Here is a 57671-nt window from a genome sequence, read left to right as displayed (position 1 = left end):
CACATGCATGGTTCCCTCCGGATTCACTGCTGTAGCGCCGGAGGAATAATCATATCCTTCATAAGGCTCACATTTCCGGTTCGTAAAAGCAGAGCGGGAGTAAGCCGCGTCATGTCCGGAAATCACCAGGTCAATATCGTTGTCCTCGCAGATGTAAGCCAGAGAATTGCGAATCCACGGGTCCATCTCCTCCTGATACTTCCCGATGCTGCTGTATGCAGGATAATGCTGGATAATAATTCTCCACTTTGTGTCCGGGTGCTCCGCAATGACCTGCGGCACATACTGCTCATGGATATCGGTCATCTGGCTTGTGCAGCTGTTCAGCACGATAAACAGAACGTCTCCCCGGATAAAGTAGTAGTCGCCGTTCTTGTCGCCGTCGCTGTATCCATACTCTTCAGACCGGTTCGGCACATTGAAATGCTCGTAAAAATACGGTCCGGCCGGATATCCCAGCTCTTCCACCATATCCTCATTTGCCACATCATGGTTTCCGACTACGGGAACCAGTGGGATCTTATACAGGCCCAGGTGATCCAGAAATCCCGCATACTCCTCCGCGTCTCCGAACTCTCCCACCTGATCTCCCGCGTGTATCAGGAACTGTGCCTCCGGCACGTAATTTGTCAGCCGGGTGACGACCTTGTCCCAGTCGTCAATCGTGACCTGCATCTCGTTGTTTTGATCGATTCCGATCTCCGCGTCCGAGGTCACCAGAAAAGTGAAGCCCTCGTCTGTATTCACATCCGGAACCGTATACCGGTACTCCGGCGACCATCCGCCGGCGTCATTTCCCACTTTGTAAGCATAGGTCATGCCCGGCTGCAATCCCGTGACTGTGGCCTTATTCACATAATAGCCCGGCATGGTGGCAGACGCCGCGCATTCCGCCGTCACCGTCTGAAGCTCCCCGTTCTGCACGGTGTACCAGCTCACCTGTCCGGCGCTGGCGCTGGGCGACATCCAGTTGAGACGAATCTCATCCTCCGTGGCTCCCACATTCAGGGAAAGATATTTGATGGGCGTAGTATTTAAAAGCGGCGCGCTTTCATAATCTGTCGTAAACGAAGCTCTTTCCTGCTCTGCTCTCGCAGTCTCATCTGAGGCTGCCTGCTCCTCCGCCGCCTGTTCCGCGGCCTCCTGTTCAGCCTGGGCTTCCGCCGCTTCTTCCGCAGCCTGCTGAGCTTCCGCGGCTTCCTGAGCCTCCTGCTCTGCCTGAGCCGCCTCCTCCGCAGCCTGCTGGGCCGCCGCTTCCGCTGCCGCATTGGCCTCGCTTCTGGCCTTCAGGGCCCACGCTGCCGCTATCACAAGCAGAAGAAGCACCGCCGAGGTAAACAGGGCTCGTCCTCCTTTATTTCTCTTTTTCATAATCCTCTCCTCTTTTGGCGGAATCCGCCCTGTGTCTCAGGCAGATCCCTTCTATATCCCAATTTCAGGGTATATCTACTCTACCATTATATTCCGTCAAAAGCAAGGAGATGTGAATTTATTAAGAAAAATACAAGAATTATCCCGAAATCTTAAGAAATCCGGAGAGGTATATACCGGGTGGTTTTCTCTGCAGACTTTGTTTTCAATTCTCATCGTTCTTTTCATTCTTGTCAGCAGAATCAGGAGAATGAAAAGAATAGAATTTTCTTTCACAAAATGCAGAAAGAGGCACGACTCCCTGTCAAGCGAATCACGCCTCTTCCTGTTTTCTGCCTTTTTCTTTTCTGCCGCCTTCATCTGCCTTCAACCGGCAGCTTCTTTATGTTTCCTTTCAAGCCTGATGTCCGGCAAAATGCGGATAACTTTCTGTATCGCAGTAATAATACCAGGTCTTTCCACATGCCTCCTCCGGATGATCCCGGTCTTCGGCCGGGATGAAGATTTCCTGATCGCAGAAATCCTTCTTGTTCAGGAAGAGCACATGGTGCTCCGGTTTATCAAATTGAAAGAACCATTCTTCCCAGGGATGATCCTCCGCCAGAAGCTTCTCCGGAGGAACCGCATGTATCACATAAGCCGAACGGATTCCTTCCACTGAGCACGGAATCTTTCTCCAGGAATAGGAAGCATACAGCTTCTCCGTCTCCGGGGAAAGTCCTCCAAAAATCTTCTCACAGTCATAGCCAAGCGCCTCAAGAGCGTCTGTAATTCCAAGGCTTTTCAGTTTCTCCAGCAGCATGGTTCATCCCTCCCGCAGTTCTTTTTATGCTTTCCCGCCTTTTGGGACCGCCGGATTTTCAGCCCTCAGGCCGTCCCCAAAAGCTTTTTGCAGTTTTCTGCTTTTCTATTTTATAAATATTTTTTCAGCTCTTCTGCCTTGTCAGTCTTCTCCCAGGACAGATCCAGGTCCGTGCGGCCAAAATGACCGTAAGCGGCCGTCTGCTTGTAAATCGGTCTTCTCAGATCCAGCATCCGGATGATTCCCGCCGGGCGCAGATCAAAATTCTCACGGATGATCTCCACCAGACGGCTGTCCGGCAGCTTTCCTGTTCCGAACGTATCCACGTTCACGGATGTGGGCTGCGCTACGCCGATCGCGTAAGAGAGCTGAATCTCACACTTGTCCGCCAGTCCTGCCGCTACGATATTCTTAGCCACATACCGGGCCGCGTACGCCGCGGAACGGTCTACCTTCGTGCAGTCCTTTCCGGAGAAAGCGCCACCGCCGTGGCGGGCCATGCCGCCGTATGTATCTACGATAATCTTGCGGCCTGTCAGTCCGCTGTCTCCGTGAGGTCCTCCGATCACGAAACGGCCTGTGGGATTGATGAAAAACTTCGTATTCTCATCCACCATGTCGGCCGGGATCACCGGTTCAAACACATATTTGCGGATATCCTCATGAATCTGCTCCTGGGATACTTCTTCGCTGTGCTGTGTGGAAAGCACCACTGCATCCAGACGGCTGGGCTTTCCGTTCTCGTCGTACTCTACCGTCACCTGAGATTTTCCATCGGGACGCAGGTAGGGCAGCGTGCCGTCCTTGCGGACCTTCGTGAGCTGGCGCACCAGCTTATGTGCCAGCGCAATGGGATAGGGCATATACTCCGGCGTCTCATTCGTAGCATAACCGAACATCATACCCTGGTCCCCGGCTCCGATCGCCTCGATCTCGTCCTCAGACATCAGATGCTCCTTGGCCTCCAGCGCTTTGTTTACGCCCATGGCAATATCCGCCGACTGCTCGTCAATGGCCGTGATAACCGCGCAGTTATCTGCGTCAAAGCCATATTTCCCGCGGTCATATCCGATTTCTCTGACCGTATCACGGACAATCTTCTGAATGTCCACATAGCCCTTCGTCGTAATCTCGCCCATTACCAGCACCATGCCGGTGGTCGTGGCAGTCTCACAGGCCACGCGGCTCATGGGGTCCTGCTCCAGCAGAGCGTCCAGAATCGCGTCGGAAATCTGGTCGCAGATTTTGTCCGGATGGCCTTCGGTAACAGATTCAGATGTAAATAACAGTTTTTCCATTTTCTCTTCCTTTCCCTGTGTGTCTTTTTTGCAGCTGCTCATTGCGTCTTTCCTGCGTTACTCCGCAGCGCACGCCCAGGAAGCTATGCTTCCTGGGCTCACGGGCTTCGCCCTATGGAAGGTGACATAAATGCCGTCATTCATGCAAGCATGAAGACGTCCTCCATGTCACCTTCCGCACTGCTCATTGCTTTCGTGAAAAAAAGGTCCGCCAAGAAGCGGACCCGTTATATTCTGATAACCAAATCCTCTTATTGTTCGATTAAACTCGCTCAGGTTGGCACCTTCCGCTCCGCGGGGTTGCCGTGACTTCACAGATCCTTTGTATCTCCATCACTCTGAATAAGAGAGAATTCTTACAATATTTAATTTGCCTACCATGTGCTATAACATACACCTGTTTGAGGATTTTGTCAACCCACTCTCAGACGAAACTTCTGGATCGCCCGCTCATCCGATACCTTTTCGATCTCGGCGCCCAGGCTCCGAAGCTTCTCGTCAAAGCGCTCATAGCCCCGCTCAATGTAGTGGATGTCATCCACAATGGTGATTCCATCCGCCGCCAGACCGGCGATTACCAGCGCGGCGCCGGCCCGCAAATCCGGACTGGATACCTGGGCTCCTGTATAACGCTCCACGCCTTCGATAATGGCCGTATTGCCTTCTACCTTGATATTCGCGCCCATGCGCGCCAGCTCATCCACATATTTGAACCGGTTTTCAAAAATGCTTTCCGTCACGATGCTGCTGCCCTTTGCCAGCGCCAGCGCAACCGTAATCTGAGGCTGCATGTCGGTCGGAAATCCCGGATAGGGAAGCGTCTTGACATTGGTGCATTTCAGGCCCTTGGCACAGACCACGCGCACCGCGTCGTCCAGCTCTTCTATCTCACAGCCTATCTCCAGAAGCTTGGAAGTCGCCGCTTCCAGATGCTTGGGGATAACATTCTTCACTGTCACGTCGCCTCTTGTAGCTGCCGCCGCGAACATGAAGGTCCCTGCCTCAATCTGATCCGGAATAATGGAATATTCCGTAGAATGGAAACGCTCCACGCCGCGGATACGGATGATGTCCGTACCTGCGCCCTTGATATTCGCGCCCATGCTGTTCAGGAAGTTCGCCACGTCTACCACGTGGGGCTCCTTGGCCGCGTTCTCGATGACGGTATTTCCATCCGCCATGGCCGCCGCCATCATGATATTGATCGTGGCTCCCACAGAAACCACGTCCAGATAAATGTGGCTGCCGCGCAGCTTCTCCGCATTGGCCACAATAAAACCGTACTCGATCTTCACGTCAGCTCCCAGAGCACGGAAGCCCTTCAGATGCTGGTCAATGGGACGGCTTCCGATATTGCAGCCGCCCGGGAGCGGAACCTTGGCCTTCTTATACTTTCCAAGCAAAGCGCCCAAAAGATAATATGAGGCGCGAATCCGCTTGATATACTCGTAATCTACACTGAAATCCCCGATCTGAGACCCGTTGATCTTCACCGTATGGCGCTCTTTACGCTCCACAAAAGCTCCAATCTTCTGCATAGCCTCCAGCAGGACATTGATATCCCGCACATCCGGAAGATTCTCTATCAATACTGTCTCATCTGTCATTATCGCAGCCGCAAGGATCGCCAGCGCAGCATTCTTGGCGCCGCCGATTTCCACTTCACCGACGAGCGGGTTCCCGCCTTTAATCACATACTGATCCATAACTACTCCCAGCTCTTTTTAGATTCTGTTCTTAGCATCTCTATAATTTCTACAATCTCTATCATCCAATACCGCCCCTGCTTCTGCCTCCCGGGCTTTCACCCGGCAGAGCGGCAGACCGCGGTTCCCTGATGTCTATTTTTCCTGTTCCCGGCCAAATCTATTCCCGATTTGGTCTTTAACTAGTATAACACAATCTTTTGATTTGTAAATACCTGATCTTGGGAACAAAATGCTGAAAAACAGGGGAAAATCAGGTCTTTTTTCTTCTTCCACATTATAGCACAGACCCCGCCCGCTGTCATTTTACAATTCTGTTTCGTATCTTTTACATTTTCCGAATATTCTCCGGGTTCCCTTCTTTTGGGAAAAAGGATATAATAGAAGCACAGGTTTTCACCCTGCGGGGAAACCGTTCCCTGCCTGGCGCTATTTTCCGGCATCATTTTTCCGGGAAAATCGGGGGACATGTTTCCTGAAAAGCCTTTCCACGGCAGGGTTTTTGTGAAAGAATTTGAAACAGAAGAAGAGGAGGGCATTATGAAGCCTTTATTTTTCATCGACTATGACAATACCATTTTCAGCCACCGCACCTGGACGATTCCCGAAGACGCGCTCCAGACCCTGGAAGGACTGAAAAAAGACGGATTCCGCGTGATTTTAGCCAGCGGCCGGGCTTTCCGCACCGGCGAGCTTCCTGAAGATTTCCAGGGGCGTTTCATACCGGACGGCCTGGTAAGTTCTAACGGAGCCATCATTGAAGCGGAAGGAAAAACCATCTGGGAAAAATATTTCGACCCTGAGCTCCAGAGGCGGATTCTTGATTTTGTAGTGGAAAAAGGCTACTGTCTCATTTCCGGCTTCGAAGGCTCCTGGTGCACGTCCAATCTGGAGCGGTTCAAAAGCCTTCCCAGCAACAGGAACCGTAAAATAATGCCTGAGGGCGGCGCTTCCTTCCAGGCTCTCTACCACAGCCGCCGCCCATCCTTTTTCCTGGCTGACACCAAAGAAGCTATTGAGGATGTACAGGCTCATTTCCCCGAGACAAGACTTCTCTATATGGGCGATGAAATGGGCGGAGCCGACATCATTCCAAGGGAGAACGGCAAGGATCTGGGCGCCTCCCGGATTCTGGAGTATTTTCAGGCCTCCTGGGAAGACACCGCGGCTATCGGCGACAGCATGAACGATCTGAACTTGATCAAACGCGCCGCCTTCGGTATCGCCATGGGAAATGCCATGCCGGAAGTCCAGGCCGCGGCCGATTACGTGGCGGCCGATATCGATAAAGGGGGCCTGGCAGACGCTGTGGCCCGGGTCCGCAGATGGGCCAAAGAACAGCGCTGAAGGGCAGCGTCAAATATACCGCGGGAAAAGCCGGACACGCAGGCGCAAGGTCAGAAGGGCGGCCCGGAGGCATTTCATTATCTGTCTCCGAACGGCCTCCTTATCTCTCTGAGTCCAGATTCCTCGCCCAGCCTGCGGAACAGCTCGTCCCCCACGCAGACTACGGTTTCCTCATGCAGAAAGTCTGTAATATCCGCGTCAAACAGGATGTTGGCCTGAGCCGGGAATTCATCATCTCCATCCCAGAAAATGAACTGAAGAGGCATACAGTCAAAAGCCAGAATCTGGTATCCGGCGTCTCCCTGCGGCAGCGGCCGGCCGCCCAGCGCGTCGCAGGCGCGGCGCAGTTCCTCCAGATGCCCGTCAAAGGTACGGGCCGCGGCCTCCAGCACATTGCGCCTAAAGGCCGCGTCAAAGGGCGCTGCCCGCTTTACCTCCCGGAAGGGCACAAATCTTCCGGATACTCTGGCTCCCGGTTTTGAATACCAGAACAGATGATAAATCGTCATGACTGCATTGAAAGGCAGGATTCTCTCCGGGTCTTCCTCCAGCATAATCATCCCGGTCTCCTGATCCAGCCGGTATCGCTGATTAAAATAAGTAATGTAATGATTCCTTTCATCTCCCTCCAGATGAAACCTTTCCTTCAGTTCCTTCCGGTCCATCTCCAGATATTTTTCCCGCCAGACATCGCAGAGAGCCAGATAACGGTCCGGCTCTTTTTCCGGAGAATCCACGTATTTTTCTCTCATGTTCTTCCTCCTTTATCATCCATCCAGTCCTGCTGTACAGCCGCCTGTTCTCTCCCGCGGTATTAAAAACTCAGACCTTAAAAGACCGGTCCGAAGCGCCTGTCGCGCCTCCGGCAGCGGCGCTGATACATCTCGTTCAGCAGCAGCACCGTCACAAAATCTTCCAGCCAGTTTCTGCCCGTAACCTCCTGCATCATCACATCATCCTGATAAGTCCTTTTATCCAGTTTTTCATAGATGCTCCTGCTCAGACGGCGAAGCAGAAGCTGATCCGGATATTCATCAAACATAAAGCTCCCGTCATACTCCATCCGGTCACAGGCCTCCTCTACCAGCGGCTGAATCTTTCGAGCCATGGCCGGATACAGTTCCTGAAACCTTCTCCTATCGCGTGTCTTTTCGTCCGCCCAAGGCAGAAAAGGGTAAAACGGATATGACTGATAAGGGTTGAAAGAGGACTTCGGCTCGTCATAGAAATTCATAAAAATGTCCTTTTTGTAGCAGTATATGCAGAAGTTCCGGAGACTGTGACGATACGTCCTTCTCGTCCTGTTCTCAGTATAACCTTCCTGCGCGTCTTAAGTCAACACGCCTGGTTCAGGCAGCGATACATCAGATTATCCACACTGTCCGTGGAAATTCATCATTTTACATGACTCATGCGAGTCACGCCTGCTCCTAAAATTTATCCCCTAAAGAGTTAAAAAAAGGATGAGACGATTCCACGGGGAATTCGGGCTTAAAAAGCCCGAATCCTGCGGGAACGTCCCATCCCTGTTTCTAAGGGGTTGAAAATTGGTATTAACCGGCATCCCCTTTTCTGCACAGGCAGTCTACGCCTGCTGCTTCTCCTTATAATGATGAGCATCCTCCAGCATCATATCTTTCACCTTCATCAGGCGGATCTGAGTGCTTCTCTCATTCTCATCCAGCTTCATCGTAATGTATTTAATATTCTGCTGCGCTTCCGGAATAATCACGTGCTCCAGCGCGTTTACCCGGCGGCGGGTCTTTTCGATTTCGGCCGCCATGAGCTGGCAGGCCTTTTCCCGCTCCGCCAGAAGCAGCATATCCGGCAGAATGTCCGCCAGGGACTTTACCGCCGCATCCAGATCTCCGGATGTAAACGCATAGCCATAGGAATAGATGTCACTGCTGTCGGCTGTCCTGGTCTTGTACTCAAATACCGGAATATCGACGCTCATCACATTCCGTGTGGAAGTATCCAGGTACACTTCCTGTCTGGGAGCCATAAAGGCCACCCGCAGGCTTTCCTCGGACATTCCTGCCTTTGCAATCACAAAATTCGCGTTGGCAGCCTGAATTCCGGCTTCCACCTTCTTCCGCAGCTCCATATTTTCCCGCACCAGATCCATGAACTGGCGCATCAGCTCATCCCGCTTATCCTTCAGAAGCTTGTGTCCTCTTGTGGCTGTCGCCAGCCGCTTCTTCTGTCTTGTCAGCTCCATCCGGGTAGGCGTCACCGCCGCAGATGCCATACTCTCACCTCAATTCATCTCTCCTCTCCAGCCTGCTCAGACAAAATCAGTCTTTCATTTCAGTCTGGAGACATCCATTTCATCCAAAAGATATCGTCTTATACCACTGCCAGCGGTTTTCTGATATCCCTCTGTCCGGCTCTTCCCGGACAGGTGTGGGATTCAGGCGGACTGGTTTTTAGTCCGTCCGGAAACACTCACCTGTCCGCGAAGCGTCCGAACAGAGGATACAGAAACCGCCCCTCACTTTCCGTAGTACATATCCAGATACTTGTCGTCGATTCTCTTCAGCTCGCTTCTGGGCAGAATCGACAGCAGCTTCCAGCCGATGCTCAGGGTCTCCTCAATATCCCGGTTTGTCTGGTAGCCCTGGTTTACATATTCTTCCTCAAACGCGTCCGCGAATTTTGCGTAAATCAGGTCAATATCGGACAAGGCGGCCTCTCCCAGAATTACCATCAGCTCCTTGGCTTCCTTGCCGCGGGCATAGGCCGCGAAGAGCTGGTTCATGGTGTTGGAGTGGTCGGCTCTCGTCTTGCCCTCGCCGATACCCTTATCCTTCAGACGGGACAGGGAAGGCAGCACGTCGATGGGCGGCTGCACGCCCTTCCGGTACAGTTCACGGCTCAGGATAATCTGGCCCTCGGTGATGTAACCGGTCAGGTCAGGAATCGGATGGGTCTTGTCGTCCTCAGGCATGGTCAGGATCGGGATCAGCGTAATACTTCCCTTTTTGCCCTTCTGCCGTCCCGCACGCTCATACATGGTCGCCAGGTCGGTGTACAGATATCCCGGATAACCACGCCGTCCCGGAACCTCCTTACGGGCCGCGGAAACTTCACGGAGAGAGTCCGCATAGTTTGTGATATCCGTCAGAATCACCAGCACATGCATATCCTGCTCGAAGGCCAGGTATTCCGCAGCAGTCAGCGCCATACGCGGCGTGGCGATACGCTCTACCGCCGGGTCATTTGCAAGGTTGATGAAAAGGACGGTACGGTCAATGGCGCCCGTCTCTTTGAAGCTTTCCGTAAAGAAATTGGCTTCCTCAAAGGTGATTCCCATGGCTGCGAATACAACCGCAAAGGGTTCGCTGGTTCCGCGCACCTTCGCCTGACGGGCAATCTGCGCGCCAAGCTGGGCATGAGGCAGACCGGAAGCCGAGAAAATCGGCAGCTTCTGACCCCGGACCAGGGTATTCAGACCATCAATGGCGGACACGCCCGTCTGAATGAACTCATTGGGGTAATCTCTGGCTGCCGGATTCATCGGCAGGCCGTTGATGTCCCGGCGCTCGTCCGGCAGGATCTCCGGTCCCTTGTCAATGGGACGGCCCAGGCCGTCGAAGACGCGGCCCAGCATGTCGGCAGACACGCCCAGCTCCATGGTTCTTCCCAGGAAACGCACCTTGCTGTTGGACAGGTTGATTCCCGCGGCGTTTTCATAAAGCTGCACCAGAGCGTTGGTGCCGTCCACCTCCAGCACCTTGCAGCGCCGGGTCTCGCCGTTGGCCAGCTCGATCTCACCGATTTCGTCATAAGTCACATGGTCCACGCCCTGGACCAGCATCAGCGGGCCGGCAACTTCCTGTATGGTTCTGTATTCCTTTGGCATTTAGAAGTCCTCCTTCCCGACAGTCTCCGCAATCTCGGCGGCAAGCTCTGCCGTCACTGCCTCGTACTCTTTTTCGATATTCTCATTCGGCGTATATTTGTAGCGGCCAATCCGCTCCCGGACAGCCATTTTCAGCAGATCATCAATGGATGAGCCCTGTTTCAATGCCTCAGTGCACTGCTCATAGAAGGCCATTACCAGCTTCATCATCAGATACTGCTTGCGGAGCGGCGTGTAGGTGTCGATCTCATGGAAGGAATTCTGATGCAGAAAATCCTCACGGATTGAGCGGGCCGCTTCCATCTTCAGACGGTCCGGCGCGGACAGGGCGTCCATACCTACCATTTTCACGATCTCATCCAGCTGGGCCTCATCCTGCAAAAGCGACATGAGCTTCTGGCGCAGCTCCATCCAGTCCGGCGCCACATGCTCGTTGAACCAGCCGCCCATATTGTCCACATACAGGGAATAGCTGGTCAGCCAGTTGATGGCCGGGAAATGACGCTTGTAGGCCAGCGAAGAATCCAGTCCCCAGTATACCTTTACAATACGCAGGGTCGCCTGGGACACCGGCTCTGAAATATCGCCTCCGGGCGGAGACACGGCTCCGATGACCGAGAGCGCTCCCATGCGGCCCTCTTTTCCCAGAGAAACCACGCGGCCTGCGCGCTCGTAGAACTGCGCCAGCCGGGAGCCCAGATAGGCCGGATATCCTTCCTCGCCGGGCATCTCTTCCAGACGGCCGGACATCTCACGAAGGGCCTCCGCCCAGCGGGAGGTGGAATCCGCCATCAGAGCCACAGAGTAACCCATATCGCGGAAATACTCCGCAATGGTAATTCCCGTATAAATGGACGCCTCACGGGCGGCCACAGGCATATCCGAGGTATTGGCAATCAGCACGGTACGCTCCATCAGGGAGCGGCCCGTCTTCGGGTCCTTCAGCTCCGGGAACTCGTTCAGCACGTCCGTCATCTCGTTGCCGCGCTCGCCGCAGCCGATGTAGACCACAATATCCGCCTCAGCCCATTTTGCCAGCTGATGCTGAATCACCGTCTTTCCGGAACCAAAGGGACCCGGAACGGCTGCCACGCCGCCCTTCGCGATGGGGAACAGGGCGTCAATGACACGCTGTCCCGTGATAAGCGGCATCTTGGGCGGAAGCTTCTCCGCGTAAGGACGGCCCTTGCGGACCGGCCAGCGCTGCATCATGGTCAGCTCCTTGTCCCCATCCTTTGTGGCAAGAATCGCAATAGTATCTTCCACTGTATATTCGCCGGCACAGATGGATTTCACCGTTCCGGATACCTCCGGCGGCACCATAATCTTCTGTACCACAGCCGCTGTCTCCTGGACCGTTCCCAGCTCATCGCCGGGCTCCAGCTCATCGCCCACAGACACAGAAGGCACAAAATTCCATTTCTGCTCACGGCTTAAGGAAGGCACCTCCACGCCGCGCTTTAAGTTATTTCCGGTCAGCTTCATGATCTCATCCAGCGGACGCTGAATTCCGTCAAAAATACTGCCGATCAGACCCGGTCCCAGTTCTACGGACAGGGGCACATTCGTAGATTCCACCGGCTCGCCCGGTCCCAGTCCCGAGGTCTCCTCATAGACCTGGATGGAAGCCTCATCGCCGTGCATCTCTATGATTTCGCCAATCAGACGCTGGGAGCTTACGCGGACCACGTCAAACATGTTCGCGTCCCGCATTCCCTTCGCAATGACCAGCGGTCCTGCTACCTTTTTAATCGTTCCTGTACTCATCTTAGAGGAATCTCCACCTTTCTGTATTATTTAAACAGAATATCCGCTCCCACGGCCTGCTCCACACTCCTGCGGACGCTCTCCACTCCACGCCCCGTATTGCCGGACACGCCGGGAATCAGGATGATCGCGGGAAAGACCCGCTCCCTGTATTTTTCAATCACAGCGGAAAGCTCTTCCGCCAGCTTTTCCGTGATATACACTACCGCATAGCTGCCTCCCGCAAGCTCATGAAGCTTCTTCGCGGCTTCCTCCGGGTCTTCCTCCGGAAAAATGTCGAGCCCCAGAGCGGCAAAGCCGTAAATGCTGTCATAATCTCCCAGCACCGCAATTCTATACATACATTTCCCTTACCCTTTCCCGGATCGAAGCCTCCGGCATACCCGTACGCTTTCCGGACAGAATAATCCGCACCGTCTTGATCTCATTTTCCCGGGCCAGCGCGTAAGCCACCAGCGGCCCCACGGAAAACGGATTGTACTTCTGAGGCTTCATGGCCTCGATCACCTGATTGTCGCACCAGCGGTCAAATTCTGACTGGGACACGTTGAGCGCGTCCGCAGCCCCTGCGTAGGCGGTGCTCTTCAGATAAGCCGTAAGCTCCTGCTCTCCTGCTGCCGCCACGCGCGCAAGCTCTTCTACGGAAAGCGCGGCGCAGGGCGCCAGAGCCCGGCGGATAAAGCTTTCCGATTTTCCGGTCTTCTGGCAGCGGGTCGCAATCCGGATATCCGCCGACGCCACAAAGGCTTCCGCGTAATCACGGATCACCGGCGCTTTCGACTTCTGTCCGGCTTCATACACTGCCTCCAGAGCCGCCCGGTCCACAATCATATCGCAGAGCTGGCCGTCCTTCGTGTGAAGCAGAGTCTGAAAGGCTTCCCTGGCAGCCTCCGCCATATATCCTGGCAGAGCGTCAAAGTCCTTCTCCCGCACTGCGGCCAGGATCTCTTCCGCAGAAGGCTTCGTGTCTTTATAATAGATGTGCTCCACCTTTGTTCCGGTGCACACCTCCTTGACGGCCGCCTTCAGGTTATGAAATACATTGGCGTAATCCAGAAACTGGAAAACAGACATATCCGGCGTCAGTTCCCGAATATCCGCCCAGGTCTTTTCTCTTTCCTTTGCCAGGATGGCCTCGCCATCCCTGGGAGTGCCCGCGCCGCCCCAGCCCTTTTCCAGAAGAAAGCTCACGCAGGCTTCATAATCCGGCCGGGCCAGGAGCTGCTCCATCACCGCGTCCGAAAAGAGGCTCAATTCCTTGGAACGAATCCGCGCAACCGCGTACACATAATCCATATCAGACATGCCTCAAAACCTCCTTTCCGGACTTAAGAAAACAATACTTTCCGCGCCGCATCCTGCAGGGCCTCCTTCCGGCTGTCAAACAGCGCCCGGAAGGTGCAGTTCTCCTCGATACCGCCGTAAACAAGAATAAAGCCGTTTTTCACATCCGCATACTTCTCACCCAGCCGGAGCGTGCCGCCCTTTTCCGCGGCAATCTTTGCCATCTCCTTCTCAAAGCCTGAAGGAAGGCGTTTTCTGTCTCTTTCTGAAAAACAGATTTCTCCGTCCAGAGGCTGGGCGTACTGGATCAGCAGCCGGCGGATCAGGTCAAAGTAAGCGGCCTCATCCAGGCTGTCCAGTTTCTCATAAGCCTTTTCCAGAACGCCGGCGATCACTTCCTGCTTCGCCTGAAGAAGAGTCATTCTGCGCTTCATATCCGCCGAAGAACGAATCCGCTCCAGGCAGCGCTCTGCCTCCTCTTCCGCCTGGCCCAGAAGCGCATCACCCATGGCTTCGCCTTCCGCAGCGGCCTGGCTGGTAAGCTTCCGCGCTTCCTCTCTCGCCTCCGCTACCCGCCTTTCGGCCTCGGCCTTCGCCTCGTCCTGAATCTGGCTGATCATTTTATCCAAGCCCGTCATATTATACGCTCCTTTATACCGGAATACCGTTTACAGCCAGAATAGAAATCAGAAGAGCCAGGATGGCATAGGTCTCTACCATGGCCGGGAACAGCATGGCCTTACCGAACTGCTCCGGTTTCTTTGCCACCAGGCCGATACTCGCGATAGAAGTATTTCCCTGATGAATGGCGGAAATCAGACCTACGATGGCCATGGGAAGGCAGGCAAAGAACAGCATCAGTCCCGTAGCTCCGTCGATCTGAACCAGGCTGCCGCTTAAAGCGCCGATCTTGTTCAGCGTAACGAAAGCCACCAGAAGTCCATAGATACCCTGGGTACCGGGAAGCAGCTGCAGCAGAAGCACCTTGGAGAACTTGCTGGGGTCCTCCGTCACCACGCCTGCGCCGGCCTGTCCGGCCGCTCCTACACCCTTCGCGGAACCGATTCCCGCCATAAGGGCTGCCAGTACCGCTCCTACTACCGCATACACAATTCCAAGCTGATCAAACATAATTAATTCTCCTCCTTGATTTCAACATAGTTTGACTTTATGCAAAACGGGTTGAAGGGTCTTCCTCCACCCTCATAAAACTTTCCAAAAAACTCCACATACTGAAGCCTGTTCGTGTGAACATAGGCGCCCAGAAGATTGATGCCGATATTGATGGAGTGTCCAATCAGGAATACCAGCGTAAATCCGATGGCTCCCACAACGCCTCCGCCCAGCATGGCTCCCATGGAATTGATAACCGAGCCGATGACGCCGGTAGCCAGTCCCAGAGCCAGAAGTCTGGAATAAGACAGCACATCGCTGAGCCAGCTGGTCACGCCATACAGATCGTAGGCTCCCAGAGCCACCCGGAGAAACCAGTTCTTCCTTCCTCTTCCCGACATCAGAAGAATGCCCGCTGCTCCTCCCACAGCCATAACCTTCGCCGCCAGATTCAAAGCCGGCGGGAAATTGAACTGCATCTGCGAAATGGACTCAAACATCCCGCTGGGAAGCAGGATCAGAATCAGTCCCATCAGGAGCAGGTACCAGAACAGCACATCACACACAAAATCCAGATACTTCTTATCCCGAAGCAGCATATAGCCTTTCATGCCCAGCCCCAGGAACAGATGAATCACACCAAAGAGCATGGAAAATACCAGCATCTTCATAGGGTCATTCAAAGGCACGAACCAGACTGCCGGAATCGTCACCTGATGTCCGAAAAAGGTCCGTGACACCACATCCACCACATCTCCGAAGTAACTGCCGAACATGACGCCCCAGAACATGGTAGAAATTCCGCAGTACATGAACATCCGCAGAGATTTTCTCATCCCCTCCTGCATCCTGGGAAACTTCAGAAGCGCCGCCAGGCAGGCCGCAAAGACCACAAAGCCATAGGCCGCGTCCGAAAGCATCAGGCCAAACAGGAAAATATAGCAGGCCGACATAATCGTCGTCGGATCGATCTCGCCCTTACCCGGAAGGCCGAAAGCCTCCACTACTCCTTCAAAAGAGGAGGGCACCTTCCTATTCGCCAGAAGCACCGGCGGCTCCTCTTCCTCCGCCGGGTCAGCCAGTTCCAGCGCCAGCGGGAACTTTTCCGAAAGCTCCCTGGCCAGATCTCCGGCCGCCCTCTCAGGCACATAGCCCGTCACCAGGAAAGTCTTCTTCGACTGAAGCAGATTTCCCAGGATTTCGTATTTTTCCAGACGGGCCCGGTAATAATCTGACGCCAGCTTCAGCTCCTCTCTGTACTCCGCAAAAGAAATCAGCTCCTTTTCCAGCGCTTCCCTTTTCCGGTCCAGTTCTTTTATCTCAGACGCCAGCTGTTCCTGCCGGTCTGCCGGCTTTCTGTCCTCCAGCCGGGACGGCCTTGAAAATCCCTCCGTTCTTAAGTGTTCCTCCAGTCTGTCCGCGTCCTCAGCCTTCACCAGAAGGAACACACAGCTCTGAGAGCTGTCCGCGGAAACCACCTCCGCAAAATATCCAGGAAGCTCCCCGTCCCTGTCCTGCTCCGGAAGGAGGCATCTCTCCACCTTCTCAACGAGCTGCTCTGAAGTCATCATCTCCGGGAAGGCGCCGATGAGAGCCTTCGTCCTCTTCGTTCCCGCAAAATTCATGGGAACCGGCAGGCTCTTCCAGGGCTCCAGCGCCTCCTTCTCATTTTCCAATTTTCTAATCTCGGTTTCCCCTTCAGCCGTCTCTCTGGAAAGGGCTTCTATCTTCCGCGCCTTTTCCAGGACCGTCTCCCGCGCCGCCTCTATCCGGCGGTACTCCTCCAGGTCCACCTGGTCCTTCCCCTCCAGGGAGGAGAACAGACTTTTCTGTTCCGGAACGTATTGCTGCAGTATCTCCAGCGCGTGTTCAATCAGCTGAATATCCCGTTCAAAGTCTCCGCGGGCCTCCGAGGTATCCGTCTTTTTAAACACCTCATCCTCCGCGGCGTCCGTATCGATATCCAGTACGCCCCGGCGCTGCAGAAGCTCCAGGATCTGTTTCCTGTTCTTCTTCCAGGCGCAGATTCCCAGCCGCTGCATCTTAAGAACTGCCATATACATCCCTCCTTTCCTGTTGTCTCATCCAGACAGCGCATTTACACCAGCGCCGCCAATACAGCCTCCACTGCCTTTTCCTCACTGCGTGCTGCCAGCGATTTCAGCGCGGCCGCTTCCCGAACCGCCTTCTCTTCTTCCTCCGCGAGAAGCTTCTCTCCGTCAGCCTTCGCCTGCTCCATCCTGGCCGCAGCCCGTCGCTTCGCTTCCTCCAGCGCCTTCGCCTTCAGCTCCTCCGCTTCCGCTTTCGCCTCCTTCAGAATCTCCGCGCTGTCCTGTCCGGCCTGGCGCAGCAGCTCATCCGCCTGGCCCTCTGTCTTCTTCACAGCTGCCACAGCTTCTTCTATCATCCTCTCACCGCCTTATTTCTTTTCCAAGTATTTCTTTGCTGAGCAAAGTTTCCCATCTCTGGTTCTTCTTCACAAGTTATAACTGTATTTATACTCTAACTGTCTGGTATCGTCAAGCTAATTTTGCATTAAGAAAACTCACGCAGGACAGTTATTTCCTATTTTAATGTGTATTAATACGCTCCCAATATATTGATATACTGCCCCTGCGGGGATTTTTTATCCACATTATGATGGCCGGCAGGAGAGCTGTCAGAACGTCATAAAAAACGGAGCCGCCTTTTACCGGAAGGAAAGCATGGCAAAACCGGGATAAAAGGCAACGGAAAAGGGGATGACCGCTGTTGTCATCCCCCCTGTACTCTCCGCTCCTGTCCCTTCCGCATAATCAAATAGATAATCAGGAACAGCAGCCCCATCTGCAGACTCATCATGGAATAGTCCATGTCAAGCAGAATCAGGAGCGCCAGCCAGGCACCCGCCAGCAGGAAGCTTCTGCCCTTCACCAGGGTATAAATAACGATGCCCAGGAAGAGAAGGGTGAAGCAGATACCCACCGGAATGGAGAAGCGAAGCATCTGGTTGAGGAAGACATTGTGGGCGTTGTTGACCATGAACCAGTCGTATACCTGGATCATAGATGTACCGAAGCGCATGCCCCAGCCCTGGGGGTATTTCAGGATCGTCTGCCAGACTGCCTGCCAGATTGGCACACGGTCGCCCAGCGTCATAAGATTACGCTCCGACAGCACCTCCCAGGCCACTGCCGCAGCCGCAGCCAAAAAGACAGCCCCAACCGCAAAATGCCATTTTTTCGGCCGGAACTCTTTCCAGTTCACCTGATCCATCACCCCTCCTGCAATAATCAGGAATACTCCTGCAATTCCGGTCCAGGAATGGGTCAGATACAGACAGAACAGGAGCACCGCCGCGCTTAATGCAAAAGTCACCCTGTTTTTGAATTTCTTCCGATAGGCCACAAAAAGTGCCAGAAAAGCAACCAGCATCAGCGCGTACTCACTCTTATGGCTGTAGATCCAGTAATGTCTTGTCTCGTAGAAATTATCCGGAAGTTCAAAAAGAATAAACTGATTGTTGCAAATCAAAAGATTCGTATATCCCAGCAGATAATAGATAATGCTGCCTACGTTTGAAATAACAATACAGCGCATCAGAAACAGGATATTATCATGTTTTCCTCCGTCCAGTCTTGCCTGAACCCCCAGCAGCACTCCCATGAACAGGAACGCCACTGTATTATTAATCTGCTCCCAGTACCATCCCAGGTATTTATGGTTAAAATACAGGGAAAGGATATTATAAAGCAAAAGCCCTCCCAAAAACAAGGCCCCCGCCGCCGACAGACGGAGCAGCTTCTTCCGGTTCCACACAAGCTGCAGCAGCATATAGAGCACCAGCATAAAATAAGCCCAGGAAAACCCTGCGTAATAGGCGCTCTGATATACATCTGTGTAAGGACTGTAAAAAGCAGGAAACAGCAGCATCAATACAAAAGCGCTCTTTAATATCCAGGAATCTATCTCATGTTCTTTTAACCAGTTCATATAAAACTCCTCTCCTGGCATCCGTTTACAGACACCAGATGTCTTATCCGTCTATTATAGACCAGATACGGTTCGGGGACAAGGGACAATGTAGGCAAAATTGCCTATATAAAATTTGACAAGCCCTGCTGAATCTTTTATGATTAGGATAACGCCGGCGCAATGAAATCAGCACACAGGCACTGCGCCATATGAACCCGGATTTTTCTTAGCAGGAGAATAATCATGTCAAACAACCGTCAGAAACAGCGGCTTATTCAAAATTATACCCTACTTGCAGTAGAATGCTTTTGTATTCTTCTCTCCTTTGCTCTCGCCGTCCTTACCAGAGGTGTAGAGCACAGTTACAGCACCTATTCCAGGACCTACATCACAACTATCGCCTGGATTTTGTTCTTTCATCTGCTGTCTTATTATCTTTTTGACTGGAATATAAATTTTTTCAAACGGGGATACTATATAGAACTCATTGCCGTCTGCAAATACAACCTTGTGCTGATCTTCTGCCTGAGCTTTTTCCTGTATGTAGCCAAGCTGGCAGATGATTTTTCCCGGCTTGTTTTTGTCTATTTCTTTCTTTACAATATCGTCCTGACCTATATCGGACACCTGCTGCTGAAGCAGTTTTTTACACGAATATACCGGAAAAGCTCCGGAAGCGATAAGATGTTCCTGATCACCACCTCCGATTCCGCCGGGCAGGTTCTGGCCAAACTGACCGCCTCCCCCGAATGGAGCTTTGAAGTAGCCGGCATAGCCCTTCTGGATCAGAACCAGGCAGACAATCAGGAATTGATTCAGGGAATCCCTGTCGTCGCCGGGCGGGAAGACCTTTATGAGCAGCTGAAAACAAAAGTCATAGACGAAGTTTTCATCCATCTTCCCAACTTTTCCAAGAGTGACACCGAAGAACTGATTATCCGTTTTGAAAGCATGGGCATCACGGTTCATGTAAACATTGATTACTTCAACAACGTCATCGCCCATAAAACAACGGAATCCTTCGCAGGTTTCACCGTGCTTTCCTATGAGGCCAGCACCTTCGACTACCGTCGTCTTTTCATAAAACGTATTATTGATATCATTGGTTCTCTCGTGGGGCTCCTGATAACGGCAGTCCTTACACCCTTTATCGCGCTCGCCATCAAACTGGATTCTCCGGGGCCCGTTTTCTTTGCTCAGAAACGTGTCGGCAAAAACGGACGCTATTTCCGCCTGTATAAATTCCGTTCCATGTACGTCGACGCTGAAGAACACAAAAAGGAACTGATGGAGCAGAACGAAATGGAAGGCCCCATGTTCAAGGTGGAAAATGATCCCCGCGTGACGCGGGTGGGAGCATTCTTACGCAAAACCAGTCTTGATGAGCTGCCTCAGTTCTTCAACATCCTCATCGGCAATATGAGTCTTGTTGGAACACGTCCGCCCACAATAGATGAATTCAGGCAGTACGACCTCTACTACCGGCGCCGTCTGAGCATCAAACCTGGCCTGACCGGCCTCTGGCAGGTCAGCGGAAGAAGTGATATCACGGATTTCCGGGAAGTTCTGAAACTGGATCTGGAATATATTGACAACTGGTCTCTGACTTCCGACATCCGGATTCTATTGATGACAATCTGGGTCGTGATCATGAAAAAAGGAGCGCGGTAATGACTTGAGCCAGCCTTTAATTGTCAGGTAGTAAAACTGACATTTAAGGACTGGCTCAAACATCTTCATACCGCGCTCCTTTATTATGTTGTCTTTTTTCTGTAATTTCGGTTTTCCCGGCCTATCAGCCACAGATACTTTGTGTTCGTCACCAGATACCGTTTAAACAGACGCACAGGGTCCTGAAGCAGCCGGTACAGCCATTCCAGACTGCATTTCTGCATCCAGAGCGGGGCACGCTTCAGCGTGCCCGCATGGTAATCAAAGCCTGCTCCCACACCTATCATAAGCCCCCGCACTTTTCCCTGATGCGCAGCCATCCACCGTTCCTGCTTGGGCGCTCCGAGTCCGATCCAGACAAAATCCGCCTTCGCCTGATTGATTCTGTCGATATCCTGCCTGTCCTCTTCCGCAGTCAGCGGCCGAAACGGCGGCGAGTACATGCCCGCTATTATAATTCCGGGATATGCCTTTTCCAGTGCTGCGCGAAGCAGCTGAAGCGTATCCTCCGTACTTCCGTAAAAATAATGCCGCCAGCCCTTTCGTGCCGACAGAAGGAAAATCTCCCTCATCAAATCCGGCCCTGTCACACGTTCTGCTTCCGCAAAGCCCCGCTTCCGGCAGGCTACAGACAGGGGTTTCCCGTCCGGCAGAGCGATCGCCGCTCCATTCTGCACCATCCGGTAATCCTCCTCATCATGGCTCATCACCGTGGTATGCACGTTTGAAATGCAGATGTAAGAGCCAGACAAATCCTCAAGATGTGCGTCCAGATAGCCTATCGTTTTTTTCATATTGGTGACCGCAATATTTACTCCCAGAATACTGCAAGTCGGGAATGGTCGTCTTTCGGACATTTCCGGTTATCCTTTCTTTTCTGTCTGGCTGCCTTCCGCCAGTCTCACTGCCTCCATGAATCCCTTGCTTACTTCCTTGAAGCGGAACCTCTCAAGATGCTGAAGAGATGCTCTTCCCATTTTTTCCGATCTGGCTGGATTTTCAAGAAGCTTCTTCAGATAATTGTGAAACTGAACCGTATCATAAGGATCTGTGATATATCCATTGACTCCTTCTTCTATCAAATCGCTGCTGCCATCTGCATACTGAGAACATACAACCGGAAGGCCGGCACACATGGCCTCCAGAATTACCAGCGCAAAGCAGTCCTCTCTGGTAGGCAGTACAAAAATGCCGCTCTTCTGATACTGCTCACGCAGTTCCTCCAGCTGCAGATAGCCAAGGAACTCCACTTTATCTGAAATATGCAGTTCTTCCGCCAGCCGCTTCAACCGCTCTTCCTCCGGCCCGGAACCTGCCAGCGCCAGTGTAAACGGAACTTCCATGCCTTCCAGCGCCCGGAACAGAAGATCGACTCCCTTTCTCTCAATCAGGCTTCCAACGCAGAGCAGCCTGTTCTGCTTTCTGCCGGCAGGCTTCACCTTGTACTTCTCCAGATCTACCGTAAGGAAACTGACAAAACAGCGTGCCGGATCTGCGCCATAGGCAATCTGAGCTTCCCTTGATTTGGTACTGCTGCCGATATACGATGCGGCATGCTTCACCACATAATGTCTCAGTTTTTTCTGCAGGCCGCTGATATTCCGCTCTGAATAAAGTGTTCCGTCCGTCCAGCTCACATAAGGCACATGGTAACGGCTGCAGTATTTTACCGCCTGCAAAATCGTCGGATTATACTCTGAACCAACTACTGCCGCCGGCTGAAGCTTTTTCAACACCGCAGCCACTCCTTTGGATATATGAATATATTTCGTATCATACCGCCGCGGGATTTTCAGGGTCCAGGAATCCAGAAAATGACTGTTGCGCATTTTGCTTTCATCTATTTCCCAGGCGCGGTTATCCTCGTTCCTGCTGGCATAAAGGATGTGAATTTCATAGTCCCTGATATTTTCCTGCAGGTAGTAAAAGAAGTCTACACGGTAGGGTGATGGGATGTTTGTGATGATTACAAGTTTTTTCATGTGGGAACTCCGTTTAGTTCGTTCGGGACTGTCTCCGTCAGGATATTGCTGCGCTGAATTCCCTGTTTCAAAAGCAGATAGGTTAATAAAACGTACGCAGCCAAATTGCAGACAGTAAGAATGTAATAGGGCACCTGAATCGTCCAAAACATCATGCCTATATAATTGATAATTGTTACGCCATTCATAAGAACAGCTGCGGCAAAACTGCCCATTCGTTTATCTGAAAAAGCATAGCACACCACAAATATTTCAGCCGCAAATCCATACCGCTCATGCATAGCCGGCAGAAACATTACACAGGTAAACAAACACCATGTGGAAAACAACAACAGATCTTTCTGTTTATCCACAAACCTTTTTTTCACCGCATATGTGCATCCCACCGCCAAAATCAGCATCGTCAATATTATTGCCATTTTCGAGAAATTTGCATAAGCTTCCGGCTCGCTTCCCGTTTTTTGAAAAAAATAATACACATTTGGATAACTTAATGTCAGCCAATTATAAAGCGTTACCTGATCTTTATATATCCGCAAAATAGAATCAAAGCTTCTTCCCATCAGCAAAGCCGGGATAGAAGTCAAAAGCCACATTCCAGGCCACCAGAGAAAATTAATGATTGAAAATTTCTTTTTTACTACATAATACACTAAAAGCACCGGCAGAAAAAATATAGCCTGTAGTTTAAAACAAAAGGCAATTCCAAAAGCAATCATTGCCAGAGAAAATTTCTCTTTAAGAAGGAAACAGACGCTCAGCAGCACAAAAGCAGTGTATGAAAAATCACACTGCGCCCATACGGCTGAATTAATAAAAACATTCGGGAGCGCCAGAAGTACACTGTATATCATTACACTTGTAATATTAGCTAAGCCCTTTTTATCCTCTCTGCACAATAACACCGCCAAAAAAGCGCCAAAAAACTCAAACAGAAAAGAGAGACTCTTAATTAGCGTGATCGGCTCCAGGGGAATATACGTCAGCAGTGCCATCAGGAAAAGATATAATACATTGTAATTTCCTATGCTTTGCCCTAATCCTCTGATTCCTCCGGCTTCTTTCAATTCCTCAAACCATGGTCCCAGATAAGAGATATAATCCGGGCTTTCCCACTCAATAAACTGCCATCGTATTGCCAGAGCAGCTATAGTAATAAACCCATATAAGAACCATATAATATTCTTTTCAAAAAAATCAAGAACACGTCTCTCTATCGCACTCATACTGTTCCCCCACATGATCATATATTAACTTCAGCATTTCGTAATTCTCTTCCGGAGAATATAATTTCTCGTATATTTCTTTCGTCTGCCAGCAGTCGATCTTCCAGGCTTCTCTCACAGCTCTTCGCAGATCTTCTGCATCCCCCGGCGCGAACCGGATTCCCGTCTCTCCCGGGACCACCATAGCTCCTGCATTTCCCAGATCACTGGCCAAAACAGGCGTTCCTGCCGCATAACTCTCCAGTATTACCATCGGCTGTCCTTCATACCAGAGCGCAGGCATTACCAGGCCCCGGGATTCTGCCAGCAGCTGCAGAACCTCTTCATGTGGAAGCAGCCCCATCATCCGCACCTGGCTCATCCGGTTTTCCTGTATATACTTCTCTATCCATTCCTTTTCAGGACCGCTGCCGCAAATCAGAAGTTCTATGTCCGGAATTTCCTTCCACGCTTCCAGCAGCACACGGACACCCTTCAGAATATCCAGACGCCCAATATAAATATACCGTGCTTTTTTCTGCACCGTTCCTGTCTCCGGCTCCCATACAAAGTTTGGCTTTACAAAGATACGCTCTTCTTTCACCACACACCTGCTCTTTCCGTTCTGATTTAACAGCAACAGTTTTTCTTTGTTGAAGTCGGTCAGGCAGATATAAAACAGCCGTCTGTATGTTCCCAGCATTCTGTTCAGCTTCAAAATTGCCGCGCTTACTAAGGTCTGCGCCTTCGAACCACGGTAACAGCTATGGCGCACCGCACAGCCAAGTCCCTTTTGAACACAGTCCTCACAGATTTTTCCTTCCCTTACAAAAGTTGCCGCAGGGCATAAAAAGCGAAAGTTATGTACCGTCTGTACGACCGGCACTTTACAGGCAGAAGCTGCATAATATACTGACGGACTTATCAGGCTTAATGTATTATGCACATGAACGATATCTATCTCTTCCTCACGAATCAGGCGCTTTATATCCCGGTAAGTCCGAAGAGAAAAGAAAAATGACAATGGCAGAAACAGCTTTTTCCAGAAAGACAGGGTGTCCAGTTCCTGATTCGAGCGGCTGTAAAAAGCCACATGATGTCCATGCTCTTCCAGAAGACGTTTTTCATTGGCTGCGACGGTATCTTCTCCGCCAGGAATTTTATAATAATTGTGAACAATCAAAACATTCTGCTTTCTGTCCATATGCAGTCCCTTCTTGAAAACACCGGAAAACTCAGCCTTTCTTTTGAACTACCTCCCGGTATATCCGGAGATACCGTTCTGCAAACAGCTCCGGACTCAACTCTTTCTGCATCTGATATGCTGTTTCATCATAGACGCAGGGATGTGTTAATGCATATTCTATACAGGCCGCAAGCTGTTCCACATTCTCACTCTCAAACGTATAACCTGCGTGTGAACTCTGAAGCTGGCTTCCCAGACTTCCATGCGATGGGCCTATGATTGTCTTTCCAAGATAAATGCCTTCACACATCGGTCCGCTTGCTCCATCGAATTCTCTGCGATAGGGAAGTACGATAATATCTGATTCTACAAGAAACTCTTTTACTTCCTCATCACTTAAAAAACGAAGGCATAAACGTACTTTATCTCTGTATTTCTCCGTGTGGCTGACAATATAATCTTCATCGAAATCTTCCGGTTTTCCTGCTATCACAAGTTGAAAAGGAGCTTTCACATCCTTAAGAGCTTTCAGGAGGATATCAAGCCCTTTATCATGCCGGGTTCCTCCCAGCGCCAGAAGCACAGGCGGATCATTTCGGTGCCCTCCGCTTTCCATCGGCGGCAGATCAAGAAAACAGGGATAGGGCACGCACTTCACATTTTTGCAGCCGAAGCCTTCCGCTCTTTCACAGATAGTTTCTGTGTGAAATACGCCTGCGTCTGCATACCGCAGCATTCTTTTCATGCTGATTTCCCTTGCTTTTCCCTCAAAGAAATGGTGAAACGTTATTACCATTCCTGAATCTGTAAATCGCGCAAGACCACGGCCCATATTCCGCATCATGGTATCTCCATCCAGGAAATGAATGATGTCCGGTTTCTCTTCTGCGGCAATTCTGCGAAGTTCCTTCATCCAGCGTCCATACTCCTCAAATCCACGGATAGAGCCCGTTCCTGCTTTGCGTACACGGCCTTTTACCTTGCCTGTATCTTCCGGCAGCACTGCAAAGCTGTCACCAGATACTGCCTGCAAAAGATAATTCAGATAAATCAGGTGATGACCGTCTACACTGGCATCTACGTACATGATTTTCATTTTATTTAAAATCCTTCTTTTCTGCGCAACACTTCAAAAACCTCTTTATGCTCTTTAGATACCTTCCTTGCAAAAAAGGCATTTGTATCGCATAGCTTATCTATATCTGTCATATCTAAAAATGCAGGATTTCCTCTGTCTCCCCACTCATCATAAATAAGAGGATCATTTATCACTTTTGAAGCATATCTTGAGCCCATTATAATATTCTGAAAGAAAAACTCTTCTCCTATACTACAATATTTTAACTCTTTTATATACTGTGGATTTTGCTTTACATAATCTAGTACATACAAAACAACCTGTCGGGGTAAGTGACAATAAATATAGCCTTTATAATCCATACGAATTCCCGTGCGTAGCTTCATTTTCCTTTGAAGCGCTGCTCCCCATCCCTCTATCCTTTTCCACAATTTATGATTTTGTCCTCTTAAATTATATATATGCTGAAAAAAATACGCTGTGTACCTATAGTCAAATTCATAAAATGACTGTCCTGTATTTTTTTTAACTTCCATAAATATACTCTCAGGGTTCTGTTCGAAAAAATCTATCAGTTTCTGGGGATTTTTAATTAGTATAGTATTAGCACTTATTATATGAAAAAACTGCACTTCATCTTCAACTGCCTTTTGAAGTAATGCTAAAATCGCCAAGATATGCTTATAGCTTCCCCAATTAATTTGGTATTGTGATATAGCAAATACATTGTTCCATCGATTTAATTTTTCCACAGCTTCCTGAGCCTGAGAACATTTTTTATCAACATGAACATAACAGACAAAATTTGACGAATACGCTTTACAAAGCTCTTCTAAATAATCAATTTCCTGATATGCTGTTATTATCAATGCATGTTTTCTTTGTTTCATTATATTTTCCATCAATTCTGCCTCCCTACATCACGAAACTTTTTTATACACCTTGCTGGATTACCTGCCCATACTTCTCCATCAGGTATATTTTTCGTAACCACAGCTCCAGCTCCAACAATGCTTTTTTCTCCTATAATTACACCCTTTAAAATCATTGCCTGTGTTCCTATGAAAGCACCTTTTTTGATTATTACCGGTGCCGTGTTGACATCCTGATCTTGTCCATGCACTCGTTCTTCATAATCCAAAGAATGAAAATCTGTATCAAATATTTTACATCCTGCTCCCAGCATAACTTCATCTTCTATAATAACTGTATTATGAGCTGAGATGATCGCATGTGACATTGCCACATGATTTCCTATCTTTAAAGCAGCTCCGTTCATTACCTGAAAAACAGTCCTGTCCCCGCCTATCGGGTTAATTGCATAATGGGAATAAATTGTCACATTCTCACCTATTTCTATTTTTCCGCGACCCTGTAGTAAAATACGCCCTTCAATTCGCAGTTTTTTCCCATAAACCACATGCTTAAAGTGAAGCCAAAATAAATTATAGATTTTATTAAATATATTTTTAGGAATATTCATTCTTTGCAACATACGCTGCCTCACTTTTCCGTTTCTCTACATTCTTTTTCTTTTATTAATATGCTATCATTTTATTCCTACTATAGCTTAAATTTTTCTACAATTATTTTACGGAGCAAATGTACATAATACTGAAAATATTGGTTTCTACACATTAACAATGCAAGAACCGCATTAATTCCTATACCACAAATCAAAAACCGAACAACCAAATATAATATATTAATCGGCATTTGTGAAAAGCATCCATCCAAGCATATAGTAATAACCACCAATAACGCCATCCACAGAATGTATGTACCAAAATAATTCCGTATTTTTTCTTCAAACACCTTTTTATATAAAAGATAGGGCTCTCTCCACCAAACCGTAAACAAAGAACTTATTATAGTCCCCAAAAACACTCCGGAAATCCCCATTTTCTGAGCTAAAATAATCGATATCACCAAATTGAGAGCAGCCTCTATCAATGGCCGCGCTTTATCATATACAAACATCCCTGAAGCATTACTAAAGGAACCATTAACGATTCTACTGGAATATAGGAAAAAATTCAGACATAATATAAATACAATATCTGTTGAAAACAATAACTCTTGTCCCCAGACAACTTCTATAAATGGATTTAAGAGCAAATACAAAGAGCTTGTACAAAAAACGCTAATCCACATATTGGCAAACCGCAGTTTCTTATATAACTGGTACCGCTCTTTGTTCTCTACAGACAGGGCATGATTACCTATGGATGCCGTAAAACTTCCCAGCAAATTATTCATCACATTTTGAATAATCTGAATAATCATATAGTAATTAGAATATAATCCAACAGCTACAGTTCCTACATACATTGACATTATTATGTTATCTGTGCTGTTAACAACTGTAGAGCCTATTCTATGACATAACATTGCTCCTGTATCTTTGTAAATCTGCAAAATCTCGTTTTTGCTTAATCTCGTTTTATTATGAAAAATATCTGAATATGTGTGGCTTACATAAATATAAATCCAAATATTTCCCAGAAGATTTACAATGATCCCTATCATCAAAACTAAAGTATAGTTTCGTGTAAGATACAAGACAAGTATAGATACTCCGTACCGCAGACAGGTAAAAACCATTTGAACTGCAGTATTTATATATCCTTTCTGATCTGCGTCAAGCAAAGCCTGTCTATATGCAAACATATAGCTGGTTGCACTCTGCAGAATATATAGAGCATAAACAACATACAAATTAATATCATCAGGGATTTCACTTGTATCATGAATAATATATGGCAAAAAAGGAGCCAGTGCTACTCCTACAATGATAATTATTATTGCCATTAACTGGTAAAAGCTCTTGTAAAAGTGCATGAGCGCAGCTGTCTGAGAAACATTCTCTTCTTTTATTGGTTTATAAAGGCGGAATATTATAACGCTCCCTATTCCCAGTTCTGCCAGAGAAAAAATTTGAATAATATTGGTGAAAAGCCCATTAATCCCTAAATATTCAACCGAAAGCCAATAAATAAATACTGTTCGATATATAAATGCCGCTATATTGGATATAATCTGATTTAACATTCCCATGCCTGATAAAAGCATGGCATTTCTCTTTCTGGATTTTTGGTTAAATTCCGACATTCTTTCCTCTCTTCTTATACTCATCGATCTTTATGCTTCACCACAGACTTTATCCGGCGTTTAATTTTTTGCAATATTGTTCCAGCGATAATACCATATCTTATATAATCTTTATACTTATAATTATGACACTGTTTCCATAGTTTACGTTCTTTGTATAGTCGTGAATATAAACACTTTTTTTCTTGCTTATTCTTCAAATTTATGCAAATATTTAAAATTTCGCAGTATTCAGACAGCATTTGCTGAACTACTTTTTCGCGTGCTGATTTAGAATATTTTTTTTGTGCTTCGCTGTCTGAATTAAAATATACGGCCCATTTACTGTAAACATCCAATCTTCCCATTGCTTTCGACAAAGAAAAGGTTTTTGAAATTGAACAGTCATTTACCATATAATAATAATACCCACAATATCCATGACATTTAATCTTATCTGTAGTAATCATAGCATGATAAATAAAATCACTATCTTCACTCCAGATTAATTTGGGGTCAAATTGGAGCTCATTTTTTATCAGAAAGTTTCGTTCCGCCACTATCAGCCATGTAGAACCCGGCAAACGATTAGTCCCGTGTGTAACAATGTCAAGGAATTCCTTTCCTGACATATTTCTAGATGTATCTAAATCTTCTGGCATTTGAAACAGCACATTTTCGAGAATCTCTTTTCCTGTGTCAACATAATGACAATTCATAAAACAAAGCTCAGGGCTTTCTCCTGATGAAAGCGTACCCGACAACTTTTCAAGAAACAGCTCTGTAAGATAATCATCCGCATCAACAAAAACGATATACTTTCCCATCGCTTCTGCTATTCCACAGTTTCTTGCTGCAGATGCTCCCTCATGTATTTTTCGTATATATTTAAATCTCTTATCCTCTGAAGCAATTTCCTTACATATCTCAGAAGACGAATCTAATGAGGAATCGTCTATAAAAATTACTTCATAGTCATTTACAGTCTGATTTTGAATACTCTTAGCGCAACGCCATATAAAATTTTGGGCATTATATACCGGAACAATGATACTGAAATATGGCATTTTCTCCTCCACAGCCTCCGGCTACATTCTGATCCATTCTGGACACCAAATATCCGATGTTTTTTCTCCATTAAACCATTTTCCAGGAGAAATCACTTTTTTATTTTTATTCTGATTCAGCCATGCTCCCCACCAGCTAAAAGAGCTATTTGCTATTATATTATGATTGCATTGGCTCATTAAATACATATCATACCAATCCTCATAATCTGAAAAAAAATCTTTTTCCACAACAACCGCATTATACTCCCTAAATGCTTTTTGAACCCATTCCTTATCATCCGAAAATACATAAAAAACTGTTTCAGGATTTTTCTCACAAAAAAAATCCATCGCTTTTTTATAGTAATCCATGCCGCAAATTCCCCCATAAATATCAGGGAAATTAAGATAATCCCCTCTGCGAACATGTACACTAACTGAATTATCTCTTATTTTATCAGCATATTTTTTAAGAGAGCTGTCAGCAACTTCGAATTGAAAGTCTTTTAACAATTCTTCTCGTATATCAGAAAAATATTTTTCCGTTTGCCAGTATCCATCTAAAAAACCTTTCTTCAGAGAAAATACACGTTTATCAAAAACCCCGTTTTCCTTCTCCGAAGTATAATCCCGTTCCTGCCACCAAAATGCAGCTATCACTTTATCTAATATATTCTTTTTATTCTGAGCTGCTAAATAATAAGCGGCCTCTTCATCTTTCACTAATTGTAATGATATTTGAGGAAAGACATCACACAATACAAACGGCATACATCCTTCCCTCTCAGTATAAGCACTTACATCAGCACAAACCTGTTTACCCAGATGTTTCTGTTTACAATACATTGCATACTGAAACATCTGATTTCCTAAACCACCTTTAAATCTAATTATTAATTTATCTTTATATTTTCCTGATTTCACGGTACATACCTTTTATTATATTTTTTATAGTTTTTCTATATCTTTCAAAGAAAAAATGTCGTTGCAGTTTTCCATATGCTTTATCTTTTAGTGCATTTACCACAAATCTATCTGCTCCTTTTATATCATCACATTCAAATTCACAGATTACTTTGGCAAAACTGTTTTGACTGCATATCTCTTCCACATTGCGACGCGCCTCTGCAATATTTTTCAAAAATAGAAGCTCCTTGTTTATACCCATTAAAAGCAGAAACATTTTGTATTGAACCAGTTGTTTTCCCCAAATTATCTCATTGTTTTGATCCCAAAACCTAAATAACCGCTCTATCTTTTGCCAATAATCTGCATCATACATTTGCGCCAGCGAATTTGGCACATATCGATAATGATAAAATGCTTTATCACAAATGCAAACACTCTCAGCATTATATAAACAAAAATAAGTACAAGCAGCATCCTCACCAAAAGTCAGTCCTTCATCCACAAACTCTACTATCTCATTAAACAATTCGCGTTTAAATATCTTACTCCAAACTGACGGCCAAATTCCAAACTCAAAAAACTCTCCGGTGCAAAGCATTCTAGGATAAACCTCTTCCCGAAGTCTATCTTTATTATATATGCCTGCTTCAATTTTATTTCCATATTCAATTGTTTTCTCAGGGAATTCCTGTTTATACCCAAAAGCAAGTATATCGCTTTTGTACTTTTCTATCTTTTCAAAAGCATATTCGAGCCAGTTCTCATCAATCCAGTCATCAGAATCTATAAAAGCGACATAGTTCCCTGACGCTTTACTCACTCCTGTTTTACGTGCTATCTGAGGCCCCTCGTTCAGTTTATGAATTACTGAGAAGCGTGAATCTTCCCGCACAAAATCATCACAGATTCGAGGACATTCATCTGGTGAACCATCATCAACCAAAATGACTTCAAAATCCTGAAATGTTTGCCTTTTGAGGCTATACAAACAATCCCTGATATAGTCCTGAACTTTATATACCGGTATAATAATCGAAAAATACGGCATTTTATTAGCTTCCTACTATAAATGTATCAATATCAAATTAAAAGTTTCTGAAATTGCTTTTCTCCCACAAATTGTAACTCTTTATTCAAAAGACCTTCTTTTAATCTCTGCAACTCCTTTGGCTGCTCTATTAAATATTTTAACCCTGCCAGAATATCTTCTTCGTTGTTATTGACTATCAAACCGTCTATACCATTAACTATCTGTTCCTTTGCAGAAGAATAATTTGTAACAACAGGTACCAAACCTAAAATTTGTGCTTCCGTGACTGAAACAGGTTTCCCTTCAAAATATGATGGCAAGAAAAAAATATCACATTTTTTTTCATATGGAAACGGATTATTTTTCGCTCCAAGCAGCGTAATGGTACTGCTTAAATCTTTTTCAATTATCATCTGCTCTAAAGCTGTATAATCAGAGCCTTGTCCAACTATATACCAATGAAATTTCGATTCATATCCATTTTGGACAAGATTTTCTATTACATTAACTGCTCTGTCCAGTCCTTTCGACATAAAGTCAATCCGACACACCGTGATGAGATTTACCTTTCCTTTAGCTACAGAAAATGCAGTTTTCTCATCTGCCTGCTTTTTTATCATCTGTACTGACGGAAAGTTTTCGACAACCTCTGTTTTATATTTCCATTTAGGAAAATACCGATCAAATATATCTCTGCATTCCTTAGAAATGAGTACAATCTTGTCCAGTTTTTTTAAAGTTTTATCTTCATATTTTCGCAAAAGCCCTAATTTTTCGTAATCTGTATGAATCCAGGCAATTTTACGTCTGGCAGTTACTTTTTCAGCGAGATAATACATAGGCCAAAATTCTAAATATGAAAATGCAATATCATATTCCTTTTTCTGAGCAACGCAGTATCTTACGTTGTCTCGAGATCCAAACTGATCCGCAATCCAGGGATTATTTTCTCTTCTGGACAAAATCCTGCCTTTAACAGCATTTACACAGCTAACAGGAGAAAACAATTTACGTAAATACAGTTTTTTTGTACTTGTATACTTACAGGCAAAAGGCAAAATTCTCACTTGTGAAGGCAAATAATCAATCAGTTCTCCAGTTTTTTCATAGAATAGAATGTCCACATTATAACAATTATAATCTATACTGTTCAATACAGAAAGCAGGCTTGTCGTACTGCCTCCTATCATCATATAAGGATAAATAAACAGAAGTTCTTTCTTCTTCATGACATCTCCTTATCAACTCACGAGCTATCCCTACAACCTTAATTCTCATTTTTTACTAGTTGCCGAAGTATCGCTACTATCATAACATAGAACAAAATATATTCACTCGCACCTTGCCCTCCAATTTCCATAGACAGATACGCTACAACTGCACTCATCAATGGTATTACCAGGAATTTAAGCCGTATATTGATTTTAGGATTTATCGCACATTTAATCACTGAAATAATCATAGAAATATTAAAAATCATCCATAAAATAAATGTAAAGATTCCTGTATCATTTGCTGCCTGAAGCCAATAATTATGCACACAGCTGTGGCCTGCCGGATACATCGTTCCTCCACCTTTCCAATGGGAAGGCAGCTTACAAATAGCATCCCATATCATTTGGAAACGAACATTTCCGAGAATTCCACCGTCTCTGGTGGTAAAATGAATAAAAAATGTTGATTCCCGCACCCCACCCACATTACCTATGATTATGACCAGGGCGGCTGCAATAACTAATACTATTCCTATACATAATATTTTTATCTTTTTTCGATCATGTCTGTTTAGATATAGAAAAAGTACCGCACTAACTGCAGCTACAACTACGGTAACCATTAAAACCATTCTGTTATCTACTAAAATTTGAATATAGTTTTCTATGCCTATCAAAATACATATCACTCCGCCTTGTACCCATTTCTTTTCTGCAAAACAATACAAACCATATCCCAATAACCCTACAATAAAGATACCCCAATAACTAAACTCTGTAGCATAGCGGGCAGAATGCGTCCAAAATTCATTCCAGCTTCGCCCACCTGGGAAAAAGCCATCCTGAACATACACTATATGATTTAATATACTATATACAAAGGTTCCAAAGCAAACGGCCAGTAGTAAGCCTTCTATTTTTATCTGCTTCTGTTTCCAGCTTAACTGCCTGCATAATAAATACATCAAAACAGGCGGCCAAACTGCATCTTTGAAGTGCCAATTTTGCCAATATTCCGTACCTGAATAATAGTATTTAAATATCAATCCGTATAGAATCATTGTGCATAACAAAACAATAAATTCTAAATCCAACTCTAGTCTGCGATTAATTATTACTGAAATTATCAACAAAATTACAGCCCACTTAGTAATATCTTCTTCAACATATCCCTGGAAATGCATCGCGATTAAAAAGAGCATTATTAACCCTGCAAAATAAAATATCAAATTTACTGTTTTTTCCACTTTTTGAACCATACTTTCTCCCCATATACTCTTTTTAATGCGTTTCTTTGATCATAAATGTTTAATAAAACCGTTCAACAAAATTTTATTTGCTTCTCTTTCTCCATTAGTTATAGCTGATTGAGTATTCCGGGCGATTCTGAACCACCATTCCGGAAGTACAGTACTGCGAATCCGCCTTGATGGATACCGCAATTCCGAGCATCGGATACTGGCATTCCGGTCAAATGATACTGCTTTCCTTTATAATGTATCCATGCGCTTTGAAGCGTAAATACATTATAAAGGAGGTCATCGTTTATGACCAAATATCGTGAGATTGTCCGGCTATCCGGATTAGGTCTCAATCAAACTAACATTACCCTCAGCTGCAATGCATCCAAAACAACTGTCAACAAGGTGCTGAAGGCAGCAAGAGAGCGGAATCTTTCATGGCCGCTGGACCCTAAACTGACAGATCCAGTCTTGGGCAAGCTGTTATTTCCTGAGTCGAAAGCAAAACCTTCCACATCAAAGCGGATGCCTGCAGAACAGGTCGAAGTAGATTGGGCTGGAGATCCGGCACACATCATTGATCTGGATGCCGGAGAAATCCTGGATGCTCACATTTTCGTAGGAGTCATGACCTACGCCAGTACCCATACATAGAAGCATTCATGGATCACTGCTCATGTCCATCTGTACGAGTACTTTGGCGGCGTTGCTAAGATTCTCGTGCTGGACAACTGACGTACTGCCGTTGATCACAATAAGAGCTGGAGATAACGTATAATTAATTTCGCAAAATCAATTTCATAAAAATAGACATGGTCTATAGCCGTTTGGTAAAATTAAGTCACCACAACCAAATTTATCAAAGGAGGCTATAGAACCATGTCTGATAAGATTATACAGCTAAATGAAGACTTAATAAAGCATGATTTAAAGGATCTTGTCCGTAACAGTGTCGAAGAAACATTAAACGCCCTGCTCGATAAGGAAGCCGACGAATTAGTCAACGCTGAAAAGTATGAACGCTCCTCTAACCGCCAGGGATATCGTTCCGGCCATTATAAGCGAAATCTCCACACTACCGCAGGGGAGGTCGAACTGAAGGTTCCTAAACTGAAAGGGGTTCCTTTCGAGACTGCCATTATCGAAAGATACCGTCGCAGAGAATCTTCCGTGGAAGAAGCTCTTATTGAGATGTATCTGGCTGGTGTTTCTGTCCGACGCGTGGAGGATATCACCGAAGCCTTATGGGGAACGAAAGTATCCCCTGGAACCATCAGCAACCTGAATAAAAAGGCTTATGAGCATATTGAAACCTGGCGTACCCGTCCGCTTTCCGGGGACTATCCCTATGTTTACGTAGATGGTGTTTACCTGAAACGTAGTTGGGGCGGCGAGATCCAGAACGTTTCTGTTCTCGTTGCCATTGGCGTTAGTCAAGATGGCTGCCGGGAAATCCTTGGCGCTGCGGAAGGGATGAAAGAGGATCGTGAAAGCTGGCGTTCTTTCTTCGTATGGTTGAAAGAACGCGGGCTTACTGGTGTACGTTTGATCATCGGCGATAAGAATCTCGGTATGCTTGAAACCATTCCGGAAGTCTTTCCGGATGCCAGATATCAGCGCTGTACGGTTCATTTTTACAGAAATATATTTTCTGTTACCCCCCGTAACAAGATGAAAACGGTAGCGCTTATGCTCAAGGCGATCCATGCGCAGGAAAGCAAGGAAGCCGTCCGTGAAAAAGCAATCCAGGTAGCGGAGAAACTCCGGGCCATGAAGCTTGCTAAAGCTGCCAAGAAGGTAGAGGACGGAATCGAAGAAACCTTGACCTATATGGATTTTCCTACGCAGCATTGGACCCGGATCCGGACCAATAACGCTATTGAGCGCCTCAACCGTGAGATTAAACGCCGTACAAAAGCGATCGGTGCTTTTCCTGACGGGCAGAGTGCCTTGATGCTCGTATGTGCCAGACTGCGTCATGTAGCAGCAACCAGTTGGGGAGCCAGACGCTATATGAATATGGATCATCTTTTCAAATCAGAAGAGGATCTGCTGTCTGATATCATAGCCGGCTGACTACCGGCTGCTAAACGGCTAGGTTTTGATTTTGTGAAAAACTATTGACACTATCGACATTTTAATCACCGCGCTTAGACGGATAATCTCCGGCCGGGTTCCCACAATAATCAGAAGCTTCAGCTTCCCGTTGTCTTTTAAATGAATTCTACAATAATCTGCGCGGATCTCGGTTTGATTCCCACATTAATCTTCATTTCTTATCATATTTTATTCAGATTCTAAAATATTAGCAATTCGCTCACAAGCATGACCATCACCATAGGGATTGCTTGCATGTGCCATCGCATGATAGGATTCGGAATTTTCCAATAGTTCTTTAAAATTTTTATATATCATTTCTTCATCTGTTCCAACTAATTTTAAAGTACCTGCTGCAATTCCCTCAGGTCGTTCAGTTGTATCACGCATTACCAAAACCGGTTTCCCAAGGCTGGGTGCCTCTTCTTGTATTCCTCCACTATCAGTTAGTATTAAAAAACTTCGTGCCAAGAAATTATGGAAATCCAAAACATCAAGTGGTTCAATGATATGAATTCTGTCACAGTCTCCCAATTCTTCTTTTGCTGCCTGTCTAACAATCGGATTCATATGAATAGGGTAAATCGCTTTGATATCTTGGTGTTCATCCATAATTCGACGTATTGCCCGAAACATATGATGCATAGGGTTTCCCAAATTTTCTCGCCTATGAGCTGTAATCATAATCAATCTACTATCTTTAGCCCATTCTAGTTCCTGATGAGAATAATCTGAACGAACTGTAGTTTTTAAAGCATCAATCGCCGTGTTCCCGGTAACATAAATGCTCTTAGGATCTTTGCCTTCACGAAGCAAATTCTCACGAGATATATTGGTGGGCGCAAAATTGTATTTCGCAATAATTCCGACTGCCTGCCGGTTAAATTCTTCCGGATAAGGAGAATATATATTATAAGTCCGCAATCCTGCTTCTATATGTCCCACTGGGATCTGTAAATAGAAGCATGCCAATGCAGTTACAAATGTTGTAGAAGTATCTCCATGGACTAAAACTATATCCGGTTTAACTTTCTCAAGTATTTTTTTAATACCATTTAAAATATTTGTCGTAATGTCAAAAAGCGTCTGCTTTTCTTTCATAATTGATAGATCATAATCAGGAACAACAGAAAACGCTTCTAAAACTTGAGCCAGCATTTGCCGATGCTGACCAGTAACACATACAATTGTTTCAATCCCCGAATGATTCTTTAACTCATTAACCAAGGGACACATTTTAATTGCTTCAGGTCGTGTACCAAATACTAACATTATTCTTTTCATACTTTATTTCCCTCATGTTTGTATACTACCCTAAATACTTCATTCGCTAAAAAATATAATATAAGAGCTGATAATAGAATAAATCCACATGCGAGCGTTATTGCTATTATAGGAGAATCTATAACTGAACAAATTGAAAAATTCCCTAATATAAAAATCTGATGTGTTAAATATATATAATACGAATATTTATCAGATTTTTCCAAAATATAATGTTCAAGTGAAAAGCAATTTATTTTTTGATAAATATAACGCAATAGAAACACCAAGGATATCCCTAACAACACATGTGCATAATCACAAAATTTATTATATATAGTTTGCATTATAGGTGATAAATTCAATTCTATAAAATAGTCACATAAAATCTGAAAAAAATTAAAAATAATCGCACATACACAAACTATTATTTTGACACAATTAAGTAACAAAGAAAAATCGCTGCTTTTTTGTAATTTCCCCATCCATAATCCCAAAAAATAACAAATCATCCAAGCAGAATTGTAATATGTCGCAAATCGTTCAAAGAAGAGTACCCCCCCCCCTATTAATACTACAATTATTCCCAAAATCATATGTGTTTTAGATTTTTCTAAGCATTTTAGAATCTTATTCACTAACGGAGTCATAATATAAGCCAATAAAATATATGCAACAAACCACAAATGGTGAAGTCCTATAAATTTCCCATAACTATGCAAGGTAAAAATATTTACTAAATCTATAAAATTTGCATCTGATGTAAAACCGAACCAAAAAATACATGCTATTGTAACTAAAATATAATACGGAACTAATAATTTTAAAAACGATTTTTTAATTCCTTCAAACCAATTTGTTTCTTCTCTATTGGCATGTAGTAGTCCAGAAATAAAGAAAAACATTTGTACTCCAACATTAAACCAAAAAGCCAACTCATTTTGATAATATTGAAAAAAATGACAAGTAACTATAAAAATCATTGCCGTCATTCTTACAAATGATATCGAATAATCCCATTTTTGTTTTCCTTTAATCATATATCTAACTCTCTTTCACTAAATAAATCTTCCTTGGGTATTTCAAGTGCTTCCCTTCATATCGGAAACCAGCGATTCAGTATAAAGGGAACCTATATTCCGGATCCATAGAAACCGCAGTTTCTTTAAAATATATTTTTGCGTCGATTGACATAAATACATTTTAAGGAGGTCAGTTATTAAGATCATATATCGAGAAATTATCAGACTTTCCAATCTGAATCTCGGTCGAATGAACATTGCACTTAGCTACGGCTATCTAAAAAGGTTAATAAAGTTTTAAAAGCTACCAGAGAAATCTCATAGTCTCTTAACCCAAACCAGATCAATGCATTAATTGACCTGCTGCTGTTCCCGAATAAGGAACTCCTCTGAGCAAAATATCTTGAGGAACGTTATCTCTCCGAAGATAAGCCACTTATGTCCGCACAGTTCTGTTATTACATCCATGGGCTACCATTTCCGATGCTATCCAGTGAAACAAACAAGCATAACTTTTTTCATTATATTTCACCCTCGATTTGTAATTATAATCTCCAATATCTATACCCTAATTGTAATGCTTCCCTTTTATCTCTGATGCCTTTGACATCAATTAAAACTCTTTCTTTTGCTTGAATGTTTTTATCATACAACCCTCTGATGTTATCCCAACTCATTTCCTTGAAAACATCATGAGCAACCGCTAAAATAATACAATCCGAATCGGAAACTTCATTAAGAGGTGTGAGTGTTACATCATATTCTTTTAACGCATCCTTTTCATCTGCCCAAGGGTCCACAATAACCGGATCAATTCCATATTCTTTTAATCGTTTAATGATATCTTCTACTTTGCTATTCCTTATATCTGGGCAGTTCTCTTTAAATGTCAAACCCAAAATGACAATTTTAGATTTCTTAGGAGCCTTCCCTGCTAATATTAACTCTTTTATAGTAGCATCTGCTACGAAAGCTCCCATACCATCATTCACTTTTCTTCCTGCTAAAATAATCTGACTATGATACCCTAATCTTTCGGCTTCATAAGTAAAATAATAAGGATCTACTCCTATGCAATGTCCTCCTACTAAACCTGGCCTGAATCCTAATGCATTCCATTTTGTATTCATACCATCCACTACTTCGTTTGTGTCTATTCCCATACGATCAAATACCATTGCAAGCTCATTCATAAACGCTATATTAATATCTCTTTGACTATTTTCCACCACTTTAATAGCCTCTGCTGTCTTAATGGATGATACGGGATAAGTTCCAACTTCTATTACTAGGTCATATACCTTCTTAATCTCTATTAAAGTTTCATCATCCATGCCAGAAACAATTTTTCTTATATTTTCCAATCTATGAACTCTATCTCCAGGATTAATCCTTTCAGGAGAATATCCCACTTTGAAATCCTTACCGCATTTCAATCCAGATTCTTTTTCAAGAATCGGAATACATATATCTTCCGTTACGCCAGGATAGACTGTCGATTCATAGACTACAATAGACCCCCGAGTTAGGTTGCTTCCCAATAACTTAGAAGCATTTTCAACCGGAGATAAGTCTGGCGTGTGATCCTGGTTTACTGGAGTAGGAACCGCAACAATATGAAATTTAGCTTTTTGAAGTTCTTTTTCATTATCAGTAAAAAGAACTTTTGTACTTCTTATTACTTCATTTCCTACTTCATTTGTAGGATCAATCCCTGATTTGTACATGGATATTTTTTCCTTATTTAAATCAAAACCGATAACTTTTACCTTTTTAGCAAATGCAACAGCAATAGGCATTCCCACATATCCAAGTCCAACCAATGATATACTTTCTTCTCCATTTACTATTTTCTCGTAAAGCGACATATTTAACCCTCCATTAAAATTTTATATACTTTTTACTAAATTAATAAATGGGCAGAATGCTTTTACAATTCTCCCTAGCAAAGTTACTTTTTTTACATGAGGTTTATCATTGCAACTACACATGTTATACGCATTCCAATATTTCCACCACATAATGATCCGTGTTTTAATAGTTACATTAATCTGAGGAAAAATTATTTCCAGATTCATGATATAATCATATAAATAACCTAACGCATTTTTTTCAAAATGTGTTCTATCCTTGGTTATTCCGTCCTCTAAATACTCTTTCACCAGTAATATTTCATTGTAACAATATAATTTGTATTTTATACCTATCTGATCAAATATATATGCTTCCGGAACAAATTTCGTATTTAAAGGTTCTGGAAATTTATATTTTTTTATAATAGCTGTTTTATTGGCTTCACAACAGTCAAGATATTTCAATTTTTGTCCGGAAAAAAAATGAAAATCAATATACGAAGACATATATGGAGATTCAGGAAAAGGCTCTCCAATTAATCTATTATTATTAATATCTACACATCGACACATAACACCTGAAACAGTATCGTCTTTTTCTATGTCTTTACATAACTCATGCATTTTTTCTAAGGCTCTTGGTAAAAAATAATCATCTGAATCACAAATAATAAAAAACAGTCCTTTTGCAAGTGCTATTCCTTTATTTAACGCAGTATGTTTTCCTCCATTATTTTTATAGAAATATACCAGATTTAATTTATCTTCAAAAGTCTTTACTACTTCAGCCCCGTTATCTACAGAGCCATCATCAATTACAAGAACTTCAAAATCTTGAAAAGATTGTTCTACCAAACTATTCAGAGTTCTTCCTATGGTGTTTTCTCTATTATACATAGGTATACAAATTGTAAAATACATTTTATGCTTTCCTCTCTATACTTTTATTATGCTATATCACCTTCTATTTCCAAGTATTATATGAAAATATCGCATCAATTCTTGTTTCAAAATTTTCAATAATAACGAAAAATAGTCTTTATAAAGACATCCTAATATAGCTGTAAACCCAATCAAATACATACAATTAGCAAAAAGTGTAACTGTTGTAAAGGTGTTTATAGCTGCATAAACAAAAAAAACGATTGTTATTATAAAAAATCTAAAAAGAGGAAATTTTATAAAATAGTATTTCCTTGATAATGCAGTACGAAGGCAAAAAAATAGCACATATGAAATTGCCGTGGCAAAAGCAGCCCCTTCTGATGAATATAACGGTATTAACCACATGTTTAGAGCAACATTTGTCAAAGCTGAAATAGATGTGATTATAATATGAGCCCATGTTTTATTTTTAAAATTTATACCGTATACTGTTGTTTCCGATATTGTTGTCATAATTGGATTAAACAATAAAAATGGCACAACTGTAACTGCCAAACGATAATTTTCACCTAATAGTAACACTATAACATTCTTAAAACAGATAACTACTGCTCCTAACATAAACATTGCAACTGTTATGCAACCATTAGCTTGTATATAAAATCTCTTATCTTCAGGATCTTTCTCATATTGCTCCATCGCTATAGGCGCCCACAATAAACTAAATGTAGTTTGCACAATTGCACAAATCGATACAATGTTAGCCGCTGCAGAATAAATCCCAACATCTGTATAAGTCTTTAGGGCTTTAATCACCCATCTATCTGCTGCATTAAATATGTCTCCAGCAAGAGTAGCATATATAAATGGAAGTCCATATTTAATGAGATCTTTAGTTTTAACATCTATCCCAGAAGGTTTGGGAGCAAATATTTTCCATTCACTTTTTCCTAGCAATATACTTGCAAGAGATATAATTGTCTGAGCTCCTACAGTAGCTATTGTTAAAACTAAAAGATCTTGAAAATGCGTTTCAAATAATAATGCAAATAAAATAAGTAAATAAACTATTTTATTAAAAACAATTAGAAATGAATACTCTTTTCCCTTCTGTTCCATACGAAGGACTAATTGTCCAATTCTATTGACAATAGAAACTATGACATTGGCATACAATAATAAATATATATCCCAACTATTTCTTTCAAACAATTCTATTTTCTTGACAAATCCTAAGCTTAAAAATATTGCCAGCATAGCAACAATAATAGGGATTTTAACAACAGTGTAAGTTAAATATCTTTTGTATTCAATTCTCTCATCCTTATAATAAAATCTTACAAACGATTGATCCAGTCCTAGCATAACAACTGCCATTGCAACGTTTGTATACGTTGTAAATAGTGACCACTGTCCATAATCAGAGGGATCAACTAAACGAGTAATTATTGGTGTAGTAATAACACTGATCAATATATTAAAACAAGTTCCAACAAACATTGCTATACTATTCCCAATAACGGATTGTTTTTTCATTTTACCCTCCCTTTTATCCAAATCATTCTAATGCAATCTTTTTTCTTTAAAAAAAGCAGTTGCATAGCATATCGAAATAGAGATCCAAAAAATTCGGATTCTTTGAATATTACTCGAACTACATCCTAAAATTGGAAGCATTAGAGCAAATGCGAAAAAAAAAGGATTTAGGTTAACTCTTAAATCTGATTTTGCTTTAACAAATTTAAACAATGTAAAATAGACAAACCCTGAGAAAAGAATCAACCCAAAATCTCCCCAAAATTCAATGTACAAATTGTGTGGAGCATTACCCGTAATTTCTGCCAACATCATAGGTCCATACCCAAACATAAAATTACTTCCTATTAATGCAATATGTTCTGAGTATATTTTAAATCTATCCGGATCAATCATATAAATTAATGAACCTATTTTACCAGCAAGTCCAAGAAAAACAAAGCACCCTATTCCTAATACTAATAACAGGATTCCTGCATATTGTTTTAATAATTTCTGGCCACATGCACAAATAATCCATAATGCAAAAAAAAGAACTAAGCAGATATAGCTCGCCCTAGATTCCGTACGATAAGCCATATATCCAGCTAAAACAGAAATAATAATATAGAAACATTTTTTAATTTTATTACTTGTTAGTTTTACGCCAAGTATCTGCAAAATAATCCCCAAGCACAATAAAGTACAATAATCATTTTGATTATAAAAAGTTGCAAACACAAGCATATGATATTTCTCATAATTTGCTATTTCTACAAGATGGTTGCCTGTGCGAATTTCCCATATCGATATCAAAATACAAATAAGTAATATGATAGAAACGGTATCGATATATCGGATAATACGCCTTTGACTATTACAATTTACCAATAAAAAAAAAGCAACAATCACATTAAGGCATAATAAAATCATTCCATCCAATGAATCATTCCCCAGCAATATTTCTATTACAGCCTGAATTACTCCGTAAGAAAGCCAGACCAAAAGAAATACTTGCAAATTACGCACTGGCTGTTGTTTAGAAAAAAATCGTAAATTGCCCAAAACACCATCTATAATTAATGCTACTATAAACAATAAGCATCCCCAATATGACAATCTAACTCCCAAAATGCTGTGCTTATTACCCAATTCGATACATATCATCATAATACATAACGCTATAGACGAATACAGATTTATTCTATTTAACTGTTCATAATGAAACGACTTCGTCAATTTCATAAATCTTCAAACTCCTCATACGCATTAATCTATACAAAATTTCCTGTTGTTTACTATTCAAAAGTATTCTCGAATTGTTTAAATAATTCCATCTCTTTTTTTACCGTTGCCTCAAATCCACATTTTTTTTGTATAAAATCGCTGCATTTTTTTGAAAGTTCCACGAATTCTTGAGGATTATTAAGCAATCTATCTACTAGCTCTGTCATGTCCTTAACAGTCTTACAAATTAGTCTTCTATCATCTGGAAGAAATTCTGGTATAGCTGTATTGTATAATGTGATAGGAACTAACCCACTTGACATAGCCTCACACATCGATACCCCCTGTGCATCCTGTCGGGTCGGGCATAAAAACAATCCATTTTTTTGATGGTAACTAAGTATCTCAGCTCTATTCAAAAACCTATTCTCTAATTGAACATTTTTTAATTCTTTTAAAGGTTTTAAAATTTTATTATATAAGGCGCCTTTTCCAATAATTGTAAAATTAATTTTTTCAAAATATTCTCGTTTTTTTAGCTGCTCTATGCACTGCACTGACAAATCATTTGCATATTTACCTGTACTAAATGGTCTAATTGACAGTATTTGATAAACCTGCTCCTCCGATTTTTCCCTAAATTCAAAAAAACTAGAATTCACTATATTGGGAATTATTTTCCATTCGCATTTACCTTTACATTTCCAATTCTTTTCAGCCTTCTTTCTCATCCATTCAGACACGGTAACGAATGTAAAGTTATGATTTGAATTTATTATAAATTTCCTTATTTTACGTAGCATATACGTATTGTAAATAATATACTTACAAAAACCTGTTATATTTTTCAAATTCGAGAAAACACCTGGAAAAATTCGCTCATTCCATTTTAATGCTTCAACCCCATGTACAAAAAGCACGACATTTCTGGCATCCATTATTTTTTCCAATGCTGATATGATTTCAACAGAAAGAAAATGTACACATATTGTATTGTTAGGCTCCTCCATCAATTTATTTACCAAATCATTTTTATCACCAACTTGTACCTTAACATTCTCAAAAATATACTCTCTCTTTGCCTTCTTTGGGTTTAACACGAAAACTTCTGTTTCCATCCCATTTTTTTTATATTCCAAAACACGACTATGTATAAATCCATTTTCATACGGATGCTCTTCATCCTTATATGCATTTGTTATTATCTGTATCATATTCTATTTCTCCATATCATTTATACTTTCATTATATATTTTTTCATATCTATTAATTATTCTATTCCAATCAAACCTTTCAACAGAATTTACACATTTAGAAGACATACTATTATAATTATCAACTATCTTCTCTATAGCCTCCGCAATTTGTTCCGGTTCTGGTCTATCAATGAAACATCCCACTGTGTTTGGTTCAAAAAAATCGCTAACTCCCGTGTCCTTCACTCCAATTACTGGCAAACCTTGTGACATTGCTTCAATATAAGTCAAACCAAAGGTTTCTCCAGTTGATGGCATAACAAATATATCGTTTTTATTATAATACTCTTTAATACAATGCAAATCTGAAACAAATCCATAAAACTTAACAAATTTTTGAAGTTTTAAATCTGCCACTAATTCCTCCAATGTTGCACGCTCTTCTCCTTCCCCTAAAATATCCAAAGTTATATCTAATCCTTTTTTTCTTAATATATATACCGATTTTATCGTTTTATCTATATTCTTTTGTTTTTTCAGCCGACTCACTTGGATTATCCCTAACTTACTATGCTCTTGGATTCTTTTTCCAGAAGACGCTTTGTTATTTAACCAAAAATTATCTATACCATTCGGAATAACTTCCCCATATTCTTCAATATATTTAACATATCTGTTTTTATATAAATATCTTACTACGTCCTTTTTTAAGCTAGGACTAATAAAAACAATTTTTTCTGCATTCTTAAGTATCTTTCTTCCTATAGCTCTCAAATGTGGAAAATATTTTATGAAAATTACTATATCAGTTACTCTCACCGCTACAATGTAAGGTATTGCATATTTTTTATGAAGTAAATATGCTACTCCACCATCTGAAAAAAGAGAATGCGCATGTACAATCTGATAATCTTTTATATTTATTGTCTCAATTAATTCTCGAGTGTATTTATGAACTTTTTTTCTATAAAATACTCTATCCCAATCTTTTTTTATCGGTAATGGTATTGGATTTATACCTTGCTTTTTATACTTATCTATAATTTTCAACTCATTTACTGTATATTCACCTTTTTTATAAGGAATATATATCGACTGTTCAAATTCTCCCCTTTCTTTAATCATCGATAAAAATGGATAATAGAACTTATCCACTATTCCCGCAACACTTACATGCAAAATCTTCATATTATACCTCATTTATAATTCTTATGATTTTTTTATACGTTTTCTTTCTGTCAAACTTTTCTTCTGCACATTTTCTTGCATTACTCCCCATTTCTTTTCGCATATGCTCATCCTTTAAAAGGATTTCAATTTTATCCGCTAAATCATACTCATCATTATTTTTACAATTAATTCCCATTTTATAGACATTAACTAACTTGCGATATTCTACATTTTCTTGCGTATTAAGTACTGGAAGTCCACTTGCAGCATAATCTGCATGTTTATTTATAATACTTTGAGCTGCACCGCATGAGATCGGATTTACTACCATGTCACATTGGCAAAGCAATGCACACATTTTGTTATACGGAAGCATACCAGTAAAAGAAACATCTACTTCATTTTGTTTCGCAAGCTTCCGCAACTCTCTAGCTTTTGAACCTTCTCCCATAACTACAAATCGTGGAACCTCAATTCCTCTAGATTTTAATAATGCTAACGCTTTAATTACACATTCTATATCATAAGATTTTCCTAAAGTACCACAATACGCCAGCCACAACTCTCCCTCACGTTTTTTTATTATAGGGACTTCTTTGGCATTTTTATCAAAGATTTCCAATTCCGTACCTAAAAAGATACTATATCCATTCCTACATTTATTATTGACTTTTAATGCACGATTCACATATGTTTGTGATACTGCAAATATTTCATCTGCATTACTATAAATCGAATCTGCAAGATATTTAAAAGGTGCAAACAGTAGTTTACTCATCACTGGTACATTAAATACCATTTGAAAAGCCTCTGGCCATAAATCTTGAATATCAATAATAAAACGAATTTTATTTTTTTTACAATATAAACCTGCCTCATAAGAGGCTTTTAATGTTGGTACTGCACAATACACAATATCTGGTCTTTTTCTTTTTTTTAAATATTCAGCAACTTGTTTGCCCCAGATATAATGTCCTTTGAATCTGCTCAAGCTTACATTTTTTTTGTATCTGCCTTCATGTAGCATCGTAATTTTATAAGGGAAATCTGTAGGGGTAACTTTGAAATATTCTTTCATTCCATGATTAAAATCGCTTGTAACAATTTCTACTTTATGCTCTTTACATAGTAAATCTGCCAAGTATAAAAAACGACTATTGTCCTTTTTTTCAAAACTACCACAAAAATCTGCTAAAATAATTATATCCATAACAAATTCTCCCTTTATCGCTTGTTCAACAAGGCCTTCTACACATTTTTTGCGCTTTATATACCTACCTGCCCACTACATATACATAATTCGTAGTAGCAGTTCCTCCAATATTCAGCATCATAGCATTTTTCGGTATCTCTCCATCTTTTATCACCTGATACCTTCCAGCAGTTCCACTGACTTGTTTATAAAGATCCAGAAACATTCTCGCTCCGCTTGCTCCCACTGGATGACCGCATCCAATCAAACCTCCGCTTGGATTAATTGGTTTTGCACCATTAAAGTCAATAATCCCTTCCTCGATTGCCTCAAACTCTTTCCCTGGTTCAGTAATTCCAAATGCAGAAATTGCTGCATATTCAGAAGAAGTAAAACAGTCATGGGTTTCAAATACATCTATATCTTTTACTGTAAGAGAGCTTCTTTTGTATGCGTCTAATACTGTCTGTCTTGTCCAGGGTAACACATAAACACTGCTTTCATTATCCGCTATTTTTTTCTCAAAAAGCATCGGCGCGGTCCTGTGCCCGTATCCTTTAACGACAGGTGCTTCTTTTCTTCCTGTTTGTCTCAGTATTGTTTCATTCGCCAGTACTACAACTACTGCTCCGTCTGTAACCTGTGAACAATCAGATACGCCAAGCAGACCGCCTATTTCAGGGTTCGTCTCTGTACCTCTGTGACGCGCCTGCTCATAATCCATGAACCACTTCCTTGTCTGCGCCAACGGATTCCTTTTTGCGTTGCTGTAATTAATAACAGATATTCGGGCCAGATTATCCAGATAGCGTTCCTGGTTTAAATTATACTTTCTGATAGTTTCATCTGCCAGCTTTCCAAAAAGTTTAGGAAAAGGAAAAGAAATATCTTTTGCTTCCTTTTCATAGTAAGCAGCTCTACCCAGAATGTCACCGCATGTTTTTGAATCTACTGTCTTCATCAATTCCCAGCAAACTACCAGGACTACATCATAATCACCAGATTTGATTTTTGTAATCCCTGCATCCAAAGCGACGGAACCAGATGCACAGGCAGCTTCATATCTTGCAGAAGGTACTCCATAAAAAGCTGAATCTACCTCTGTCAATAATGCTCCCAGATGTCCCTGATTAATGTAATTTTCTCCAATAAAATTTCCTACACAGCAGGCAATCCGGTTTTTTCGGTTCAGTTTTTTAATATCTTCAAGGGAGAATCCCACATCCTCCAAGGCGTCATGAACTGCTTCTTTCAATAGGGCTATGACATTTTTCCCTTCTTTTGTCCAATTACGTTCAAAATCTGTCTGTGCGCCTCCAAGTATATATACTGCTTCCATTTATACTCTCCAATTATCCTGATTTATCGTTTTGCTCTTATAAATCTGCGAAAATCATATCTGGATGGCTCCGCCTTATTCAGTAACTGTTCTTGCCTGTCCTGACTTAACCAGAATGTATCTATTCGCTCCCTGCACAAAGCTTTTACCGTTTCTTTCCCGCCCAATGCCTCTATTAGAGCAAGCGGCGGACACCAGTTAAAGCCTGCTGCCATTACATCATCCGCCGCATGAATGTGATAACCCACAGTTTCTGCTGCATACAGCGAATAGAGGATATATCTCAACAACTCCTGCAGGCACAGTTCTGCTTCTGCAGAAAAATTATTCTCCAAAACATGAACTGCATCTTTATAATCTCCATCTTGTAAAAAAGAAATCATCTGTTCTACAAACGGAAATTTATAGTCCATAGTTTCTCTGTAATATCCATTCTCAATGTCATATACCTGATGAATTTTTACACCACTGTCATGTAAAACCGTTTTATATAAACCAGCACCTGCTTTTCTGCCAAGATGGCCTTTCCGGACAAGTTTTTCCGCATACTCAGGGAAGACAAAGGATTGGTTTGAAAAATCTTCTGTATTTTCATACAGATTATCCACAATCGCCTTGTGGACATCCAGTCCAACAAAATTAGCCGTTACCAGCGGTGCCATCGCTCTTCCAGTGAAAGGCCCCAGTATCGCGTCAATATAATCAATGCCCCCATTGTATTTATATTTTTCAGCAAGCTGCATTGCCTCATTAATAAATTGAAATCCGATTCGATTTCCCAGAAAAGCCGGAGAATCCTTTACTTCAACTGTTGTTCTGTGCAAAACATTTTTTGTATAATCAAAAACTTCAGAAAACAAGTCTCTGTCCGTTTCATTTGTCGCCGTCAGTTCACACAATGTCATCTGATATGGTGGATTAAAAAAGTGCATACCTATTACATGTGGACGGATTTCCTCACTGTACAACTGAGCAATGTTCGTAATAGACAATCCCGACGTTCCGGAACATACAATTTTGTTTAATGCTGCTTTTTTCGGTATATTTTTCAGTGCAACTGAAATCATCTGATGAATATTCTGCTTAATTTCCCAGTCTTCAGCACATGCTTCAAAAATCAAATCTGATTTTTCCACACATTCTTCCAACTGACTATAATCCCGCGGCTCCATCCGGTCTTTTACACTTTCCGCACGTACTGACTGATACGCTCTCCCTTTCGCCTGAATGGATTTTTCCAATGTTCTGCTCACCAGATATATGGTTGTATTTCCAAAAGAAGCAAAAATAGCTGCTATATTCCGCCCCATCGTCCCATTTGCACCTATTATGGTCACTGTTCTGATATCTAACACGGGCTCCTCCTGTCATTCTAAAAATTTGATGGGTTTCGCTGGACAGCCTACAGCTGTGCATTTATCTGGAACATCCCGAACAACCACAGCTCCAGCTCCAACGATACTTTCTTTCCCCACATTTTTACCCTGAATAATCTGCGTGCCTGTTCCAATTTCCACGCATTCTTCCAGCTTAACATTACCTGATACATTTACACTTGGATAGAGTGTCACATAATCACAGATACTGTCATCATGTCCAATAGTACAATCCAGATTAATAATCACATGAGAACCAATTGAGATATCTACTGTAATAATTGTTCCTGCACAGATAATTGTTCCATTTCCTATAGTAACTCGTTCGGAACAAATTACACTTGGATCGATTACCGTAGCAAATTTTATATTTGATCCCTGGCTCAGTTTTTCAACTACCCTTTTTCTGGTTTTTGACGCACCAATCGCGCATACTACCCAGACCTCTCTTGGAATATTCAGCAGATATTCGCTGTCTCCAACCACCAAATATCCATCCTTTAATGTTCCCTGTATAGATTTATCATCATCTATAAAACCTTTCAAATCCCAGACAGGATTCACGGCATTAATCCGTTCCACCAACCAGGCTACTTCCCGTCCAAAACCGCCTACACCAACTATATATAATTCTTTTAAATGTTCCATATTATCCCTTTCTCTATATTTTAGCCCGCCGTCCCTTTAAACTCTTCCATTGTCATAGATGTCTCTGAAGAAATCCCTTCCCTCTTTAACACAACAGCGACTGTTTCAAACAAAATTTTCAAATCTTCCAGAAAAGTGACATGCTGTACATACCACACATCCATCTCAAATTTCTTTTCCCAAGACACCTGATTTCTACCATGTACCTGTGCATATCCTGTTAATCCAGGGCGTACATCATGCCTGTGCCGCTGGAAAGAATTATAAAGAGGCAAATATTTGACAAGCAGAGGTCTGGGACCTATCAGAGAAAGGTCGCCTTTTAGAATGTTCCACAGCTCTGGCAGCTCATCCAGACTTGTGCTTCTAAGAAATTTTCCATAAGTTGTCAGCCTCTGTTCATCCGGTAGAAGATTTCCCTCCTTATCCTTCTCATTCGTCATAGTTCGAAACTTAATCAGGTTAAAAATCTTTCCATCTTTTCCCGGACGCTTTTGAGTAAAAAAGGGATTTCCCTTCATCTCAATAGTGCCAAATATAATGAGCAAAAGAAGAACTGGAGAAAGCACCAGTAATCCTATCAAAGACACAAATACATCCAAATATCTTTTTACGTATTTGGCATAAAGTCCATATCTGGGTTCTACAAATTTATTCTGCTGTTCTGTGTTGGCTTTTTTCTTCATTACTAATCAAAACACCTTTTGATAATCTCAATTACTGTATCCTGCTGCTCTACCGTCATCTTATTATCACTTGGCAGGCACAGGCCTCTCTGGAAGATATTCATTCCCACATCCAGCGGTCTTCCATCTGTCCCTTTTACGCCACCCGCAATATAAGCGTTTGTCTTCGCGCGCCCACTGCCTTCCCGAGTCACAAAACCATTCATTCGGTAAATCGGCTGCATATGCATCGGCTTCCAGATAGGCCGTCCCTCCGCATTATACTGTGCCAGTGTTTCCAAAATCTCTGTCGGACAGCTCTTTCCCGGCTCAGGTTTGTATAATACATCGCATTCTCCCCGAACCTGACGGCACATAGCTTCTTCTTCTATCAGAAGACAACTCAGCCAGAAATTAGGCTCGGAATTTTCCGCATCAAAAGGATTCATCTTTACAGGCAAATCCTTCAGTCCATCTCTGTACCGCTCATAAATAGCTTTTTTCTGAGCAATATGCTCTTCAAGAAATCCAAACTGGCCTCTTACAATTCCCGCAATCACATTACTCATCCGATAATTGTAGCCCAGTTCTTCATGTTGATACCAGGGAGCATTCTCTCTGGCCTGTGTAGACCATTTACGAACCTTCTCTGCCTCCTCCTTATCATCTGTCAGGAGCATCCCTCCGGAGGAACCGGTGATAATTTTATTTCCATTAAAAGAAATAGCACTCACGTCACCGAAAGTACCTGTCTGTCTCCCTTTGTATGTGGCTCCCAGCGACTCTGCTGCGTCTTCAATCAGAAGCGCTCCATGTCTGGCGCAGATAGAACGAATTTCATCTATTTTCCCCGGCGTTCCATACAGGTGTGCCGTCACAACCACCTTTACATTCGGATACAGCTCAAAAGCCTTTTCCAACGCAGCCGGGTCCATATTCCAGGTATCATATTCTGTATCAATAAAAACCGGAATACCGCCTTCATAGACCACTGGATTGACCGTCGCGTCAAATGTCATATCAGAGCAGAACACCCTATCTCCCGGCTTCACTCCGGCCAGCTTTACTGCCATATGAAGAGCCGCTGTTCCAGCAGACAATGCAACTGCATATTTACAGCCGATTTTCTCACAGGCCAGACGCTCTGCCTCATTAATATTCGCTCCTACAGTAGACATCCAGTTCGTCTCATATGCTTCTTTTACATATTCCAACTCAGGCCCATGCATAGTAGGCGAAGACAGCCATATCCTTGATTCAAACGGTTTGAATTGTTCTCTCTGACTAAACATCTTAAACGCTTCCTTTATTCCTTCCTTATAATCTCCAGCCCCGCCTGCAGTTCCACCGTTCTCCCAAACAGTTCCACCGTAAGCCAGGCCAGTCTCTTGTGCCGGTCTATCCGGTTTATTTTTCCTTCCAGTCCCTTCAAAGAGCCTTTTGTCACGATCACCTTGTCTCCCTGCATATACCCTTCTGAGAATTTCATCAGATGTTCTCTGCCGGAAAGTAATTCTACGCTCTCTATATCTTCCTCTGACATCGGCGTCCACTTTTCTCCTGTTCCCAAAAGTTTGGTCAGCTGCGGAATCCTCTTCAGCGCTTTATAGAGTTCTTCAGGATGGGCGCTTATGACAAAAAGATAACCCGGAAAAAGAAGGCTGCTCTCCATATGCCACTCTCCCAGGTACTTTCTTTTTCTCTCATAACGCGGCGCAAAGATCTCGTCAAAATACTCCTGTACCTGATAGCTTCTGGCCTCTTCCATGATTTGTTCTTCTCTGCCTGTCTGCACCTGAATCACATACCACATGCCTGTTCCTCCCTGTGTCTATGCACAATCTACAAAAGGGTATGCTTCGCCATTTCGCGCTCATGCCCGAATTCATAATAGGAAACAAAATAACCGCCCTTTTTCAGAACGCGGCAATGCGACGATTCTGAATGTCAGGTTTCTTGACTGGATGTTCTGAGTACTGTCAGCTTTCTGCCCGCCATATTTGCAGATTAAGCCGCATTACATCAGAAGCTTTTGGGGATAATTCTCCAAAAGGGCATAGTACACCCTTTATTTCCCGATTATCATAGCACAGTTTGCTGAAAAGGTAAACCTCTTTTCCGTTTTAGCCGTTTCATTTACAGTTTTTGCAAAACATATTTATCCTATTCCGAAACCCTTACAGCTTTTACCGAGTCATTATATCTCTCCTATTTAGACTTGCCGCAGCATTTTTTATATTTTCGGCCACTTCCACAAGGGCACATATCATTAGGATATATCTTTTTTCTGTGTTCTTTTTCCAATATCATTCTTACACGATTTTGAAAAATTTCTTCTGCCCTCTCCATTAACTGGCTGCTAACATATCCGTCTTTTTCTATATTATCCAAAGACAATTCTTTATAACTTACATCCATCAAAACATCCGCAACATCAAACGTAAGCAAAATGTACCAGTATTTCTTCTTGCCTACTTTAAGCATGTTAGCATACATATACTCCAACTGCTTTTCTTCACTTAACTCAGCAACGCCCGGCTGCTTAATAAAACAGCCATATGCTGCTTCTCCAAAGGCAATAAGTGGCGCCATATATTTTGTTTGTCTCTGTCTGTTTAGGACATAATCAATCTTCCCACTAAATTCATCTTTGGCATCCGTACTAAAGTTCAGCAAAAAGCTTGTAAAACTGACCTTATTAGGTAAAACTGATTTCTCGACAAAAGAAATGATCTCTTGTATCCTTTCAGGTATTTTCTGCATCGGTTTAATTGCTTCTATTTCTTCACAATGCAAAGATGCAAAATAGTAATCTAAGTCCTGACGATATCCACTTGCTGTAAATAATGTACATCCTTTGAATTCATTTACGTACTTACTGTAAACATTATGTGCTATATACATGCCCAGATGATCAAGTTCATCGCGCAGAGTTAATTGTTTTATTTTTGTCGCTTCTTTCCTTTGCTCCAAAAAATGCATAAAATACAGTGGTGATTCAAAATACTTTTCATAGATTTCCAAATCATCTATGCTTATTGCAATAGTGCCACTGTTAATCTTCAAAAAGTTAATTTTTTCAATCCCTGCTTCAAACGTGTTGAAATTATCGACTGTGACACAAAATGTATATACTTTATTAAACTGCTTTTTTTCAAAAGTTATTTTTTCTTTTTTGTCATGATCGTAAAAAACCGCCTGTTCATTTTCATTTATATACGCCAATGTTCTTTCACATTGGTATTCCGCCTTACCTATCAGAGCGTCAAATGATTTTTTATGAGCCGGTAAATCTGTTATTGCCGGCGTATACGTAAATGCCCCTGCTTTCACTTCAACAATAATTAAAACATCCTCATATAGAATCAACAAATCATTTTCATCCATTTGTTTTAATGAATGATTTTTAGGATAATAATTTCCTACGAAAGTTCTGCATCCTGGTAATATATTTTTAAATATGTTTTCCACCAATGTCTCACTTGCAAATTGCTGCCGTTTAGACCATTCTGTAACATATTCACTATCATGGCTTTTAATATCCTTTTGTATAACCCTGTAAATATTATCAAACAAACTGTAATAGTCGAAGCAATAACTATGTCCATTAATTTTTATAAACGGCTTTTTTTGAATAGGCAGGCCCATATTCGGCCATGCTGCAAATTCACCATTTTCAATAAATTCTTTGCATTCTCCCAGCTCATACGATAGACTATTGATTAACCTGTCATCCCAGTTTGTTACCTTCTTTACATCATATAAATCCACACCAAATAATTTATTCAACATTTCCGTTCTGTGTATATCCTTCCTGCTTTTCTCCAACAACTCCTCTATTTCACTATCGCTCTTTCCTTCTGCGTCATTTTGAAACTTTTCAAACTGCAAATAAAGCCTTTTTGCAGCATCTAATTTTGCTGATGATAAAGAATATTCAAGCTTTCTCAATCCCTCAATGAACTCAGAAGCAGAAGTCCCATAGATTTCTTCCATTATTTCAGAATGAGGTTTCATAAGAGCTTCTATATTGTTAAGCTGCTGAAACTGATACCTTTTTCCCCGCACATTACTCATTAACTGCCATTCAACAATATAATTGATATCCTCTTTTGACAACAAATCATTTTTCTGAAGTTCTTTAGCTCCCCAATAAGTATAAAAGGCCTGGATTTTTGTATATAATTCATCAATCTGTCGTATTATCTTTTCCATCAATTCAGTCTGATCTTCATCTTCGGAACAAGCATATTGGCTCTCTTGTGAAACCAAAATGCTCTGAATGAATTCAACAGACCGTAAAATATTAATCTCATCCCCGATCTCAAATTCTGAAACGACGTTAATAATCGTTGACATTCCTTTGTCAGCAGCGAACTGTAACAGGCGAAGAGGATTACACAAACTGATATTTTTCCTGATTTCCGCAATCAAATTATCAATTTCCATTTTTTTCTCATCATAATCGTCAGTCAGCTTCTCTCTATGCATATCCGCCTGTTCTTCTGACATATTATTTTTCAGGGTTACGACATTCCCTATTCTACCCAATTCAACTATTCCATCACTGAAATACTCATCATATTGAGTCTTACCTTTCCTCTTATCCATTTGAATCTTTCTCTCCATGTAATCTTTTATCGGAAAATTCCGTGATATGTTAAGCAAGTTTTCTTACCGAAACATGTCCGCAAAAGCACCTATGATCGTCTCCCAAAACCCCACAGGTTCTTTCGCTTTTCGCTCTAGTTTTTTATTTAATTTATCAATTTGAAGAATCAGAGACTTTTTACGGCTGCACAGCTCAGTATAGCCATTCACGTTTTTTTCAAGCCATAAAAAGATATAATCCACATATTCTCTCCATCCGATTTTAATTCCCTCCGGATAAATTCGGACTGAATAGTCTGCAGGATTTCCATCACAAGTAAATTCAATCGCGGTTAAAGCATCATCCTGCTTCTGCATCTGCTGAAACAATTTTTCCGTTTCTTCACGATTATATAAAAGACAATAGTTTTTCGGCCAGAATGTATTGCACCTTTTGGGATTAGCAGTCTCAAAATGCGCTTTCTCATCACCATTTTTTTGATATTTTTTGAAAATATATCCTTCTTTATATACTCCCATATTCGAAATGAACGCTGCATGAATTTCCGGTATATGTTTCATAAGCTCATATGAATAATTCACAATCTGTAATTCTAAACTCAAGGCATTATCTGCAATTTTTTTCTTAATAAAAAGAAGATCCCCTGTTCTTTTGAGTTCCTTAACAGGAGGATAATATTCTATGGAGTACAAACCTCGCTCAACTTTTTTATAACTCTCCCAGGATTTAGGACGATCATATTGCAGACTCTCTTTAAGTTCAGAAAAATGGCTATATAAATTTTTGTACAAATTCTGCAATTTTGCGCGATCCGTCTGGTTCTTCCCCGATTTCAAACCAAGGACAAAAGTCAAAAAACTCACAATCAAGCTAGTTGCAAGGCTTAGTAATACTGTTTGCCATGTTTGTGACATATTTCATTCCTCTCTATTCTATCCATCGTTTTGTGGATTGCTTTCAAAGTGTCCTCATTGATATATGACGCAAGATTCTGAACCTTTCTGTCTGTTCTGTTTGCTTTTGCGATATTGTACTGTATTCCAAGCAACTCGTTCACCATGTTCATCAGCTCTCTTTCGTCTGCGTAGTTTCTTATCACTTGAAGCTATAAAATGCACAGCCCTTTTCTCCATCTGCTTTCACAAACTTCTTCGATACTATGGCTGCGTCGGACTTCCTGCCATCCATTTGGATTCCTGACGCATTTCTTTGTTTTGGTTTCCATACCTTTTCTGAGGAGATGACAGGAGCTCAGCTGTTCCGATAACATACTTTTCATCAGCCTCGCCAAGCTCTCAGACTGGGGGATGCCGTCATGCCCTCGCCCTGCCTGATTATTCCGGGGCTCTTTGAGCCACCTGTCCGAACTTTGAGAGCCACCATTCCGGAGAATGAGAGCCACATATTCCGGTAATTCAGAGCCACTTTACAGGCTCTATTACATAAATT

At 42.8% G+C, this 57671-nt stretch carries 51 protein-coding genes and 1 riboswitch (1 of these 52 running past the window's edge); of the genes, 4 read left to right on the top strand and 47 right to left on the bottom strand.

Annotation, left to right across the window (positions count from 1 at the left end):
* From B5E82_RS03415 to B5E82_RS18075, 5 genes are all read right to left on the bottom strand, one after another.
* On the bottom strand, nucleotides 1-1371 hold the 5' portion of the coding sequence (locus tag B5E82_RS03415; RefSeq protein WP_087305995.1) for a purple acid phosphatase family protein. The gene continues 186 nt to the left of window position 1, outside the view; 1371 of the gene's 1557 nt are visible here — the first part of the coding sequence; it begins with the start codon at nucleotides 1369-1371; the stop codon falls past the left edge of the window.
* A gap of 394 nt (nucleotides 1372-1765) precedes the next feature.
* Nucleotides 1766-2173, bottom strand: coding sequence for a hypothetical protein (locus B5E82_RS03405; RefSeq protein ID WP_087305993.1), 408 nt, complete (start codon nucleotides 2171-2173; stop codon nucleotides 1766-1768).
* Between the two features lie 110 nt (nucleotides 2174-2283).
* The gene (metK, locus tag B5E82_RS03400; protein WP_087306177.1) at nucleotides 2284-3471 is read right to left on the bottom strand and encodes a methionine adenosyltransferase; all 1188 of its coding nucleotides are present in this window, start codon (nucleotides 3469-3471) and stop codon (nucleotides 2284-2286) included.
* A 248-nt stretch (nucleotides 3472-3719) separates the two neighbouring features.
* Nucleotides 3720-3820, bottom strand: a riboswitch (SAM riboswitch).
* Nucleotides 3821-3884: 64 nt separating this feature from the next.
* On the bottom strand, nucleotides 3885-5177 hold the full coding sequence (locus B5E82_RS03395; protein WP_087305992.1) for a UDP-N-acetylglucosamine 1-carboxyvinyltransferase: 1293 nt from the start codon (nucleotides 5175-5177) through the stop codon (nucleotides 3885-3887).
* A 182-nt stretch (nucleotides 5178-5359) separates the two neighbouring features.
* Nucleotides 5360-5737, bottom strand: coding sequence for a hypothetical protein (locus B5E82_RS18075; RefSeq protein WP_162610694.1), 378 nt, complete (start codon nucleotides 5735-5737; stop codon nucleotides 5360-5362).
* On the opposite strand from B5E82_RS18075, the gene B5E82_RS03385 reads away from it, so the two are divergent.
* Nucleotides 5718-6524 carry an HAD-IIB family hydrolase gene (locus tag B5E82_RS03385; protein WP_162610693.1) on the top strand — a complete coding sequence of 269 codons (807 nt, stop codon included), beginning with the start codon at nucleotides 5718-5720 and terminating at the stop codon, nucleotides 6522-6524. The genes B5E82_RS18075 and B5E82_RS03385 overlap by 20 nt on opposite strands.
* Nucleotides 6525-6601: 77 nt before the next feature.
* Here the strand turns inward: B5E82_RS03385 and B5E82_RS03380 are convergent, their stop codons facing one another.
* The 12 genes from B5E82_RS03380 to B5E82_RS03325 form a co-directional block, all read right to left on the bottom strand.
* Entirely contained in the window at nucleotides 6602-7276 is a 675-nt protein-coding gene (locus B5E82_RS03380) for a DUF3786 domain-containing protein (RefSeq protein WP_087305989.1), read from the bottom strand.
* Between the two features lie 77 nt (nucleotides 7277-7353).
* The gene (locus B5E82_RS03375) at nucleotides 7354-7632 is read right to left on the bottom strand and encodes a hypothetical protein (protein ID WP_140393077.1); all 279 of its coding nucleotides are present in this window, start codon (nucleotides 7630-7632) and stop codon (nucleotides 7354-7356) included.
* Nucleotides 7633-8109: 477 nt separating this feature from the next.
* Nucleotides 8110-8775: a V-type ATP synthase subunit D gene (locus B5E82_RS03370; RefSeq protein ID WP_087305987.1), complete on the bottom strand. Its 666-nt coding sequence runs from the start codon at nucleotides 8773-8775 to the stop codon at nucleotides 8110-8112.
* A 243-nt stretch (nucleotides 8776-9018) separates the two neighbouring features.
* Nucleotides 9019-10389 carry a V-type ATP synthase subunit B gene (locus B5E82_RS03365; protein ID WP_087305986.1) on the bottom strand — a complete coding sequence of 457 codons (1371 nt, stop codon included), beginning with the start codon at nucleotides 10387-10389 and terminating at the stop codon, nucleotides 9019-9021.
* Nucleotides 10390-12156 (bottom strand): V-type ATP synthase subunit A, encoded by a 1767-nt coding sequence (locus B5E82_RS03360; protein WP_087305985.1) that lies wholly within the window; start codon nucleotides 12154-12156, stop codon nucleotides 10390-10392. It abuts the gene before it with no gap.
* Nucleotides 12157-12182: 26 nt separating this feature from the next.
* Nucleotides 12183-12497: a V-type ATP synthase subunit F gene (locus B5E82_RS03355; RefSeq protein ID WP_087305984.1), complete on the bottom strand. Its 315-nt coding sequence runs from the start codon at nucleotides 12495-12497 to the stop codon at nucleotides 12183-12185.
* Nucleotides 12490-13461 (bottom strand): V0D/AC39 family V-type ATPase subunit, encoded by a 972-nt coding sequence (locus B5E82_RS03350; RefSeq protein ID WP_087305983.1) that lies wholly within the window; start codon nucleotides 13459-13461, stop codon nucleotides 12490-12492. The genes B5E82_RS03355 and B5E82_RS03350 overlap by 8 nt, the downstream gene beginning before the upstream one ends.
* A gap of 23 nt (nucleotides 13462-13484) precedes the next feature.
* Complete coding sequence (locus B5E82_RS03345) at nucleotides 13485-14078, bottom strand: V-type ATP synthase subunit E (protein ID WP_087305982.1); 594 nt, start codon at nucleotides 14076-14078, stop codon at nucleotides 13485-13487.
* A gap of 13 nt (nucleotides 14079-14091) precedes the next feature.
* Entirely contained in the window at nucleotides 14092-14571 is a 480-nt protein-coding gene (locus tag B5E82_RS03340) for a V-type ATP synthase subunit K (protein ID WP_087305981.1), read from the bottom strand.
* Between the two features lie 2 nt (nucleotides 14572-14573).
* Nucleotides 14574-16610, bottom strand: a complete 2037-nt coding sequence (locus tag B5E82_RS03335) for a V-type ATP synthase subunit I (protein ID WP_087305980.1) — start codon at nucleotides 16608-16610, stop codon at nucleotides 14574-14576.
* Nucleotides 16611-16651: 41 nt separating this feature from the next.
* The gene (locus tag B5E82_RS03330; RefSeq protein WP_087305979.1) at nucleotides 16652-16960 is read right to left on the bottom strand and encodes a hypothetical protein; all 309 of its coding nucleotides are present in this window, start codon (nucleotides 16958-16960) and stop codon (nucleotides 16652-16654) included.
* Between the two features lie 347 nt (nucleotides 16961-17307).
* Nucleotides 17308-18525 (bottom strand): O-antigen ligase family protein, encoded by a 1218-nt coding sequence (locus B5E82_RS03325; protein WP_087305978.1) that lies wholly within the window; start codon nucleotides 18523-18525, stop codon nucleotides 17308-17310.
* Nucleotides 18526-18750: 225 nt separating this feature from the next.
* On the opposite strand from B5E82_RS03325, the gene B5E82_RS03320 reads away from it, so the two are divergent.
* Nucleotides 18751-20178, top strand: coding sequence for a sugar transferase (locus tag B5E82_RS03320; RefSeq protein ID WP_087305977.1), 1428 nt, complete (start codon nucleotides 18751-18753; stop codon nucleotides 20176-20178).
* A gap of 83 nt (nucleotides 20179-20261) precedes the next feature.
* Here the strand turns inward: B5E82_RS03320 and B5E82_RS03315 are convergent, their stop codons facing one another.
* The 13 genes from B5E82_RS03315 to B5E82_RS03255 all read right to left on the bottom strand — a co-directional run bounded on the left by B5E82_RS03315 (nucleotide 20262) and on the right by B5E82_RS03255 (nucleotide 34180).
* The gene (locus B5E82_RS03315) at nucleotides 20262-21035 is read right to left on the bottom strand and encodes a WecB/TagA/CpsF family glycosyltransferase (RefSeq protein ID WP_087305976.1); all 774 of its coding nucleotides are present in this window, start codon (nucleotides 21033-21035) and stop codon (nucleotides 20262-20264) included.
* Nucleotides 21036-21041: 6 nt separating this feature from the next.
* Nucleotides 21042-22160 carry a glycosyltransferase gene (locus tag B5E82_RS03310; RefSeq protein WP_087305975.1) on the bottom strand — a complete coding sequence of 373 codons (1119 nt, stop codon included), beginning with the start codon at nucleotides 22158-22160 and terminating at the stop codon, nucleotides 21042-21044.
* Nucleotides 22157-23386 carry a glycosyltransferase 87 family protein gene (locus tag B5E82_RS03305; protein WP_087305974.1) on the bottom strand — a complete coding sequence of 410 codons (1230 nt, stop codon included), beginning with the start codon at nucleotides 23384-23386 and terminating at the stop codon, nucleotides 22157-22159. Before B5E82_RS03305 ends, B5E82_RS03310 begins: the two co-directional genes overlap by 4 nt.
* Nucleotides 23358-24569, bottom strand: a complete 1212-nt coding sequence (locus B5E82_RS03300; protein ID WP_087305973.1) for a glycosyltransferase — start codon at nucleotides 24567-24569, stop codon at nucleotides 23358-23360. The genes B5E82_RS03305 and B5E82_RS03300 overlap by 29 nt, the downstream gene beginning before the upstream one ends.
* A gap of 31 nt (nucleotides 24570-24600) precedes the next feature.
* Nucleotides 24601-25647: a glycosyltransferase family 4 protein gene (locus B5E82_RS03295; protein ID WP_087305972.1), complete on the bottom strand. Its 1047-nt coding sequence runs from the start codon at nucleotides 25645-25647 to the stop codon at nucleotides 24601-24603.
* Between the two features lie 5 nt (nucleotides 25648-25652).
* Nucleotides 25653-26531, bottom strand: coding sequence for a beta-1,6-N-acetylglucosaminyltransferase (locus B5E82_RS03290; RefSeq protein ID WP_087305971.1), 879 nt, complete (start codon nucleotides 26529-26531; stop codon nucleotides 25653-25655).
* Nucleotides 26531-27124: an acyltransferase gene (locus tag B5E82_RS03285; protein ID WP_087305970.1), complete on the bottom strand. Its 594-nt coding sequence runs from the start codon at nucleotides 27122-27124 to the stop codon at nucleotides 26531-26533. Before B5E82_RS03285 ends, B5E82_RS03290 begins: the two co-directional genes overlap by 1 nt.
* A gap of 68 nt (nucleotides 27125-27192) precedes the next feature.
* Entirely contained in the window at nucleotides 27193-28740 is a 1548-nt protein-coding gene (locus B5E82_RS03280; protein WP_162610692.1) for a lipopolysaccharide biosynthesis protein, read from the bottom strand.
* 20 nt (nucleotides 28741-28760) lie between these two features.
* Complete coding sequence (locus B5E82_RS03275) at nucleotides 28761-29786, bottom strand: glycosyltransferase family 2 protein (protein ID WP_087305968.1); 1026 nt, start codon at nucleotides 29784-29786, stop codon at nucleotides 28761-28763.
* A 21-nt stretch (nucleotides 29787-29807) separates the two neighbouring features.
* The gene (locus tag B5E82_RS03270) at nucleotides 29808-30692 is read right to left on the bottom strand and encodes an alpha-1,2-fucosyltransferase (RefSeq protein WP_140393075.1); all 885 of its coding nucleotides are present in this window, start codon (nucleotides 30690-30692) and stop codon (nucleotides 29808-29810) included.
* Entirely contained in the window at nucleotides 30673-31725 is a 1053-nt protein-coding gene (locus tag B5E82_RS03265) for a glycosyltransferase family 2 protein (protein WP_087305966.1), read from the bottom strand. The genes B5E82_RS03270 and B5E82_RS03265 overlap by 20 nt, the downstream gene beginning before the upstream one ends.
* A gap of 32 nt (nucleotides 31726-31757) precedes the next feature.
* A complete protein-coding gene (locus tag B5E82_RS03260; protein ID WP_087305965.1) occupies nucleotides 31758-32936 on the bottom strand; it encodes a glycosyltransferase in 1179 nt (392 codons plus the stop codon).
* A 38-nt stretch (nucleotides 32937-32974) separates the two neighbouring features.
* Nucleotides 32975-34180 (bottom strand): hypothetical protein, encoded by a 1206-nt coding sequence (locus B5E82_RS03255; RefSeq protein ID WP_087305964.1) that lies wholly within the window; start codon nucleotides 34178-34180, stop codon nucleotides 32975-32977.
* A gap of 288 nt (nucleotides 34181-34468) precedes the next feature.
* Between B5E82_RS03255 and B5E82_RS03250 the strand changes: the two genes are divergently transcribed.
* Both B5E82_RS03250 and B5E82_RS03245 read left to right on the top strand, forming a co-directional pair.
* The gene (locus B5E82_RS03250; RefSeq protein ID WP_330398238.1) at nucleotides 34469-34816 is read left to right on the top strand and encodes a hypothetical protein; all 348 of its coding nucleotides are present in this window, start codon (nucleotides 34469-34471) and stop codon (nucleotides 34814-34816) included.
* 225 nt (nucleotides 34817-35041) lie between these two features.
* Nucleotides 35042-36238 carry an IS256 family transposase gene (locus B5E82_RS03245; RefSeq protein ID WP_087305963.1) on the top strand — a complete coding sequence of 399 codons (1197 nt, stop codon included), beginning with the start codon at nucleotides 35042-35044 and terminating at the stop codon, nucleotides 36236-36238.
* Between the two features lie 210 nt (nucleotides 36239-36448).
* On the opposite strand, the gene wecB is transcribed toward B5E82_RS03245, so the two are convergent.
* The 17 genes from wecB to B5E82_RS03160 form a co-directional block, all read right to left on the bottom strand.
* Nucleotides 36449-37543: a non-hydrolyzing UDP-N-acetylglucosamine 2-epimerase gene (wecB, locus tag B5E82_RS03240; RefSeq protein WP_087305962.1), complete on the bottom strand. Its 1095-nt coding sequence runs from the start codon at nucleotides 37541-37543 to the stop codon at nucleotides 36449-36451.
* Entirely contained in the window at nucleotides 37540-38562 is a 1023-nt protein-coding gene (locus tag B5E82_RS03235) for an acyltransferase family protein (protein ID WP_087305961.1), read from the bottom strand. Before B5E82_RS03235 ends, wecB begins: the two co-directional genes overlap by 4 nt.
* A gap of 527 nt (nucleotides 38563-39089) precedes the next feature.
* Nucleotides 39090-40412: a nucleotide sugar dehydrogenase gene (locus tag B5E82_RS03230; RefSeq protein WP_087305960.1), complete on the bottom strand. Its 1323-nt coding sequence runs from the start codon at nucleotides 40410-40412 to the stop codon at nucleotides 39090-39092.
* Nucleotides 40413-40433: 21 nt separating this feature from the next.
* Nucleotides 40434-41318, bottom strand: coding sequence for a glycosyltransferase family 2 protein (locus tag B5E82_RS03225; RefSeq protein WP_087305959.1), 885 nt, complete (start codon nucleotides 41316-41318; stop codon nucleotides 40434-40436).
* Between the two features lie 36 nt (nucleotides 41319-41354).
* Entirely contained in the window at nucleotides 41355-42818 is a 1464-nt protein-coding gene (locus tag B5E82_RS03220; protein WP_087305958.1) for an oligosaccharide flippase family protein, read from the bottom strand.
* Between the two features lie 27 nt (nucleotides 42819-42845).
* On the bottom strand, nucleotides 42846-44042 hold the full coding sequence (locus tag B5E82_RS03215) for an O-antigen ligase family protein (protein WP_087305957.1): 1197 nt from the start codon (nucleotides 44040-44042) through the stop codon (nucleotides 42846-42848).
* A gap of 53 nt (nucleotides 44043-44095) precedes the next feature.
* Nucleotides 44096-45238, bottom strand: a complete 1143-nt coding sequence (locus B5E82_RS03210; RefSeq protein WP_087305956.1) for a glycosyltransferase — start codon at nucleotides 45236-45238, stop codon at nucleotides 44096-44098.
* A 3-nt stretch (nucleotides 45239-45241) separates the two neighbouring features.
* On the bottom strand, nucleotides 45242-46408 hold the full coding sequence (locus B5E82_RS03205; RefSeq protein ID WP_162610691.1) for a glycosyltransferase: 1167 nt from the start codon (nucleotides 46406-46408) through the stop codon (nucleotides 45242-45244).
* A 1-nt stretch (nucleotide 46409) separates the two neighbouring features.
* The gene (locus tag B5E82_RS03200; protein ID WP_087305954.1) at nucleotides 46410-47600 is read right to left on the bottom strand and encodes a glycosyltransferase family 4 protein; all 1191 of its coding nucleotides are present in this window, start codon (nucleotides 47598-47600) and stop codon (nucleotides 46410-46412) included.
* 64 nt (nucleotides 47601-47664) lie between these two features.
* A complete protein-coding gene (locus tag B5E82_RS03195) occupies nucleotides 47665-48921 on the bottom strand; it encodes an acetyl-CoA acetyltransferase (protein WP_087305953.1) in 1257 nt (418 codons plus the stop codon).
* Nucleotides 48922-48944: 23 nt separating this feature from the next.
* On the bottom strand, nucleotides 48945-50276 hold the full coding sequence (locus B5E82_RS03190) for a 3-hydroxyacyl-CoA dehydrogenase family protein (protein WP_087305952.1): 1332 nt from the start codon (nucleotides 50274-50276) through the stop codon (nucleotides 48945-48947).
* 12 nt (nucleotides 50277-50288) lie between these two features.
* Nucleotides 50289-50945: an acetyltransferase gene (locus tag B5E82_RS03185; RefSeq protein ID WP_087305951.1), complete on the bottom strand. Its 657-nt coding sequence runs from the start codon at nucleotides 50943-50945 to the stop codon at nucleotides 50289-50291.
* 20 nt (nucleotides 50946-50965) lie between these two features.
* Entirely contained in the window at nucleotides 50966-51631 is a 666-nt protein-coding gene (locus B5E82_RS03180; protein ID WP_087305950.1) for a sugar transferase, read from the bottom strand.
* 2 nt (nucleotides 51632-51633) lie between these two features.
* Nucleotides 51634-52902: a DegT/DnrJ/EryC1/StrS family aminotransferase gene (locus B5E82_RS03175; protein WP_087305949.1), complete on the bottom strand. Its 1269-nt coding sequence runs from the start codon at nucleotides 52900-52902 to the stop codon at nucleotides 51634-51636.
* A gap of 14 nt (nucleotides 52903-52916) precedes the next feature.
* Nucleotides 52917-53423 (bottom strand): antiterminator LoaP, encoded by a 507-nt coding sequence (loaP, locus tag B5E82_RS03170; RefSeq protein ID WP_087305948.1) that lies wholly within the window; start codon nucleotides 53421-53423, stop codon nucleotides 52917-52919.
* A gap of 395 nt (nucleotides 53424-53818) precedes the next feature.
* Nucleotides 53819-56221 carry a YecA family protein gene (locus tag B5E82_RS18405; RefSeq protein ID WP_162610690.1) on the bottom strand — a complete coding sequence of 801 codons (2403 nt, stop codon included), beginning with the start codon at nucleotides 56219-56221 and terminating at the stop codon, nucleotides 53819-53821.
* A 63-nt stretch (nucleotides 56222-56284) separates the two neighbouring features.
* Nucleotides 56285-57136, bottom strand: coding sequence for a hypothetical protein (locus tag B5E82_RS03160; RefSeq protein WP_087305946.1), 852 nt, complete (start codon nucleotides 57134-57136; stop codon nucleotides 56285-56287).
* Nucleotides 57137-57671: the final 535 nt, after the last annotated feature.

This window comes from Lachnoclostridium sp. An138 (assembly GCF_002160765.1).
Taxonomy (GTDB): Bacteria; Bacillota; Clostridia; order Lachnospirales; family Lachnospiraceae; genus Laedolimicola; species Laedolimicola faecalis.
Note: the sequence above shows the minus strand (reverse complement) of the source record. Positions and strands in the feature narration are given on the sequence as shown.

What these genes read in the sequence shown, in the direction of transcription:
- B5E82_RS03405 (WP_087305993.1), bottom strand. Translation starts at nt 2,173, where the DNA reads ATGCTGCTGGAGAAACTGAAAAGCCTTGGAATTACAGACGCTCTTGAG.
- metK (WP_087306177.1), bottom strand. Translation starts at nt 3,471, where the DNA reads ATGGAAAAACTGTTATTTACATCTGAATCTGTTACCGAAGGCCATCCG.
- B5E82_RS03395 (WP_087305992.1), bottom strand. Translation starts at nt 5,177, where the DNA reads ATGGATCAGTATGTGATTAAAGGCGGGAACCCGCTCGTCGGTGAAGTG.
- B5E82_RS03385 (WP_162610693.1), top strand. Translation starts at nt 5,718, where the DNA reads ATGAAGCCTTTATTTTTCATCGACTATGACAATACCATTTTCAGCCAC.
- B5E82_RS18075 (WP_162610694.1), bottom strand. Translation starts at nt 5,737, where the DNA reads ATGAAAAATAAAGGCTTCATAATGCCCTCCTCTTCTTCTGTTTCAAAT.
- B5E82_RS03380 (WP_087305989.1), bottom strand. Translation starts at nt 7,276, where the DNA reads ATGAGAGAAAAATACGTGGATTCTCCGGAAAAAGAGCCGGACCGTTAT.
- B5E82_RS03375 (WP_140393077.1), bottom strand. Translation starts at nt 7,632, where the DNA reads ATGGCTCGAAAGATTCAGCCGCTGGTAGAGGAGGCCTGTGACCGGATG.
- B5E82_RS03370 (WP_087305987.1), bottom strand. Translation starts at nt 8,775, where the DNA reads ATGGCATCTGCGGCGGTGACGCCTACCCGGATGGAGCTGACAAGACAG.
- B5E82_RS03365 (WP_087305986.1), bottom strand. Translation starts at nt 10,389, where the DNA reads ATGCCAAAGGAATACAGAACCATACAGGAAGTTGCCGGCCCGCTGATG.
- B5E82_RS03360 (WP_087305985.1), bottom strand. Translation starts at nt 12,156, where the DNA reads ATGAGTACAGGAACGATTAAAAAGGTAGCAGGACCGCTGGTCATTGCG.
- B5E82_RS03355 (WP_087305984.1), bottom strand. Translation starts at nt 12,497, where the DNA reads ATGTATAGAATTGCGGTGCTGGGAGATTATGACAGCATTTACGGCTTT.
- B5E82_RS03350 (WP_087305983.1), bottom strand. Translation starts at nt 13,461, where the DNA reads ATGTCTGATATGGATTATGTGTACGCGGTTGCGCGGATTCGTTCCAAG.
- B5E82_RS03345 (WP_087305982.1), bottom strand. Translation starts at nt 14,078, where the DNA reads ATGACGGGCTTGGATAAAATGATCAGCCAGATTCAGGACGAGGCGAAG.
- B5E82_RS03340 (WP_087305981.1), bottom strand. Translation starts at nt 14,571, where the DNA reads ATGTTTGATCAGCTTGGAATTGTGTATGCGGTAGTAGGAGCGGTACTG.
- B5E82_RS03335 (WP_087305980.1), bottom strand. Translation starts at nt 16,610, where the DNA reads ATGGCAGTTCTTAAGATGCAGCGGCTGGGAATCTGCGCCTGGAAGAAG.
- B5E82_RS03330 (WP_087305979.1), bottom strand. Translation starts at nt 16,960, where the DNA reads ATGATAGAAGAAGCTGTGGCAGCTGTGAAGAAGACAGAGGGCCAGGCG.
- B5E82_RS03325 (WP_087305978.1), bottom strand. Translation starts at nt 18,525, where the DNA reads ATGAACTGGTTAAAAGAACATGAGATAGATTCCTGGATATTAAAGAGC.
- B5E82_RS03320 (WP_087305977.1), top strand. Translation starts at nt 18,751, where the DNA reads ATGTCAAACAACCGTCAGAAACAGCGGCTTATTCAAAATTATACCCTA.
- B5E82_RS03315 (WP_087305976.1), bottom strand. Translation starts at nt 21,035, where the DNA reads ATGTCCGAAAGACGACCATTCCCGACTTGCAGTATTCTGGGAGTAAAT.
- B5E82_RS03310 (WP_087305975.1), bottom strand. Translation starts at nt 22,160, where the DNA reads ATGAAAAAACTTGTAATCATCACAAACATCCCATCACCCTACCGTGTA.
- B5E82_RS03305 (WP_087305974.1), bottom strand. Translation starts at nt 23,386, where the DNA reads ATGAGTGCGATAGAGAGACGTGTTCTTGATTTTTTTGAAAAGAATATT.
- B5E82_RS03300 (WP_087305973.1), bottom strand. Translation starts at nt 24,569, where the DNA reads ATGGACAGAAAGCAGAATGTTTTGATTGTTCACAATTATTATAAAATT.
- B5E82_RS03295 (WP_087305972.1), bottom strand. Translation starts at nt 25,647, where the DNA reads ATGAAAATCATGTACGTAGATGCCAGTGTAGACGGTCATCACCTGATT.
- B5E82_RS03290 (WP_087305971.1), bottom strand. Translation starts at nt 26,531, where the DNA reads ATGGAAAATATAATGAAACAAAGAAAACATGCATTGATAATAACAGCA.
- B5E82_RS03285 (WP_087305970.1), bottom strand. Translation starts at nt 27,124, where the DNA reads ATGTTGCAAAGAATGAATATTCCTAAAAATATATTTAATAAAATCTAT.
- B5E82_RS03280 (WP_162610692.1), bottom strand. Translation starts at nt 28,740, where the DNA reads ATGTCGGAATTTAACCAAAAATCCAGAAAGAGAAATGCCATGCTTTTA.
- B5E82_RS03275 (WP_087305968.1), bottom strand. Translation starts at nt 29,786, where the DNA reads ATGCCATATTTCAGTATCATTGTTCCGGTATATAATGCCCAAAATTTT.
- B5E82_RS03265 (WP_087305966.1), bottom strand. Translation starts at nt 31,725, where the DNA reads ATGCCGTATTTTTCGATTATTATACCGGTATATAAAGTTCAGGACTAT.
- B5E82_RS03260 (WP_087305965.1), bottom strand. Translation starts at nt 32,936, where the DNA reads ATGAAGAAGAAAGAACTTCTGTTTATTTATCCTTATATGATGATAGGA.
- B5E82_RS03255 (WP_087305964.1), bottom strand. Translation starts at nt 34,180, where the DNA reads ATGGTTCAAAAAGTGGAAAAAACAGTAAATTTGATATTTTATTTTGCA.
- B5E82_RS03250 (WP_330398238.1), top strand. Translation starts at nt 34,469, where the DNA reads ATGACCAAATATCGTGAGATTGTCCGGCTATCCGGATTAGGTCTCAAT.
- B5E82_RS03245 (WP_087305963.1), top strand. Translation starts at nt 35,042, where the DNA reads ATGTCTGATAAGATTATACAGCTAAATGAAGACTTAATAAAGCATGAT.
- wecB (WP_087305962.1), bottom strand. Translation starts at nt 37,543, where the DNA reads ATGAAAAGAATAATGTTAGTATTTGGTACACGACCTGAAGCAATTAAA.
- B5E82_RS03235 (WP_087305961.1), bottom strand. Translation starts at nt 38,562, where the DNA reads ATGATTAAAGGAAAACAAAAATGGGATTATTCGATATCATTTGTAAGA.
- B5E82_RS03230 (WP_087305960.1), bottom strand. Translation starts at nt 40,412, where the DNA reads ATGTCGCTTTACGAGAAAATAGTAAATGGAGAAGAAAGTATATCATTG.
- B5E82_RS03225 (WP_087305959.1), bottom strand. Translation starts at nt 41,318, where the DNA reads ATGTATTTTACAATTTGTATACCTATGTATAATAGAGAAAACACCATA.
- B5E82_RS03220 (WP_087305958.1), bottom strand. Translation starts at nt 42,818, where the DNA reads ATGAAAAAACAATCCGTTATTGGGAATAGTATAGCAATGTTTGTTGGA.
- B5E82_RS03215 (WP_087305957.1), bottom strand. Translation starts at nt 44,042, where the DNA reads ATGAAATTGACGAAGTCGTTTCATTATGAACAGTTAAATAGAATAAAT.
- B5E82_RS03210 (WP_087305956.1), bottom strand. Translation starts at nt 45,238, where the DNA reads ATGATACAGATAATAACAAATGCATATAAGGATGAAGAGCATCCGTAT.
- B5E82_RS03205 (WP_162610691.1), bottom strand. Translation starts at nt 46,408, where the DNA reads ATGAAGATTTTGCATGTAAGTGTTGCGGGAATAGTGGATAAGTTCTAT.
- B5E82_RS03200 (WP_087305954.1), bottom strand. Translation starts at nt 47,600, where the DNA reads ATGGATATAATTATTTTAGCAGATTTTTGTGGTAGTTTTGAAAAAAAG.
- B5E82_RS03195 (WP_087305953.1), bottom strand. Translation starts at nt 48,921, where the DNA reads ATGGAAGCAGTATATATACTTGGAGGCGCACAGACAGATTTTGAACGT.
- B5E82_RS03185 (WP_087305951.1), bottom strand. Translation starts at nt 50,945, where the DNA reads ATGGAACATTTAAAAGAATTATATATAGTTGGTGTAGGCGGTTTTGGA.
- B5E82_RS03180 (WP_087305950.1), bottom strand. Translation starts at nt 51,631, where the DNA reads ATGAAGAAAAAAGCCAACACAGAACAGCAGAATAAATTTGTAGAACCC.
- B5E82_RS03175 (WP_087305949.1), bottom strand. Translation starts at nt 52,902, where the DNA reads ATGTTTAGTCAGAGAGAACAATTCAAACCGTTTGAATCAAGGATATGG.
- loaP (WP_087305948.1), bottom strand. Translation starts at nt 53,423, where the DNA reads ATGTGGTATGTGATTCAGGTGCAGACAGGCAGAGAAGAACAAATCATG.
- B5E82_RS18405 (WP_162610690.1), bottom strand. Translation starts at nt 56,221, where the DNA reads ATGGATAAGAGGAAAGGTAAGACTCAATATGATGAGTATTTCAGTGAT.
- B5E82_RS03160 (WP_087305946.1), bottom strand. Translation starts at nt 57,136, where the DNA reads ATGTCACAAACATGGCAAACAGTATTACTAAGCCTTGCAACTAGCTTG.